Source organism: Azohydromonas caseinilytica (genome assembly GCF_012927045.1).
Lineage (GTDB): Bacteria > Pseudomonadota > Gammaproteobacteria > Burkholderiales > Burkholderiaceae_C > Azohydromonas > Azohydromonas caseinilytica.
In genome coordinates, this window is the sequence record NZ_JABBFW010000007.1 from 1 (window position 1) to 56326 (window position 56326).

The 56326-nt window shown below is 72.4% G+C and carries 48 protein-coding genes and 1 pseudogene (1 of these 49 cut by a window edge); 24 read left to right on the forward strand and 25 right to left on the reverse strand.

Features of this window, described 5'->3' with window-relative positions:
- The 6 genes from HHL10_RS11710 to HHL10_RS11735 form a co-directional block, all read left to right on the forward strand.
- Window positions 1–649: sensor histidine kinase (locus tag HHL10_RS11710; protein ID WP_235971370.1), on the forward strand; the 649-nt coding region annotated here is incomplete at its 5' end.
- Between the two features lie 432 nt (window positions 650–1081).
- A complete protein-coding gene (locus HHL10_RS11715; RefSeq protein ID WP_169160548.1) occupies window positions 1082–1267 on the forward strand; it encodes a hypothetical protein in 186 nt (61 codons plus the stop codon).
- An 84-nt stretch (window positions 1268–1351) separates the two neighbouring features.
- Window positions 1352–2293 (forward strand): ParB N-terminal domain-containing protein, encoded by a 942-nt coding sequence (locus tag HHL10_RS11720; protein ID WP_169160549.1) that lies wholly within the window; start codon window positions 1352–1354, stop codon window positions 2291–2293.
- Between the two features lie 12 nt (window positions 2294–2305).
- The gene (locus HHL10_RS11725; RefSeq protein ID WP_169160550.1) at window positions 2306–3655 is read left to right on the forward strand and encodes an HlyD family secretion protein; all 1350 of its coding nucleotides are present in this window, start codon (window positions 2306–2308) and stop codon (window positions 3653–3655) included.
- Window positions 3652–5859, forward strand: a complete 2208-nt coding sequence (locus HHL10_RS11730; RefSeq protein WP_169160551.1) for a peptidase domain-containing ABC transporter — start codon at window positions 3652–3654, stop codon at window positions 5857–5859. The genes HHL10_RS11725 and HHL10_RS11730 overlap by 4 nt, the downstream gene beginning before the upstream one ends.
- Before the next feature lie 24 nt (window positions 5860–5883).
- Complete coding sequence (locus HHL10_RS11735; RefSeq protein WP_169160552.1) at window positions 5884–6978, forward strand: lipid II:glycine glycyltransferase FemX; 1095 nt, start codon at window positions 5884–5886, stop codon at window positions 6976–6978.
- A gap of 17 nt (window positions 6979–6995) precedes the next feature.
- Here HHL10_RS11735 and HHL10_RS31165 read toward each other — a convergent pair whose 3' ends face one another.
- Entirely contained in the window at window positions 6996–7718 is a 723-nt protein-coding gene (locus tag HHL10_RS31165) for a Crp/Fnr family transcriptional regulator (protein ID WP_169160553.1), read from the reverse strand.
- 256 nt (window positions 7719–7974) lie between these two features.
- On the opposite strand from HHL10_RS31165, the gene HHL10_RS11745 reads away from it, so the two are divergent.
- From HHL10_RS11745 to HHL10_RS11780, 8 genes are all read left to right on the forward strand, one after another.
- The gene (locus HHL10_RS11745; protein ID WP_169160554.1) at window positions 7975–9456 is read left to right on the forward strand and encodes an ATP-binding response regulator; all 1482 of its coding nucleotides are present in this window, start codon (window positions 7975–7977) and stop codon (window positions 9454–9456) included.
- A 166-nt stretch (window positions 9457–9622) separates the two neighbouring features.
- Window positions 9623–11974 carry a histidine kinase dimerization/phosphoacceptor domain -containing protein gene (locus HHL10_RS11750; protein ID WP_169160555.1) on the forward strand — a complete coding sequence of 784 codons (2352 nt, stop codon included), beginning with the start codon at window positions 9623–9625 and terminating at the stop codon, window positions 11972–11974.
- A 362-nt stretch (window positions 11975–12336) separates the two neighbouring features.
- Entirely contained in the window at window positions 12337–14949 is a 2613-nt protein-coding gene (locus HHL10_RS11755) for an ATP-binding protein (RefSeq protein ID WP_169160556.1), read from the forward strand.
- The gene (locus tag HHL10_RS11760; RefSeq protein WP_169160557.1) at window positions 14946–17669 is read left to right on the forward strand and encodes a PAS domain S-box protein; all 2724 of its coding nucleotides are present in this window, start codon (window positions 14946–14948) and stop codon (window positions 17667–17669) included. The genes HHL10_RS11755 and HHL10_RS11760 overlap by 4 nt, the downstream gene beginning before the upstream one ends.
- Window positions 17670–17869: 200 nt before the next feature.
- The gene (locus HHL10_RS11765; protein WP_169160558.1) at window positions 17870–18478 is read left to right on the forward strand and encodes a biliverdin-producing heme oxygenase; all 609 of its coding nucleotides are present in this window, start codon (window positions 17870–17872) and stop codon (window positions 18476–18478) included.
- Window positions 18459–20675: an ATP-binding protein gene (locus HHL10_RS11770; RefSeq protein ID WP_169160559.1), complete on the forward strand. Its 2217-nt coding sequence runs from the start codon at window positions 18459–18461 to the stop codon at window positions 20673–20675. The genes HHL10_RS11765 and HHL10_RS11770 overlap by 20 nt, the downstream gene beginning before the upstream one ends.
- Window positions 20675–21133, forward strand: coding sequence for a response regulator (locus tag HHL10_RS11775; RefSeq protein WP_169160560.1), 459 nt, complete (start codon window positions 20675–20677; stop codon window positions 21131–21133). The genes HHL10_RS11770 and HHL10_RS11775 overlap by 1 nt, the downstream gene beginning before the upstream one ends.
- Window positions 21134–21149: 16 nt before the next feature.
- Window positions 21150–23081 (forward strand): hybrid sensor histidine kinase/response regulator, encoded by a 1932-nt coding sequence (locus HHL10_RS11780; protein ID WP_169160561.1) that lies wholly within the window; start codon window positions 21150–21152, stop codon window positions 23079–23081.
- 27 nt (window positions 23082–23108) lie between these two features.
- Here HHL10_RS11780 and HHL10_RS11785 read toward each other — a convergent pair whose 3' ends face one another.
- The 7 genes from HHL10_RS11785 to HHL10_RS11815 all read right to left on the reverse strand — a co-directional run bounded on the left by HHL10_RS11785 (window position 23109) and on the right by HHL10_RS11815 (window position 27937).
- Entirely contained in the window at window positions 23109–23540 is a 432-nt protein-coding gene (locus tag HHL10_RS11785; protein ID WP_169160562.1) for a hypothetical protein, read from the reverse strand.
- A 161-nt stretch (window positions 23541–23701) separates the two neighbouring features.
- Window positions 23702–23899, reverse strand: a complete 198-nt coding sequence (locus HHL10_RS11790; RefSeq protein WP_169160563.1) for a YqaE/Pmp3 family membrane protein — start codon at window positions 23897–23899, stop codon at window positions 23702–23704.
- An 83-nt stretch (window positions 23900–23982) separates the two neighbouring features.
- Entirely contained in the window at window positions 23983–24849 is an 867-nt protein-coding gene (locus HHL10_RS11795) for a hypothetical protein (RefSeq protein WP_169160564.1), read from the reverse strand.
- Window positions 24850–25704: 855 nt separating this feature from the next.
- Window positions 25705–26451: a hypothetical protein gene (locus HHL10_RS11800; RefSeq protein WP_169160565.1), complete on the reverse strand. Its 747-nt coding sequence runs from the start codon at window positions 26449–26451 to the stop codon at window positions 25705–25707.
- Window positions 26452–26750: 299 nt separating this feature from the next.
- Window positions 26751–27179 carry a carboxymuconolactone decarboxylase family protein gene (locus tag HHL10_RS11805; protein ID WP_169160811.1) on the reverse strand — a complete coding sequence of 143 codons (429 nt, stop codon included), beginning with the start codon at window positions 27177–27179 and terminating at the stop codon, window positions 26751–26753.
- A 61-nt stretch (window positions 27180–27240) separates the two neighbouring features.
- Window positions 27241–27642: a hypothetical protein gene (locus HHL10_RS11810; RefSeq protein WP_169160566.1), complete on the reverse strand. Its 402-nt coding sequence runs from the start codon at window positions 27640–27642 to the stop codon at window positions 27241–27243.
- 28 nt (window positions 27643–27670) lie between these two features.
- The gene (locus HHL10_RS11815) at window positions 27671–27937 is read right to left on the reverse strand and encodes a hypothetical protein (protein WP_169160567.1); all 267 of its coding nucleotides are present in this window, start codon (window positions 27935–27937) and stop codon (window positions 27671–27673) included.
- Window positions 27938–28261: 324 nt separating this feature from the next.
- On the opposite strand from HHL10_RS11815, the gene HHL10_RS11820 reads away from it, so the two are divergent.
- Together HHL10_RS11820 and HHL10_RS31170 are read left to right on the forward strand one after the other, a co-directional pair.
- On the forward strand, window positions 28262–28447 hold the full coding sequence (locus tag HHL10_RS11820) for a CsbD family protein (protein ID WP_169160568.1): 186 nt from the start codon (window positions 28262–28264) through the stop codon (window positions 28445–28447).
- A 5-nt stretch (window positions 28448–28452) separates the two neighbouring features.
- A complete protein-coding gene (locus tag HHL10_RS31170) occupies window positions 28453–28659 on the forward strand; it encodes a hypothetical protein (protein ID WP_169160569.1) in 207 nt (68 codons plus the stop codon).
- Window positions 28660–28718: 59 nt separating this feature from the next.
- Here the strand turns inward: HHL10_RS31170 and HHL10_RS11830 are convergent, their stop codons facing one another.
- From HHL10_RS11830 to HHL10_RS11855, 6 genes are all read right to left on the reverse strand, one after another.
- Complete coding sequence (locus HHL10_RS11830) at window positions 28719–29996, reverse strand: NRAMP family divalent metal transporter (protein ID WP_169160570.1); 1278 nt, start codon at window positions 29994–29996, stop codon at window positions 28719–28721.
- Window positions 29996–30796, reverse strand: coding sequence for a metal ABC transporter permease (locus HHL10_RS11835; protein WP_169160571.1), 801 nt, complete (start codon window positions 30794–30796; stop codon window positions 29996–29998). Before HHL10_RS11835 ends, HHL10_RS11830 begins: the two co-directional genes overlap by 1 nt.
- The gene (locus HHL10_RS11840; RefSeq protein WP_235971373.1) at window positions 30793–31728 is read right to left on the reverse strand and encodes a metal ABC transporter substrate-binding protein; all 936 of its coding nucleotides are present in this window, start codon (window positions 31726–31728) and stop codon (window positions 30793–30795) included. The genes HHL10_RS11835 and HHL10_RS11840 overlap by 4 nt, the downstream gene beginning before the upstream one ends.
- Before the next feature lie 16 nt (window positions 31729–31744).
- Complete coding sequence (locus tag HHL10_RS11845) at window positions 31745–33139, reverse strand: putative porin (RefSeq protein ID WP_169160572.1); 1395 nt, start codon at window positions 33137–33139, stop codon at window positions 31745–31747.
- A gap of 80 nt (window positions 33140–33219) precedes the next feature.
- A complete protein-coding gene (locus HHL10_RS11850; protein ID WP_169160573.1) occupies window positions 33220–33558 on the reverse strand; it encodes a hypothetical protein in 339 nt (112 codons plus the stop codon).
- Between the two features lie 87 nt (window positions 33559–33645).
- Window positions 33646–34197: a peroxiredoxin gene (locus tag HHL10_RS11855; RefSeq protein ID WP_169160574.1), complete on the reverse strand. Its 552-nt coding sequence runs from the start codon at window positions 34195–34197 to the stop codon at window positions 33646–33648.
- A gap of 95 nt (window positions 34198–34292) precedes the next feature.
- Here HHL10_RS11855 and HHL10_RS11860 point away from each other — a divergent pair, with 95 nt between their 5' ends.
- Window positions 34293–34928 carry a UPF0149 family protein gene (locus HHL10_RS11860; protein WP_169160575.1) on the forward strand — a complete coding sequence of 212 codons (636 nt, stop codon included), beginning with the start codon at window positions 34293–34295 and terminating at the stop codon, window positions 34926–34928.
- A 63-nt stretch (window positions 34929–34991) separates the two neighbouring features.
- Here HHL10_RS11860 and HHL10_RS11865 read toward each other — a convergent pair whose 3' ends face one another.
- The gene (locus HHL10_RS11865) at window positions 34992–35630 is read right to left on the reverse strand and encodes a DUF938 domain-containing protein (RefSeq protein WP_169160576.1); all 639 of its coding nucleotides are present in this window, start codon (window positions 35628–35630) and stop codon (window positions 34992–34994) included.
- A gap of 100 nt (window positions 35631–35730) precedes the next feature.
- On the opposite strand from HHL10_RS11865, the gene HHL10_RS11870 reads away from it, so the two are divergent.
- Complete coding sequence (locus tag HHL10_RS11870) at window positions 35731–36009, forward strand: hypothetical protein (protein WP_169160577.1); 279 nt, start codon at window positions 35731–35733, stop codon at window positions 36007–36009.
- Window positions 36010–36143: 134 nt separating this feature from the next.
- A complete protein-coding gene (locus HHL10_RS11875) occupies window positions 36144–36365 on the forward strand; it encodes a YMGG-like glycine zipper-containing protein (RefSeq protein ID WP_169160578.1) in 222 nt (73 codons plus the stop codon).
- Window positions 36366–36500: 135 nt separating this feature from the next.
- Here the strand turns inward: HHL10_RS11875 and HHL10_RS11880 are convergent, their stop codons facing one another.
- The 5 genes from HHL10_RS11880 to HHL10_RS11900 form a co-directional block, all read right to left on the reverse strand.
- On the reverse strand, window positions 36501–37520 hold the full coding sequence (locus HHL10_RS11880; RefSeq protein WP_169160579.1) for a DnaJ domain-containing protein: 1020 nt from the start codon (window positions 37518–37520) through the stop codon (window positions 36501–36503).
- 113 nt (window positions 37521–37633) lie between these two features.
- Complete coding sequence (locus tag HHL10_RS11885; RefSeq protein WP_169160580.1) at window positions 37634–39940, reverse strand: PAS domain S-box protein; 2307 nt, start codon at window positions 39938–39940, stop codon at window positions 37634–37636.
- 208 nt (window positions 39941–40148) lie between these two features.
- Complete coding sequence (locus HHL10_RS11890; protein WP_169160581.1) at window positions 40149–40781, reverse strand: FMN-dependent NADH-azoreductase; 633 nt, start codon at window positions 40779–40781, stop codon at window positions 40149–40151.
- A gap of 124 nt (window positions 40782–40905) precedes the next feature.
- The gene (locus HHL10_RS11895; protein WP_169160582.1) at window positions 40906–41988 is read right to left on the reverse strand and encodes a diguanylate cyclase; all 1083 of its coding nucleotides are present in this window, start codon (window positions 41986–41988) and stop codon (window positions 40906–40908) included.
- 2 nt (window positions 41989–41990) lie between these two features.
- Window positions 41991–44003, reverse strand: coding sequence for a putative bifunctional diguanylate cyclase/phosphodiesterase (locus HHL10_RS11900; protein WP_169160583.1), 2013 nt, complete (start codon window positions 44001–44003; stop codon window positions 41991–41993).
- Between HHL10_RS11900 and HHL10_RS11905 the strand changes: the two genes are divergently transcribed.
- Window positions 43995–44141 (forward strand): hypothetical protein, encoded by a 147-nt coding sequence (locus HHL10_RS11905; protein WP_169160584.1) that lies wholly within the window; start codon window positions 43995–43997, stop codon window positions 44139–44141. The genes HHL10_RS11900 and HHL10_RS11905 overlap by 9 nt on opposite strands.
- Before the next feature lie 189 nt (window positions 44142–44330).
- Here the strand turns inward: HHL10_RS11905 and HHL10_RS11910 are convergent, their stop codons facing one another.
- Both HHL10_RS11910 and dinG read right to left on the reverse strand, forming a co-directional pair.
- On the reverse strand, window positions 44331–45059 hold the full coding sequence (locus tag HHL10_RS11910; RefSeq protein ID WP_169160585.1) for a YceI family protein: 729 nt from the start codon (window positions 45057–45059) through the stop codon (window positions 44331–44333).
- Window positions 45060–45099: 40 nt separating this feature from the next.
- Window positions 45100–47238: an ATP-dependent DNA helicase DinG gene (gene dinG / locus HHL10_RS11915; protein WP_169160586.1), complete on the reverse strand. Its 2139-nt coding sequence runs from the start codon at window positions 47236–47238 to the stop codon at window positions 45100–45102.
- Window positions 47239–47432: 194 nt separating this feature from the next.
- Here dinG and HHL10_RS11920 point away from each other — a divergent pair, with 194 nt between their 5' ends.
- The gene (locus tag HHL10_RS11920) at window positions 47433–48386 is read left to right on the forward strand and encodes a YihY/virulence factor BrkB family protein (protein ID WP_169160587.1); all 954 of its coding nucleotides are present in this window, start codon (window positions 47433–47435) and stop codon (window positions 48384–48386) included.
- A 16-nt stretch (window positions 48387–48402) separates the two neighbouring features.
- Here HHL10_RS11920 and HHL10_RS11925 read toward each other — a convergent pair whose 3' ends face one another.
- The gene (locus HHL10_RS11925; protein WP_205833009.1) at window positions 48403–48999 is read right to left on the reverse strand and encodes a diguanylate cyclase; all 597 of its coding nucleotides are present in this window, start codon (window positions 48997–48999) and stop codon (window positions 48403–48405) included.
- A 140-nt stretch (window positions 49000–49139) separates the two neighbouring features.
- On the opposite strand from HHL10_RS11925, the pseudogene HHL10_RS11930 reads away from it, so the two are divergent.
- A pseudogene (locus tag HHL10_RS11930) lies at window positions 49140–49691 on the forward strand (class I SAM-dependent methyltransferase); the annotation flags it as partial.
- Between the two features lie 13 nt (window positions 49692–49704).
- Here HHL10_RS11930 and HHL10_RS11935 read toward each other — a convergent pair.
- Window positions 49705–51165 carry a replication initiation protein gene (locus HHL10_RS11935; protein ID WP_169160589.1) on the reverse strand — a complete coding sequence of 487 codons (1461 nt, stop codon included), beginning with the start codon at window positions 51163–51165 and terminating at the stop codon, window positions 49705–49707.
- 807 nt (window positions 51166–51972) lie between these two features.
- On the opposite strand from HHL10_RS11935, the gene HHL10_RS11940 reads away from it, so the two are divergent.
- On the forward strand, window positions 51973–53229 hold the full coding sequence (locus tag HHL10_RS11940) for an AAA family ATPase (protein ID WP_310734583.1): 1257 nt from the start codon (window positions 51973–51975) through the stop codon (window positions 53227–53229).
- The gene (locus tag HHL10_RS11945; RefSeq protein ID WP_169160590.1) at window positions 53226–54236 is read left to right on the forward strand and encodes a ParB/RepB/Spo0J family partition protein; all 1011 of its coding nucleotides are present in this window, start codon (window positions 53226–53228) and stop codon (window positions 54234–54236) included. The genes HHL10_RS11940 and HHL10_RS11945 overlap by 4 nt, the downstream gene beginning before the upstream one ends.
- Before the next feature lie 1843 nt (window positions 54237–56079).
- Here the strand turns inward: HHL10_RS11945 and HHL10_RS11950 are convergent.
- Window positions 56080–56326, reverse strand: partial view of a site-specific integrase gene (locus tag HHL10_RS11950; protein ID WP_169160591.1) — the 3' end only. 1901 nt of this gene lie beyond the right edge of the window; the window shows 247 of its 2148 coding nt (coding positions 1902–2148); its start codon lies off the right edge, out of view; it ends in the stop codon at window positions 56080–56082.

The following is a 56326-nucleotide window of genomic DNA, read 5'->3' on the forward strand; positions in this document are numbered from 1 at the left end:
GCCGCTGGAGGGGCGCCAGCGCGAATTCGTCGGCCACATCGGCGCGGCCGGGGAACAGCTGCTGGCGCTGGTCAACGACGTGCTGGACCTCTCCAAGATCGAGGCCGGCGAGATGACGCTGGAGCAGCTGCCCTTCGCGCCGCAGGCGCTGCTGGAGGAGGTGGTGGCGCAGGCGCGCGTGCACGCCGCCCACAAGGGCCTGGCGCTGAACCTGGCGGCCGCGCCGGACCTGCCGCCGCGGCTGTGCGGCGACCCGGTGCGGCTCAAGCAGGTGCTCAGCAACCTGCTGGGCAACGCCGTGAAGTTCACCCAGACCGGCCACGTGACGCTGCGCGTGCAACGGCTGGACGACCCGCCGCAAGACCCCGCCCCCGTCCCGGATGCCGCCAGCGAGCGCGCGACGCTGTGCTTCGAGGTCGAGGACAGCGGCATCGGCATCGCGCCGGAGGTGCAGGCGCGCGTGTTCGAGGCCTTCACGCAGGCCGACAGCTCCACCACGCGGCGCTTCGGCGGCACCGGGCTGGGCCTGTCCATCGTGCGGCGCCTGGTGGCGCTCATGGGCGGCACGCTCGCGCTCGACAGCGCGCCGGGCCGCGGCAGCACCTTCACCGTGACGCTGACGCTGGCCGTGCCGGCGGCGTACGGTTGAGCCCGCTTCCAAATTCCCGCTTTCCCCCAGTCATGGGGGTAGGTGTTACATGCAGTCGCTTATGCGCCAATTGCAGACATGGCTGTGTCCGATAGCGGACATACAGCCGCCTGCCAGCTGCTGAGAATTTCCCTGTCACATCCGCGAACGAGAGAGGGAGTCAGCCTTACAAGCAGAGCCGCGGCGCCAGCCTATGCACCGGCTTCGCCAGTGCACGGACGCCCAGCCCGGCGGCCCGCGGCCATGGCGCTGCCCGATGCGCGTGGATGCGTCACGTCAACCCACTTTTTCGCCAAGAACACCACAACGCGGAAAAAGCCCCGGTCAGCAACTGCTTTCCCGCTTTTTACTGAATCGGTGCCTGTGCGGCAGGGCTCGGTGCGCGTCCCACTGTCGGGAGCGATGGAATGCCGCGGTCCAACGGAGCTGAAGATGAGAACCCTCAACAGTGAAGAACTGAAGCTCGTCTACGGAGGAGGCACCTCCGGCGGTGGCGACTGCAAGGGCGGCAGCAAGAGCAAGAGCAAGAGCAAGTCCAAGAGCAAGTGCAGCAAGAGCAAGAGCAAGACCAAGAGCCGCCACGGTGGCAAGCACGGCGGCAAGCACCCGGTCTGCTGAGACTGGACGCGCCCACGGTCCCGCGCGGTAGGCCGGGACCGGATGCCCGCCCGCATGCACTGCACGAACCTGGGAAACATTGCCATGTCAACCATGCAGCTCCAGCCGCTACCCGAGGCCGTGGCCCAGCTCGAAGAGCTGTGGCTCCTCGGCCAACCCACTCTCGGGCATCTGCTGGAGTTCGTGGATGACAGCGTGGCGGGCAGTGACATCCTGGACCGCCGCGCCCTCGTCGCCGAGTGGCGCGCGGCCAACGAATACTGCCAGCAGCTCGAACGCAGCGAGGCCGGCATCGCGCTGGACGGGCGCCACCGCGCGCTGGACCCGGGCTTGGCCGACCTCGCGGCCGAGGTCCAGGCCCATCCACGCTTCACCGAGGCCTACGACACGCTGCCCACCGAGTTCGGCATGGTCGAGCTGGACCGGCTCATCGTCGACCAGGTGCATGTCACACGCAACCATGTGGAGGCCGTGGCGGCGCGCATCGGTCCCGACCCTGAGCCGCGCACGCTGTTCCGCCACTGCTTTCCGCTCGGCGAGCCCGAGGCCCGGGTGGAGATCCGGGAAGTGGGCGCGCACCGCTACGTGTTCCGCTGCCCTTCCACGGATTTCCGCTTCCACGAGGCGGTGCTGCTCAAGCCCGGGCAGCTCCAGGGCTACCAGAGCTTCGGCGCCATCGCCGGTGTGGTGGGCCTGGTGGTGGGCTTCGGCTGCAATTTCCTCAGCGCCGTGCGCGTGGGCCGGCGCCACCTGCTGGTCAACGGCTACCACCGCGCCGTGGCGCTGCGCTCGCTGGGGCTCACGCACGCGCCCTGCATCGTGCAGACGGCCACCTGCGTCGACGAGCTGGCGCTGTGCACCAAGAGCCGGGTCTCCGAGCGGGCCGAGTTCTATTTCGAGTCGGCGCGCCCGCCGCTGCTCAAGGATTTCTTCGACCCGAAGCTGCGCAAGCTCTTTCCGCTGCGGCCGCGCATGCGGCACATCGAGGTCAGTTTCGAGGTCAAGGACTACCTGCTGTCGGAGTGAGGCGCACCGGCGATGAGGTCGCGCAGCCCGTCCGACGCCCCTTCCCAGGCCCGCGAGGACGGCGCGCGCGGCGGCACGGCCACGCTGTTCCGCCACGAGGTGCTGGCCGCGCGCCAGGCCCAGTGGCTGGGCACGGTGCTGCTGACGCCGCGGCTGTCGCACCGCGTCTTCACGCTGGCGGGCGCGCTGGCCGCCGCCGCCATCGTGGCGCTGCTGTTCCTGGGCCATTTCACGCGCACGGCGCGCGTCAACGGCTGGCTGGTGCCGCAGCTCGGGGTGGTGCGCGTGTTCGCGCCGCGCCCCGGCGTGGTCACGGCGCTGCAGGCCCAGGAGGGGCAGGCCGTGCGCCAGGGCCAGCCGCTGCTGACGCTGTCGGACGAGCTGCAAAGCGCCACGCTGGGCGGGGTGCAGGCCGAGGTGGCGCGCCAGCAGGCCCAGCGCCGCGAGAGCCTGCTGGCCGAGCATGAGCAGCAGGAACGGCTGCTGGCGCAGCAGCAGCGCGCGCTGGCCGAGCGCGTGGCGGCGCTGCGCGGCGAACTGCAGCAAAGCGAGCGCGAGATCGCCGTGCTGCAGGCGCGCCGCGCCATCGCGCTGCGCAACGAGAAGCTGCACCGCGAGCAGTTCAAGGAAGGCTTCATCTCCGAGATGCGGCTGCAGCTGGTGGAGGCCGAGCGGCTGGAGCAGGACGCGCGGCTGGGCGCGCTGGAGCGCGGTCGCCTGGCGCTGGAGCGCGAGCGCATGACCGCGGAGGCCGAGCTGGCGGACCTGCCGCTCAAGACGCAGAAGGAGCTGGCGCTGATCGAGCGCAACCTGGCGCAGCTGGGGCAGGAGCGCGTCGAGGCCGAGGCGCGGCGCGAGATCGTGATGCCCGCGCCGCAGGACGGCACGGTCACCTCGATCCAGGCCGTGCGCGGCGCCGCCGCCACCACCGCCGTGCCGCTGCTGGCCATCGTGCCGGCGGGCAGCCGGCTGGAGGCGCACCTGTACGGACCCAGCCGCGCGGTGGGCTTCGTGCGTCCGGGCCAGACGGTGCGGCTGCGCTACCAGGCCTATCCGTACCAGCGCTTCGGCCATCACGAGGGCGTGATCGAGAGCGTGTCGCGCTCGGCGGTGAGCCCGGCGGAGTTGCCGCCGCAACTCGCCGGCGTCGCCGACCAGGGCGACACCGCCACGGCGCCGGGCGCGCGCGAGCCGATCTACCGCATCACCGTGCGGCTGGCGCGCCAGGACGTGCAGGCCTACGGCCAGAGCTTCGCGCTGCAGCCGGGCATGACGCTGCAGGCCGACGTGCTGCTGGAGCGCCGCCCGCTGTACCAGTGGGTGCTGGACCCTCTGTACGCGGTGACGGGGAAGCTGCCATGAGGCCCGGCGTCGCTCCCGACGCGCTCGGCCGCCTGGCCCTGGGCTGGGGCGCGCGGCTGCCCATGGTGCTGCAGACCGAGGCCGCCGAATGCTCGCTGGCCTGCCTGGCGATGGTGGCCGGCCACCACGGCGCGCCCTGCGAGATCAGCGAGCTGCGCCGGCGCCTGTGCGTGTCGCTCAAGGGCGCCAACCTCAAGGACCTGATCGCCATGGCCGAGCGCACCGGCTTCTCGGCGCGGCCGCTGCGGCTGGAGCTCGACGAGATGCGCGCGCTGCAGCTGCCGTGCATCCTGCACTGGGACCTCAACCACTTCGTGGTGCTCAAGGCCGTGGCGCGCGACGGCATCGTCATCCACGACCCGGCCGTGGGCGTGCGCCGCCTGGGCTTCGACGTGGTGTCGCGCCACTTCACCGGCGTGGCGCTGGAGCTCACGCCGCTGAACGGCTTCCAGACCACGCAATCCCAGCCGCGGGTGCGCATGCGCTCGATGCTGGGCCGCATGGTGGGCCTGCGCGGCGCGCTGGCGCAGCTCTTCGCGCTGGCGCTGGCCATCGAGGTGTTCGCCGTCACCAGCCCGCTGTTCATGCAGTGGGTGGTGGACCACGCGCTGGTGAGCGCCGACCGCGAGCTGCTGCTGGTGCTGGCGCTGGGCTTCGGGCTGCTGATGCTGCTGCGCACGGCGGTGTCGGCCATGCGCGGCTGGATCGTCATCGCGCTGGGCGCGCAGCTCAAGGTGCAGGGCCGCGCCAACCTGTTCACGCACCTGCTGAACCTGCCCACGGCCTACTTCGAGGCGCGGCACCTGGGCGACGTGATGTCGCGCTTCGGCTCGCAGGAAAGCATGCTGCAGGCCATCACGACGGACCTGGTCGAGACGCTGCTCGACGGGCTGATGGCGGGCCTGACGCTGGTGATCATGTTCGTGTTCGCGCCGGCGCTGGCCGCGGTGGTGCTGGCCGGCGCGGCGCTGTACGCGCTGCTGCGCTGGGCCGCGTACGCGCCGCTGCGCCTGGCCTCGGCCGAGGCCATCGTCTGGTCCGCGCGGCGCGACAGCCACTTCCTGGAGACGCTGCGCGGCATCAAGGCCATCAAGCTCTTCAACGCCCAGGAAGGCCGCCGCGCGCAGTGGCTCAACCTGCTGGTGGAAACCGTCAACCGCCAGCTGCACACGCAGAAGCTGCGGCTGCTGCTGCGCACGGCCAACTCGCTGCTCATCGGCACGCTGGTGATCCTGGTGGTGTGGCTGGGCGCGCAGCGCGTGCTCGACAACAGCATGACCATCGGGATGCTGCTGGCCTTCATCGCCTACAAGGACCAGTTCCTGGGCCGCGTGAGCAACCTCATCGACCGCGCGGCCGACCTCGCCATGCTGCGCCTGCATGCCGAGCGGCTGGCCGACATCGCGCTGGTGCCGCCGGAAGCGCAGGCGCCGGCCCGCCTGGCCGACGAGGCGCAGGCCGAGGCCGGCGAGCGGGCCCGCCCGGCCCGCGTCGAGGTGCAGGGGCTGCGCTTTCGCTACGGCGAGCACGAGCCCTGGGTGCTCGACGGCGTGAGCTTCACGGTGGAGGCCGGCGAGACGGTGGCCATCGTCGGCGCCTCGGGCTGCGGCAAGACCACGCTGCTCAAGATCCTGGCCAGCCTGCTCAGCCCGGTCGAAGGCGAGGTGCTGGTGGACGGCCAGCCGCTGGCGCGCATGGCGCTGTCCGACTGGCGCGCGCGCATCGGCGTGGTGATGCAGGACGACCAGCTCTTCGCCGGCTCCATCGCCGACAACATCTGCTTCTTCGCCGACCGCCCCGACCTGCGCCGCATCGAGGCCTGCGCCCGCCAGGCCTGCCTGCACGACGAGATCGCGGCCATGCCCATGGGCTACCACACGCTCATCGGCGACATGGGCACGGTGCTCTCCGGCGGGCAGAAGCAGCGCACGCTGATCGCGCGCGCGCTCTACCGCAACCCGGGCGTGCTGCTGCTGGACGAGGCCACCAGCCACCTCGACGTGGCCAACGAGCAGGCGGTGAGCGCGGCCATCCGCGCCACGCAGGTCACGCGCATCATCGTCGCGCACCGCCCGGAGACCATCCGCTCGGCCGACCGCGTCATCGACCTCGACCAGCTCCAGGGCCGCGCGCCCGTGGGCGTGCCGCAGCGGCCGGTGGGACTGGTCGATGCGGCGCGGCCGCAGCGCGCGGCTTCGGCCTGAACATTCTGGAAAGCTCAAGCACCCATGGACACCCGAGTGAGAACGCCGCAGCTGCTGGACCCCGAGCGCTGGCAGGCCTGGGACCGGTTCCTGCAGCAGACGCCGGACGCCGGCTTCATGCAGTCCTCGTGGTGGGCGCGCTTTCGGGCGCCGCTGGGCTTCGGCCACTTCGGGCTGACGCTGCGCGACGGCGACGCCATCGTCGGCGGCGCCCTGGTGGCGCGCTGCCAGACCGCGCCCGGCGAGTGCTTCTACTACGTGCAGGACGGCCCGGTGCTGCCGCCCGATGCGGCGGACGCGGCGCAGGTGTTCGAGGCCTTCCTGCAGCGCGTGGAGCGGGAGCGCGCGGCCGATTCCGACATCGTGAGCCACCTGCGCATCGAGCCGCGCTGGAGCGCCCTGCCCGGCTTCGTGCGCGGCTTCCAGCCGGCCGACACGGACGATGACCTGTTCAACGAGCCGCGCCGCACGCTGTGCATCGACCTCGATGGCGACGACGCGGCGCTGCTGGCGCAGATGAAGCCCAAGGGCCGCTACAACATCCGCGTGGCGCAGCGCCACGGCGTGGCGGTGGTCGAGGACAGCTCCGGGCAGGGGCTGGCCGACTTCGTGCGCATCCAGCGCCGCACCGCGCTGCGCCAGGGCATCGACACCAAGCCGCCGGGCTACTTCAAGGCGCTGCTGGCCGCGGCGCCGCCGGGGCAGGCCTCGCTGCACTTCGCCGAGTACCGGGGGCGCCGCATCGCCGCCGCGCTGGTGATCCGCTTCGGCCTGCGCGCCACCTACTTCTTCGGCGGCTCGCTGGCGCTGCACCGCCCCGTGATGGCGCCGTACCTGCTGCACTTCGAGATCATGCGCAGCGTCCGGGCCGCGGGCTGCCGCAGCTACGACCTGTGGGGCATCGCGCCCGAGGACGAGCCCGAGCACCCGTGGCAGGCGATCAGCGCCTTCAAGCGCAAGCTCGGCGGGCACGAGCTGGCGCTGGTGCCCACGCTGGACCTCGTGCTCGATGCCGCCGCCTACCGGCGCTATCAGGCCAGCCAGGCGGCGCAGGAGGAAGCGGACACCGCCGCGCCGGAGCGCTCACCCCAGCCGATGCCGGCCGGCGCACCGGCCTGAGCGGGGCCGCCGCGCCCTCACAGCAGCGGCACCACCAGGCGGGCGTAGAGGCGGTTCATGGTCTCGTAGCACTCGCAGGCGCAGTTCTCCAGCTGCCTGCGGTCCAGCACCGAGATGTGGCTGCGTCCCTGCTCGATGGCGCCGCCGCGGTGCATCTCGGCCAGCACCTCGTTCACCGACTGGCGCCGCACGCCCAGCATTTCGCCAAGCATGGTCTGCGTCAGCGCCAGCTCGTCGGAGTTGTCCCGGTCCGCGCAGGTGAGCAGCCAGCGGCACAGGCGCTGCTTCACCGAGTGGTGGGTGTTGCACACGCAGGTCTGGCTGATGAAGCGGTGGCTGTAGCCGGCATAGCGGCCGAGCAGGCGCCGCGCGCCCTCGCAGCCCCGCAGGGCCTCGATGAACGGGGGCGCCGGTATCCGGACCAGCTCGCCGGGCGACTGCTGCATGATCGTGTGCAGGCTGGTGCCAATGCCCATCGACACCGCCACGCCGGCCATGCCCTCGGTGCCCACGGTCTGCACGTCAACCATGGAGCCGTCGCGCAGGCGCACCACGATCGACACCACCCCGCGCGTCGGGAAGTAGACGTCCGTCATGGGGCCGCCTTCGCGGTAGAGCTCGGTGCCGGCCTTCACTTCCTCACAAGCCAGCGACGATGCCAGTTCGGGGCACTTGCGCAGCAGCCCCTGCAGCAACTGATTGCGTTGCTCCGGGCGGGGGTCGGCGTGGTGGTGGTTCACGAAGTCTCCGCGACGGCGACAGGGGCCTCTTCTTGGCAACCCGCATGCCTTTTGCCGGCGACGCCAAGGGCTCTTCCAGGCCCCAGGTCCGGTGGCACCCTCAACAAAGCCGCGTGGCGGCCGATGCAAGGGAGCCCGCCGCGCGAAGGCTTACAGGGCCTGTCAATTTCCTTGGGTAAGCTGGCCTGCCGGGGCGTCCTGTCGCGCCCAGCCCGGCGGTGACCCAGACGCACACGAGGCCGACCCTTCACCATCTATGAAGCAGCCGCATTCGATCCTGATCGTCGAAGACGAGGCCGTGATTGCCCTGGACCTGAAGCTGGAGCTGCAGGACATGGGCTACCGCGTGCTGGGCCCGGCCCGCACGGGCGAGCAGGCCCTGGCGCTGGCGGCGCAGGAGCCGCCGGACCTGGTGCTGATGGACATCCGCATCCAGGGCCCGCTCGACGGCGTGGAGACCGCGGCGCGGCTGGGCCGCAGCGGCGAGCCGCCGGTGATCTTCCTGACCTCGCACAGCGACGACGAGACGGTGGCGCGCGCGGCGCAGACGGCGCCCTACGGCTTCCTGACCAAGCCGTTCCAGTCGCGCGAGCTGCGCGCGGCCATCGAGGTGGCGCTCTCGCGCGCGGCGCTGGAGCGCGCGCAGCGCGAGTCCGACCGCTGGTTCGCCTGCACGCTGCACGCGGTGCGCGACGGCGTGCTGGTGCTCAACCCGGACGCGACGCTGCGCTTCCTGAACCCGGCCGCCGAGGTGCTCACCGGCTGGAGCGCGGACGAGGCGCTGGGCCGCCCGCTGCAGGAGGTGGTGGGCTTCGCCGACGAGGCCGGCGCGCCGGCGGCGCTGGAGTCGCTGCGCGAAGGCCGCGCGGTGCAGGTGCGCCACGCGCGGCCCCTGCGCCGCCGCGATGCGGCCGAGGTGGCGGTGGACGAGTCGGCGGCGCCGGTGGTGAGCGACGACGGGCGGCGCATGGGCGCGGTGCTGGTGTTGCGCGACGCCACCGAGCGGCTGCAGCGCCAGGCGCAGCTCGATGCCGAGCGCCAGCAGCTGCAGGCGGTCCAGGCCCAGCGCGATGCGCAGGCGCAGCTGCTCTCGCGCGCCAGCCACGAGATGCGCACGCCGCTCAACGCGGTGATGGGCTTCGCGCAGCTGCTGCGCACGCTGCCGGGCAACGAGGGCGAGTCCGCGCAGCGCTACATCGGCTTCATCGAGGAGGCCGGCCAGCAGCTGCTGGCGCTGGTGGAGGACCTGCTGGATCTGCAGCAAGGCAACGCCCTGAGCCTGGTGCTGTGCCCGCTGGCGCTGACAGATTGCGTGCAGGCCGCGCTGGCGCCGCTGACGGCGCAGGCGCTGGCGCGCCGCATGACGCTGCACGTGGGCGTGGACCCGGCGCTGCGCGTGCACGCCGATGCCGCGCGGCTGCAGAAGGTGCTGTGCAACCTGGTGGACAACGCCATCAAGTACGGCCACGAGGGCGGCCACCTGTGGCTGCAGGCGCAGCAGCTGCAGGCGCAGGTGCGCATCACCGTGGCCGACGATGGCGAGGGCATCGCACCGGAGCACCAGGCGCGGCTGTTCCAGCCCTTCTCGCGCGCCGGCCGCGAGCACTCGGCCATTCCCGGCGCTGGCCTGGGCCTGCCCACGGCCCGCAGCCTGGTGCAGGCCATGGGCGGCACGCTGGAGCTCCTCAGCGTGCCGGGCCAGGGCACGGTGGTGAAGGTGGAGCTGGCGTCGGCCTGAGGCGATCGCACGGGGTTTTCCCGAAGCGGCCCGGCCATCACAGGGCGCGCTTCCTGCTCCGTGGCCGGACTGGACGGCGGGACACCCCGCGCCAAGGCTCACAGGCAGGTGGAACCATGGAATCCGATCGGCAGGCACACGCCGGCATGCGGCGGGCGTTGAGGCGATGAGGCTGCATCCTCCGCCGGCCCGGTGCGCGATTGCCCTCGCGCTGGGCCTGCTGCTGCTGGTGGCGGCCCTGGCGCTGTGGGCACAGCACGAAGCCACGCAGGCGGCCGACCAGCGCCAGCACATGGTGCAGCTGCGCCTGGATCTGGCACAGCTCAAGGCCGACGCCACGGAGGTTCCGCGCACGCTGGGCGCCTACACCCTGACCGGGCGCGACGAGTGGCTGCAGCTCTACCGCCAGGCCAGCACGCACGTGCCCGAGCGCATGCGGCGCCTGCAGGCCCTCACGGCCGGCGACCCGGCGCAGCGGCAGGGTCTGCAGCGGCTGGTGCCGGCCGTGGAGGCGCTGCTGCGCTTCTACGCCGACATGTTCGACACGGCGTCGCGCGAGGGCGTCGAGGCCGCGCGCCGAAGCCTGGCCGAAGCGGCGGGACGCGGCTTCACCCGCCGCGTCCATGCCGTGGTGGACGAGCTCGATGCCGAGGCGGCACGGCTGCAGGCCCTGCGCGACACCCAGGCGCGCCGCGACGCCGCGCTCTCCACCGCCGTCATGCTGCTGGGCAGCGCGCTATCGCTGCTGCTCTTCGCCTCGGCGGCGCTGGCGTTCCGGCGCGGCGCGGGGCGGCTGCAGGGCAGCATCGCCGAGCTGACGCAGGCCCAGGCCTCGCTGCGCCAGGCCAACGACGCGCTGCACGCGCAGTCGGCCCACCTGGCCGAGCTCAACGAGGCGCTGTGGAAGTCGGTGAGCGAGCGCCACGCCTGGGGCTCGCCCCGGCCCGGCACGGCCTCGGCACCGGCGCCGCTGGACGACCCGGCCCGGCTGGTGGCCCTGAAGGACACCGGGCTGCTCGACTCGGCCGCGGAGGAGAGCTTCGACCGCTTCACGCGGCTGGCGGCGCAGACGCTGAACGTGCCGGTGTCACTGATCAGCCTGGTGGACGACCACCGCCAGTTCTTCAAGAGCGCCGCCGGGCTGGCCGAGCCCTGGGCCAGCCGGCGCCAGACGCCGCTGTCGCACTCCTTCTGCCAGCACGTGGTGACCACCGGCGCGCCGCTGGTGGTGGCGGACGCGCGGCAGGACCCGCGCCTGCGCGACAACGGCGCGGTGCGCGACCTGGGCGTGACGGCCTACCTGGGCGTGCCGCTGGCCACGCCGGAAGGGCATGTGCTGGGCAGCTTCTGCGCCATCGACAGCCGCCCGCGCCCGTGGAGCGAGCAGGACCGCGTGACGATGGAGCGCATCGCGCAGTCGGTGCTGGCCAGCATCGCGGTGCGCATGCAGCTGCAGGCGCTGGAGCGGCGCGTGCACGAGCGCTCGGCCGAGGCGCGCATGCTGGCCGACGCCATCGAGCATTCGCTCAACGGCTTCTACATGGTCGATGCCGAGCTGCGCTTCACCTACGCCAACGCGGCCTACTGCCGCATGGTGGGCTGCGGTGATCCGGCACGGCTGCTGGGCCGCTCGGCCGAGGCCTACTGCGCCGACCCGCACCAGCACCGGCGCATCCTGGGCGAGCTGGGCGAGCGCGGTGCCTCGCAGCAGCAGTACACCGCGCGGCGCGAGGACGGCTCCACCTTCGCGGCCCTGACGCACGCCCACCGGGTCAGCGGCGAGGACGGCGCGCCGGTCTACGCCGTCAGCGTCATCGACATCACCGAACGGCAGCGGGCGCAGGACGCGATGCGGGCTTCGCTGGCGGAGAAGGAGGTGCTGCTGCAGGAGATCCACCACCGCGTGAAGAACAATTTGCAGGTGGTCTCCAGCCTGCTGCAACTGCAGCGCCGCCAGCAGCGCGACCCGGCGCTGCGCGACGTGTTCCTGGACGCCGAGAACCGCGTGCGCGCCATGGCGCTGGTGCACGAGCGGCTGTACCGGCAGCAGCAGCTCTCGGCCCTGGACTTCGGCGACTACCTGCGCGGGCTGGTGGAGCAGCTGCTGCGCTCGCACGGCGCGGGCAAGCGGGTGGCGCTGGCCCTGGAGCTGCAGCCGCTGCTGCTGCCGGTGGGCGCGGCCATCCCGCTGGCGCTGATCACCAGCGAGCTGGTCACCAACGCGCTGAAGTACGCCTACCAGGACCGCGACACGGGCGAGCTGCGCATCACGCTGCGGTCCGAGGGCGCCGAGAGCCTGCGCCTGGAAGTGGCCGACGACGGGCCGGGGCTGGCGGCGGGCTTCGACCCGCAGACGGCCTCCAGCCTGGGCGTGCGCCTGGTGCTGATGCTGGCGCAGCAGCTCGGCGCCGAGGTCGAGTTCCGCCGCGGCCCCGGCGCATGCTGCCGCCTCACGGCCCCGGTGCGATGGCGCCCGGTGCAGGAGGAGGATGCGAAAGAGGATGCGACGCGGGTGTGAGTTTCCGGCGCCAGCAAATATTCGGCTCCGCCATTTTCCTCAAGATATCAATATTCACTGGGCATTTTGTTATTGCCGGAATATTTCAATTTCACGTTGAACCCAGGAATTCCATCGTCTTCATTACGCTCAAGCCGATCGCCATCCCGGTTTGCCCAAATCCCGGCACTCCATTTGCTGCCGCGTCGGCAACGGTGCAGTTGCCCCGGGTGATATCCCGGGAATGCCCCGCCCGCCGCGGCCCAGCGCAGGCCGTGCTCCTCCACTGTCCGGCTCCGACTGCCTCGGTTTTCCTACCGCGCGTGCCCACTCCCGCACCCCGCCCGCCGCGCCGTCCGCGCCTGCGCACGCTGATCACGCTCATGGCGTTGGTCCTGAGCGCACTGCTGGCCGGCGTGCTGGCGGGGCTGCGCACGCTGCAGCTCGAGGCGCAGGCCCAGGCCACGGCCGGCGCGCTGAACCTGCAGCAGGCGCGTGGGGTGGCGGCGGCCATGGACGCCGACCTGGGCCGCTTCGGGCGCGACCTGCAGGCGCAGGCCCGGCTCATCGAGCGCCTGCGGCTGCTGGAGCAGCCCGCGCAGCTGCAGCTGCTGGTGGACAGCGTGTTCGCCATGCCCAGCTACGCCTGGGCCGGCGTGCTCAACCGCCAGGGCCGCGTGCAGGCGGCGCGCGAGGGGCGCCTGATCGGGCTGGACGCCTCGGGCACCGAGCTGTGGCGCTCGGCGCGGCGCGGGCCGCATTTCGGCGACATGCACGAGGCCCGGCTGCTGGCCGGGCTGCTGCCCTCGCTGCCTTCGGGCGAGCCCTGGCGCTTCGTGGACGTGGCCGTGCCGCTGCGCGACACCGGCGGCCAGGCCATCGGCGTGCTGGCGGCGCACCTGTCCTGGCCCTGGCTGCGCGAGCGCATCGGCCTGTACGCCGCGGCGGCGCCGGCCCATGGCGCGGAGCTGTTCCTGGCCGGCGCCGACGCGCGCCAGCGCCTGCCCGAGGAGCGCATGGGCGAGGAGCTGCCGCTGCGGCCGTTGCTGGCCGAGGCCAGCCAGGGCTGGCGCGTGCTGGCCTGGCCGGACGGGCGGCGCTACGTCATCGCCTGGGCCGCCAGCGAGGGCCGCGGTCCCTATGCCCGGCTGGGCTGGGTGACGGTGGTGCGCACGCCGCTGGAGGCGGTGCAGGCCGCCAACGCGCCCGGGCTGCGCTGGGTCTGGGGCTCCGCGGCGGTGACCGTGGCCGGCACCACGGCCATGGCCTGGCTGCTGGCCACGCTGCTGCTGCAGCCCCTGGCGCGCTTCGTGGCGCGCGTGCGCGACAGCGACGGCAGCGCCCCCGAGCCGCCGCCGCGGCTGCTGCCGGCGGAGCTGGCCCACATGCACGAGGTGGTGCTGACGCTGGTGGAGCAGCTGCACCGCAAGGAAGCGGCGCTGCGCGAGGCGCTGGAGCATGTGCGTGGCGGCTTCGACAACGTCGGCCGTGCCATGCCGGGCCTGCTGTTCACGCGCGTGCAGCGCGGCGCCGAGACGCGCTACACCCACCTCAGCGGCCCGGTGCAGCACTACCTGGGCGTGTCGCGCGAGGAGCTGCTGGACGACCGCAGCGGCCGGGCCTGGCTGCGGCATGTCGATCCGGCCGACGCCCGCCACATCGCCACGCTGCTGCCGCGGGCCCACGCGGGCGAGCCGCTGGCGCTGAGCTTTCGCGTGCGCGGCGGCGACGGCCAGTGGCGCCACCTGCAGACCACGGTGGTGCCGCGCGACGGCGGCTCGGCCGAGGAGCGCGTGATCGACGGCATCGCGCTGGACATCACCGCACTGGTGGAGGCGCGCACGCAGGCGCAGCGCGCCAGCGAGGCCAAGGACCGCTTCCTTGCCAGCATGAGCCACGAGCTGCGCACGCCGCTCAACGGCATCCTGGGCTTCGCGCAGCTGCTGGAGTCGCGCCTGGAGCGCCCGGAAAACCGCCGCCAGGCCGCGCAGATCCGCCAGGCCGGCGAGCAGCTGCTGCGCATCCTCAACGACGTGCTGGACCTGGCCAAGATCGAGGCCGAGCGCCTGGAGCTGGAGCGCCAGCCCTTCCGCCTGGAGGAGCTGCTGCGCGGCTGCCACGCGCTGCTGGCGCCAGGCGCCGCCGCCCAGGGGCTGCGCTTCGCCCTGGAGCTGCCGGCGCAGCCCCTGCCCGAGGTGCTGGGCGACGCGGCACGGCTGCGGCAGGTGCTGGTGAACCTGCTGTCCAACGCGCTGAAGTTCACGCACGAGGGCAGCGTGACGCTGGCGCTGGCGCGCGAGCCCGACGGCCCGGACGGCACGCTGCGGGTGCGGCTGGAGGTGCGCGACACCGGCATCGGGATGTCGGAAGAACAGGTGCAGCGGCTGTTCGAGCCCTTCCAGCAGGCGGAAGCCTCGACGGCGCGCCGCTACGGCGGCACGGGGCTGGGCCTGTGGCTCAGCCGCCGCCTGGTGCAGGCCATGGGCGGCACGGTGGAGATCGCCTCCACGCCCGGGCGCGGCACGACGCTGCGGCTGCGCCTGCGCTTCGAGCCCACGCTGGCGGCCGCCGCGGCCGCCGCGCCGCCGGACACGGCCGCTGCCTCGTTTGGCGGCGTGCGCCGGCTCAACGTGCTGGTGGTGGATGACATCGCCATCAACCGCGAGGTGCTGGTCGCGCTGGTGCGGCACCAGGGCCACATGGTGCAGGAGTGCGGCGACGGCGAGAGCGCCGTCGAGCGCGTGGCCGACGGCGACATCGACCTGGTGCTGATGGACGTCGAGATGCCCGGGCTGGACGGGCTGGAGGCGGCACGCCGCATCCGCGCCCTGCCCGGCGCGGCGGGCCGCGTGCCGCTGTGGGCGGTGACGGGCCGGGCCTTCGAGCACGATATCGCGCAGGTCCGCGCCGCCGGCATGGACGGCCACCTGAGCAAGCCGGTGAGCTTCACCGCGCTGGCCGAGGTGCTGCAGGCCGTGGAACGGGGGCTGGCATGAGCGTGCACGGGAACGCCACCACGCCGGCACCCGCCGCCGCGGCGTGCGGCGCCGGTGCCCGGTGCCCGCCCGAGGCGCGGCACCGCGAGGCCTTCTACGCCCTGGTGCGCGGCAACCCCTTCGGCATCGCCGTGGTGGGCGCGGACTTCCGGGTGCGCGAGCTCAGCGCGGGCGCGCGCCGCACCCTGGCCGGCATCGAGCCGCTGATCGGGCGCGACCTGGCCGAGCTGCAGCGCCTGTTGTGGGCCGAGCCGCTGGCCAGCCAGGTGATCGCCCACATGCGCCACACCCTCGACACCGGCGAGCCCTACGTCGCGCCGCGCACGGTGCAGCCGCGCCGGGACAGCGGCGAGGCGCAGTCCTTCGACTGGCGCGTGGAGCGCGTGACGCTGCCCGAAGGCGACCAGGGCATCGTCGTCTTCTTCTACGACCTGAGCGAGCGCATGGCCTGGGAGGCGGCGCTGCGCGAGAGCGAGCAGCGGCTGCGCCGCCTCGCCGACAGCGTGCCGGCCCTGGTCTGGATCAGCGACGCCTCGGGCACCGTGACCTTCCTCAACCGGCGCTGGTACGACTACACCGGCCAGGCGCCGGGCCAGGACTGGATGGAGGCCTTGCACCCGGATGACCTGGCGGCCGTGAGCGCCGAGATGGCCCAGGGACTGGCCGCGGGCCGCATGCAGCAGGCGGAGCTGCGCTACCGGCGCCATGACGGCCAGTGGCGCTGGCACCTGGCGCGCAGCGAGCCGCAGCACGATGCGCAGGGCCGCGTCAGCGCCTGGTTCGGCAGCGCGGTGGACGTGCATGAGCAGCACCTGGCGCGCGAGCACGCGGCCAGCCTGCTGGCGCTGGAGGAAGGGTTGCGCGCCGCGGCCGACCCGCGCGCGGCGGCGAGCGCGGCCTGCGCCGTGCTGGGCCGCGCGCTGCGGGCCCACGGCGTGAGCCTGGGCGAGCTGCAGGACGGCGGCGCGCTGCTGTGCGTGGACAGCGAATGGCGCGCCGGGCCCGGCCCCTCGCTGCGGGGCCGCCACCGAGTCGATGCCGCCGAGGAGCACTTCGCGCGCTTGCGCGCGGGCCAGGTGGTGCGCGCGGCCGACCTCAGCCGCGATCCGCGCTCGGCCACCGACCCGGTGGCGCAGGCGGTGCTGGGCGTGCTGGGCCCGCGCGCCGCGCTGGAGCTGCCGCTGCTGCGCCAGGGGCGGCTGCGCGCCGTGCTGCTCGTCGTCACGGCGGCGCCGCACGACTGGAACGAGGCCGAGGTGAGGCTGGCACGCGAGGCGCTGGAGCGCAGCTGGCAGGCCATGGAGCAGCTGCGCTCGGAACAGGTGCAGCGCGAGCACGAGGCCTACCTCGCCGCCATCTACGCGCAAAGCGGCGCCGGGCTGGCGCAGGTGGACCTGAGCGGGCGCATCGTGGACGCCAATGAGCGCTACTGCGCCATCGTCGGGCGCTCGCGCGCGGAGCTGCTGAGGCTGCGCATGCAGGACATCACCCACCCTGACGACCTGCCGATGCACCAGCGGCTGTTCCAGCGGCTGGTGGACAGCGGCGAGCCCTTCTCGATCGAGAAGCGCTACCTGCGCCCGGACGGCAGCACGGTGTGGATCGCCAACAGCGTGGACCTGATCCGCGTGCCCGGCGCGCCGCCACGGGTGCTGGCGGTGACCATCGACATCACCGCGCGCAAGCAGGCCGAGCAGCGGTTGCGCGAGGCCCAGGCGCTGCACGATCTCGCCGCGGAAGCCGGATGCACGGGCACCTGGTGCATCGACCTGGCCTCGGGCGCGTGCACGGTCTCGCCCTCGATGGCGCGCCTCATGGGGCTGCCGCCACAGCAGCTCACGGTGCCCGCGGGCTGGTGGCAGGACTGGGTGCTGCCCGAGGACCAGGATCGGGTGCAGGCCGCCATGGACGCGGCCGTCGCACGGGGCAAGCCTTACGAGCTGGAGCTGCGGCTGCGCACCGGCCCGGGCAGCGATGCGCGCTGGTTCCATTCGCGCGGCGAGGTGGTGCGCGACGCGGGCGGGCAGCCGGTGCAGCTTCTGGGCGCCTCGGTGGACGTGAGCCGCTACAAGGCGGCCCAGGCCGCGCTGGGCGAGGCGCTGCAGGCCAAGGACGCGCTGCTGTACGAGGTCAACCACCGCGTCAAGAACAACCTGCAGGTCATCAGCTCGCTGCTGTCGCTGCAGGCGCGCACGGTGCGCGACCCCGATGCCCGCGCGGCCATCGCCGAGGCCCAGGCGCGCGTGGCGGTGGTGTCGCGGCTGCACCAGCAGCTCTACCAGTCGGGCACGCATGCCGGGCTGGACTACGGCCCGTACCTGCAGCGCCTGGCCGCCGACACGCTGGCCTCGCTCGGCGGCGGGCGGCGGCTGCGCCTGGTGTTCGAGGCCCGCGGCGACAACCGCCTCGCGCCGGACCTGGCGGTGCCGCTGTCGCTGGCGGTGTCGGAGCTGATTACCAACGCCGTGAAGTACGCCTTTCCCGACGACCGCGCCGGCACGCTGCGGCTGCGCCTGGCGCGCGAGGCCGGGCAGCTGGAGGTGCTGGTGGCCGACGACGGCGTCGGGCTGCCGCCGGGCTTCGATCCGGCCACCTCCACCGGGCTGGGCATGCGCATCGTGCAGGCGCTGCTGGGCCAGTTGCAGGGCCGGCTGGAGCGGCCGGTGACGCCACACGGGACGGCGTTCCGCATTCTGGTTCCGCTGGGCGGATGGGCATGAGCTCCCCGGTCCGCCACGCCTGCTTTCCCCGGAGCGCCGGTACAGAATGCCGGCCCTGCGGCATCCCGCTTGCTCCTCACGGCATTTGCCTTGGCTGGGGCTGTGCCCTGTCCGTCGATCCCGGCGCCCCTGTCGAGCCCCGGGCAGGCGATGGCGCAGGCCGTGACGCAACCATGTCCAGATATCGGAGGAACGGACGGATGAACGAAGAGGCCCAGACCGTGCTCGGCGCGCTGCGCGCGGCCACCGCGGCGCAGCATGGGGCGATCGAGCGCCTGCTGCGCCTGGAGCCGGCCACGCTGGAGCGCGGCCACTACGTGCGCGTGCTCGCGGGCTTCGGCGCCTTCGTGCCGTGCTGGGAAGCGCGCGTGCGCGAGCGGCTGCCGGCACGGCTGCTGGGCTGGTTCGATGAGCGCTCGCGCTGGCCGCACCTGCGCCGCGACCTGGGCACGCTGGGCCTGGCCGCGAGCGCCGACGCGCCGGACGCCGCCTGCGCGCCGGCGCTGCCGGATCTGCCTGCGGTCTTCGGCTCGATGTACGTGCTGGAAGGCTCGGCGCTGGGCGGGCAGCTGATCGCGCGCGCGCTGCGCGAGCGCTGGGCGCTGGGCCCGGACAACGGCGCGGCCTACTTCAACGGCTGGGGCGCGCGCACCGGCGCGCTGTGGGCCGACTTCCGCCGCCGCCTGGCCCAGGAGGTGGAGGCCGGCGGAGCGGCGCAGCGCAGCGCCTGTGCCGCGGCGGTGGCGACCTTCGAGGCGCTGAACCGGACTTTCGAGCGGGTGCTGGCCGATGGACGCGTTGCCGCCTGACCTGGCCGACTGCGCCAACGAGCCCATCCGCGTGCCCGGCGGCATCCAGCCGCACGGGCGCATGCTGGTGCTCGCCGCCGACGACGGCCACCTCGTGGCGCTGAGCGAGAACTGGCCCGAGCCCCCGCCGCTGGCCGCCTGGAGCACGTGGTTGCCCGAGCGCCTGGCCGCGCTGCAGCCCGGCGAGGCGCCCGCGCCGCTGGGCACCGTGACGCTGGAGGACGGCCGGCGCCACGACCTCACCGGCCACCGGCTGGCCGAGCTGGTGGTGCTGGAGTTCGAGCCCGCCATCGGCGCGCTGGGCCTGCAGGCGCCGGTGTACGCGCTGGCGCGGCGCTTCCTGCCGCGCATGCAGGAGGCCGCCACCGTCACCGAGCTGCTGGCGCAGGCCACCGCGGAGCTCAAGCGCCTCACCGGCTTCGGGCGCTGCCTGGCCTACCGCTTCGACGACGAGGGCCACGGCGAGGTGCTGGCCGAGGCCCTGGACCCGGGCTACGACAGCTACCTCGCCCACCGCTTCCCCGCGGCCGACATCCCGGCGCAGGCGCGCGCGCTGTACCTGCTCAACCAGATCCGCCTCATCCCCGACGCGACCTACACGCCCGTGCCGCTGCGCTGCGTGGACCCGGCCTGGCATCCCCGCCGCATCGACCTGTCGTGGGCCGCGCTGCGCAGCGTCTCGCCGCTGCACCTGGAGTACATGCGCAACATGGGCACGCTGGCCTCGATGTCGGTGTCCATCGTCGTGCGCGGGCGGCTGTGGGGCCTGATCTCGCTGCACGACCACGCCCCGCGCCAGGCGCCCTTCGAGACCCGCGTGGCCTGCGAGCACCTGGGACGGCTGGTGTCGCTGCAGATCGAGGCGCGCGAGGACAACGCCGAGGTTGCCACGCGGCTGGAACTGCGCCAGCTCACGCTGGAGATCGTGTCGCACCTGGCCGAGAGCGACGCCTCGCTGCGCCAGCTCGCGCAGGACCCGGTGCTGCTGCGCCTGGCGCACGCCAGCGGCGCCGCGGTGGTGCTGGACAACGAGTGCTGGACCCTGGGCGAGTGCCCGGCGCCGGAGTGCATCCACGAGCTGACCAAGCGCATGGCGAACCACGGCCGCGAGCTGTTCCACAGCGACCGGCTGGCCGAGGTGCTGCCCGACCTCGCCGCCACCCCCGGCTGCGGCGACGCGGCGGCGGGCATGCCGCCGCTGCCCGCGGCCGGGGTGCTGGCCATCTCCATCTCGCAGGTGCACCGGCACTGGATTTTGTGGTTCCGGCCCGAGGTGGTGCAGACGGTGCAGTGGGCGGGCAACCCGCGCAAGGCGATGCCGGCGTCCGACGGGCGGCTGCATCCGCGGCGCAGCTTCGAGAGCTGGCGCGAGCAGCTGCGCGGGCGCTCGCTGCCATGGTCGCCCAGCGAGCGGGCAGCGGTGCTGGAGCTGCGCCAGGCGCTCATCGGCATCGTGCTGCGCCGCGCCGAGGAGCTGGCCGAGTTCGCCACCGAGCTCGGCCGCGTCAACAAGGAACTGGAGGCCTTCTCCTACACCGTCTCGCACGACCTGCGCGCGCCCATGCGCCACATCGCCGGCTACGTGGACCTGGTGCTCGACGGCGAAGGCCGGCAGCTGGGCGAGCGCTCGCAGCGCTACCTCGGCCACGTCAAGGAGGCCGCCGTCTACGCCGGCAGGCTGGTGGACGCGCTGCTGGACTTCTCGCGCATGGGCCGCGCCGCGCTCAAGCGCAGCGAGATCGATACGGGCCTGATGGTGGCCGAGCTGGTGCGCGAGCTCTCGCACCAGCTCGGCGAGCGCCGCGTGGAGTGGCGCATGGCGCCGGCGCTGCCCCCGCTGTGGGGCGACCCGCTGCTGATGCAGGTGGTGGTGCGCAACCTGCTGAGCAACGCGCTCAAGTACAGCCGCGGGCGCGACCCGGCCGTGATCGAGGTGCGGCCCATCGAGGCCCGCCCCGACGGCGCCGGGCTGGAGGTCCGGGACAATGGCGTCGGGTTCCAGATGAAGTACGTCGAAAAGCTGTTCGGCGTCTTCCAGCGCCTGCACCCGGCCGAGGAGTTCGAGGGCACCGGCATCGGACTGGCCAACGTGCGCCGCATCGTGGAACGCCACGGCGGCAACGTCTGGGCGCAGGGCGAGCCGGGCCGCGGCGCGACCTTCGGCTTTTTCCTACCTTCCCGAGCCCAGGAGGCTTGATGCTCAAACCCATTCTCCTCGTCGAAGACGACGCGCGAGATCTCGAACTCACGCTGGTGGCGCTGGAGCGCAGCCAGCTGGCCAACGAAGTGGTCATCGTGCGCGACGGCGCCGCGGCGCTGGACTACCTGAGCCGCGAAGGCGACTACGCCGAGCGCCCGGCCGGCAACCCGGCGGTGATCCTGCTGGACCTGAAGCTGCCCAAGGTCAACGGGCTGGAGGTGCTGCAGGCGGTGCGCGCCTCGGAGGTGCTGCGCAGCATCCCGGTGGTGATGCTGACCTCCTCGCAGGAGGAGTCCGACGTGGTGCGCAGCTACGCGCTGGGCGTCAACGCCTACGTGGTCAAGCCCGTGGAGTTCAAGCAGTTCATCACCGCCATCGCCGACCTGGGCATGTTCTGGGCGGTGCTCAACGAGCCGCCGCCGGGCTCCGTGAAGGCCTCGCGCCGGGCGGAATGAGCAGGAGACCCGTCCGATGACCGAGTTCCGCGACCGGCCGCTGCAGGTGCTGCTGCTGGAAGACTCCCGCTTCGACGCCGAGCTGATCCGCGAGGCGCTGTGCACGCACTACCCGCAGGCGCGGCTGGCCGTGGTGAGCAACGAGGCGGGCTTCGTCCAGGGCCTGCGCGCCATGCCGGCGCTGGTGCTCTCGGACTACGAGCTGCCGGGCTTCAGCGGCGCGCAGGCGCTGGAGCTGGCGCGCGCGCTGGCGCCGGGCGTGCCCTTCATCTTCGTCTCCGGCGTCATCGGCGAGGACAACGCGGTGGAGATGCTCAAGCGCGGCGCCACCGACTACGTCAGCAAGCAGCGCCTGCAGCGCCTGCCGGTGGTGGTGGAGCGCGCGCTGCGCGAGGTGGCCGAGCGCGACGGGCGCGACCGCGCCGAGCGCCAGCTGCGCGAGGCCGACGCGCTGTTCGCGCGCGTGGTGGACGCGCTGCACGACTACGCCGTGGTCGTGCTCGACACCGAGGGCCGCATCCGCAGCTGGAACCGCGGCGCGCAGGACGTGTTCGGCTTCGGGCGCGACCAGGTGCTGGGGCTGCGCGCCGACCTGCTGCACGTGCCCGAGGACCGCGACGCGCAGGTGTTCGAGGCCGGGCTGCGCCGGGCGCTGGCCGAAGGCAAGGCGGTGGACGCGCACTGGATGATGCGCATCGACGGCACCCGGCTGCGCGTGGAAGGCCTGACCATGCCGCTGCACGACGACGCGGGAGCGCACAGCGGCTTCTGCAAGCTGGTGCACGACGTGACCGAGGCCCATGTCCACGAGGCGCGGCTGCGCGTGGCCAAGGAGGAGGCCGAGCAGGCCAACCAGGCCAAGGACCGCTTCCTGGCCATGCTTTCGCACGAGCTGCGCACGCCGCTCACGCCCATCGCCTCCGCGGTCTACATGCTGGAGCAGGTGGCGCAGGTGCCGGCGCCCTACCGCAAGCTGCTGCCCATGATCCGGCGCAACGTGGCGCTGGAGGCGCGGCTGATCGAGGACCTGCTGGACCTGACCTCCATCACCGCGGGCAAGCTGGTGCTGCACCTGCAGCCGGTGGACATGCACCGGCTGGTGCAGGCCGTGGCGGAGATGCTGGCCGACGACATCCAGGCCAAGCAGCTGCGCGTGACGCTGGCGCTGGAGGCCTTGCGCAGCACCGTGCTGGCCGACGAGGCGCGCATGCAGCAGGTGCTGTGGAATGTGGTGCGCAACGCCATCAAGTTCACGCCCGAGGGCGGGCACATCGAGCTGCGCACGGCTGCCGTGGACGGCAGCTTCACCTTCACCTGCACCGACGACGGCATCGGTATCGACGCCGAGGCGCTGCCGCAGCTGTTCACGGCCTTCCGCCAGGCCGAGGGCCATGTGCCCAAGCGCTTCGGCGGGCTGGGCCTGGGCCTGGCCATCGCGCGCGGACTGGTCGGCGAGCATGGCGGCAGCATCAGCGCGGCCAGCGACGGGCTGGGCCTGGGCACCACGGTGACGATCCGCGTGCCGGTGTCGCAGCAGCCCGCGCACAGTGCCGACGGCGTGGCCCTGCCGGCGCAGGCCGGGGACGACGGCACGCGGCTGCTGCTGGTCGAGGACAACGAGGACGCGGCCGAGGCGATGCGGCTCTCGCTCGAAGGCCTGGGCTACCGCGTCACGCACGTGGGCACGCGCGCCGATGCGCTGCAGGCGGCGCAGGGCAGCCGCTTCGACGTGGTGCTGACCGACCTGGGCCTGCCCGACGGCAGCGGCATCGACGTGGGCCGCGCGCTGTGCGGTGCCTGCCCGGTGATCGCGCTCAGCGGCTACGGTGCGCCGGCCGACGTGGAGCGCTCGCAGCGCGCCGGCTTCTCAGGCCACGTGGTCAAGCCGGCCGACCCGGCCGTGGTGCACTCGCTGCTGCAGCGGGTGCTGGCACAGCGGGCGCATTGAGCCGCCCGGGTCGCGCCGGGCGGTGAGTCACTGCGGATCGGGCGCAGCGTCCAGCATCCGCTCCAGCCACTCGGGGCCCAGGGCCTTGAGCTTTTCCCAGCGTGCGTCGTTGAGCTGGATGGTGCGCAGCTTGGTGCGCTGATCGACGGCCAGGACGGGCGCCTGTCCCGGCCGGCCGCGGCGCAGTTCCAGCCCGCCCGGGTTGAGGCCGAGGATGCGCGCGGCCTCGCGCAGCGCATTGCCCATCACCAGGTGGCCCTCGTCCTCGCGCCAGGGCTGGGAGGTCATGCGCCCCAGTTGCCGGCGCGCCTCCTCGCGCAGCGCCGCCGCCTGGTCGGGCGTGATGCGGGCGCCGTAGTTCAGCAGCTGCAGCGGCATGGCCGCGATGGCGGCCTGGTGCGCCTCCTGGAGCGCCTCGTCGTGCGCCGCGGTGTCTTTTCGTGCGTAGCTGGTGGCCATAGGCCTGTGTCTCCCTGCCAGGAATTGAAGGATCGAAGGCGGCACGCTGCCGGCCTTGTGGGGCTCACGATACCGCGCCGGCCCAGGCGGGCGCCGTCGTTGCGCCTCGCGCGCCGGCGTCGGCGAAGGGTTCCAGGGTGATGTCGAGGCAGCGCGGGGATTCAGACGCCGGGCCGGCGCATCGCCTGCGCGATTTTCTTGTCGGTCTTGTACTGGCTCAGCGCATACACGGCCCAGATCGCCGCCGGCAGCCAGCCGATGAGAGTGACCTGCAGGATCAGGCAAATCACGCCGGAAATCGGCCGGCCGATGGTGAAGAACACCACGAAGGGCAGAAAAATGGCGAGCAGCAGGCGCATGGACGGGCTCCGGAGCGTGAAGGCAGCCGCCAGCAGTCAGCAAGCGCCATACCGCCGCCGCGGGTGCTCCAGGGCCCGTGATCTCACAGAGGCTTCTGGTCCGGCGGCGCGGTGATGATCTCGATGACCTTCACCGCCAGCCCGCCGCCGGGCACGAAGGCGCCGGCGATCTCGGCGCCGGCCTCGAACAGCATCTCGCGGGTCATGATGGCGTCGATCTTTTCCTTGAACCACTGGCCGTTCTCGGCCACCTCGCCGCTGATGCCGTCCACCTCGATCACGCCCAGCTTGTCCTCGGTGGTCCAGGCAAATTCGAAGGCGAATACCGGGCGGTAGTAAAGGTGGAATTTTTCCAGCGTGCGCTCGTCGCGCTGCACCTCATGGGCATTGATGACTTCGCTGGAAAGAATCTGGTCCACCTTTTGCCGCACCGTGGGAGCGCGCAATTGCGGCAGTACCGCGCCGGGCAGATTCAGCACCGCCTGCTCCCGGGCTTCGGGGCGGCCGACGTAGTTTTCGAGTATGCCCTTCTTCAATTCCCGGCCCAGGCCGTCCACGCAGGCCACGTAATCGATCTTGCGGCGGCAGAATTCGATGGCCGGCAAATCGATGACGCGGCGCTTGCCCTGCGCATTCACCGGATATTCGCGGCCATCGAGCAGCACCTTGTGCGCGTGGGGGTTGCCCACGTCCACGGCGTAAGTGATTTCCTTGGAGAAATCGACATCGCGCCCGGCGACCACGTACCAGAAAGGCTCGTAGCGCAACTCGTGCTTGGTCGGCAGGACGGTTTCGTCCTTGGGCCGGTTGAAGGGGTTGAGCCGGGCCAGCCGGCCAAAGGCATTGAGCTTGTTGCGCTTGGCCTGCTCCATGGCCGCGCCCAGGGGGAACACCGGATCGAAGACGAAGATCTTGGCGGCGTCGTCGCTCAGCCGGATCAGGTCTGGCATGGGGCCCGTTCCTTTCGGCCCACCGCTGCTCCGGACTGGGGCACACCGTGGGAGGAACAGCGGACCGCCGGCGCAGGTCAGGCGCGCCAGCCGGCTGTGCTTCGGGTGGGTCCTGTGGCGGCAGGCTGCCCCGATTGTCCGGCGCACGGGTCGCGGCGTCGATCGCGCCAGGAAATTGGTCACTTCAGGCCGTGACCATGAGAGGCAAGAAAAGGCGCACCGCCCGCTATGCAGCGCACGTTCACGCGGAGGCCACCTCCGGTGAGCGTGAGGATTTCTCCTGGCGGCGCGCGAGCCCCCCCTGAGCAATCAATACCAGTAAATCAGATGATGTTTGGTGGCCCAAGCCAATGCGAAATCCGCCGCGCCCGGTTTCAGGGTGTCCATGGCCATCCAAAGCCAAAGCAGTGCAACGCTCATGCAGCAACTCCCTTGATATTGAACTCCACGCCGCGGAAGGCGTGAGAAGAATATTAGCGCGCAGCCACGCCCATATTGAAGTTTTCAGCCTGGGTTTATTCTCCTGGGGCCAATGTCCTGGGGCATGACCCGCGGGACCATGACAAAGCTCCCGGGCCCGGGCGTCGGAACCCGGGAGGCGCCGGGGAGCCGGTTTTCGCAGAGCCGCTGGCCACCCGCGCGGACGCCGCGTGGCCAGCCCCGGGGAATGGGACATGCGTCACTCCAGGCCCGGCAGCACGGAGCCGGGCACAGCCGCCTATGCAGGCACCGTACCGCGCATGCCGCCACGGGCTTGCCGGGCTCCGCCGCCGACGCGCGGTGCGCCGCATGCCGGATGCCCGGGCAACCGGCGGGAGCTGGCTGGAATGCCGGCCGCGCTCCTGGCCGGCGGCGTCAGCCCATCCGGGCAGCCACCTCGAACAGGCGCGGATCGCGGCCGTCGAACCAGGCCTGCCAGGCCTGGGCCACGACCCGAACCTCATCGGCGCGAAGCCGCCCGAGCATGGCTTTCAGTTCCGACAAGGACTGCGCCAGCGAAGCGGCCCGCTCCCTGCTGATTTCCACCGCCTTGGTCTGCACCAGGTAGTAATGCCCGCTCCATGCGGTGTGCTGCCAGTCGAAATGCAGGTCGAAATCGATCACCACCCATTCATGCGCCGTGGCCGCGGGTGCCTTGATGCTGAACGGGATTTTCGAGAAGGCGGCGTCCATCTGGTCCACGAATTGCCGCAGAAAATAATCGCGCAGCGCCTCGCCGCCCTGCAGCCGTGTCAGCACATGCGAGGACGCCAGGCGCTCGGACATGCCCCGCAAGGCCACCGCATTGACCAGGAAGCGGGGAATGACGAAAGGGCGCCAGTCGGCCACGAATTTGTCGGGCTCCACGATTTGGGCCAATTCGCCGGGCAGGCGCGGATAGCGTGCCGCTTCGTCCTGAAGGGCCGCGCCCAACGTGCCGCTGGTGGCGGCCGCGTCCAGTTCGCTCCACAGGATGCTGCGCGCCTTGCGATGGCGCCCCAGCATGCAAAAGCGCTGCCGCTCGGCCAGGCTTTTGACGACTGCCTGCCCTTGTCCGGACGCCCACGTGCTGAAACCCGGAGCCTGGCCCAATTTTCCCGTGTAAATCAGCGTGCCGCCCACGTTCTTTATCCAACCCATTCCTTGCCTCCCGTGCCACCGGAAAACAAACAAATTCATGGCAGGGCTGCCCGGGCCATGCGTGGCAATCCACCGCCGCAACCCTTTTAAATGAGCCCCGCGCATGCCGGCACACGGGTTACCCCCCACGCTGGCACGGAGAATGAAACAACCCATGAGTGACAGTTACATGGGTAGACCAATTCATCCGCGAACGGCCTCAAGCACTATCGAAATTTACCTTTCGACAACACATTACCGTTCAATAAGGCTTGTTTTCGTCCCAGGCGAATTCAAGGGTCTCAGGCTTCAGGCCGCGATGGAGGGGCCACACTTTCCTGCTCAGGCAAGCGCGTGGCGTCGATTTCCTGAAACACTTCCTTGGCCACCAGCAGCGCGTTGACTGCCGCCGGGAAACCGGCATAGACGGCCATCTGCATGATCACTTCGATGATGTCCTGCCTGGAGCAGCCGACATTGAGCCCGCCCTGGATATGGGCGCGCAATTCCTTGGGCGAATGCCCCAGCGTGACCAGCGAGGCGATGGTGGCAATCTGGCGCTCGCGCGGCGAGAGAATGCCGCGCGCGTAGATGTCGCCGTACGGAAATTCAATGATGAAGCGGGCAAATTCCGGGGCAATATCCCCCAGGGCCCGCATCACGCCCTCGCCGATATGGCCGTGGATGCTGGACAGCGTGGCCTGCCCGCGCTCGAATCGGTCTGAATCCATGAAAATGCCGGACAAAAACCGGCATTCTAAATCCCGGGGGCTGGAGGCCCGGCGGCGGGATTCAGGCCGGATTCCAGCGCAGGCTCATGACGGTGGAGCGCTCCAGGCAATGCCAGCGGTGATAGAGCCCCGCACCCCAGGCCGCGAAATCCCCCGGCCGCCGCAGCAGCACCACCTCGGTGGTGTCCTCGGGAAAATCCGCCCGCCCGGAAAACTCGATGCGAAATGCCGAGCCTTCGCTCACCAGGATCGACACCGTACGCCCTTCGCTCACGGGCTTGGCGTCGCCGCTGTCGTGGCCGGCCGGGTGGTCAAACCACTTGGCGCACAGGCCCGACAGCGCCTGCTGCCGCGGCACGTGCAGCAACTCGCCCGGGCCGTGGCGGGTCCAGTCGCTGAAGCCGAGGAACCACCCGGTGCCGCGGGTGTCGGTGTCGTAGGCATTGCCGGTGATCAGGTCCATGCGCCGGATCATGAGGGCGGGCCGGCGCTCAGCACCGTGAGGAGCCGGCCCGCGGCGCCTCTTGCGGCGACATGTCCTGCAAGCCCAGCAGCAGCTCGGGCCGGTCCGCCGCGCCCCACTGCGGCACACGCGGCGGGGGCGGCGCCAGCTCCCAGGGAAAGCGCTCCCCGGCGCCGGGCGCGGCCGGCGCCGGGACTGGAACCAGGACGGGCGATTCCTCGGACAGCTCGACGCCAAGCCAGTCCAGCACACGCTTGTGCCACGGCGTCATGGGCGGGGCAGCAGGGGCATTCATGCGCGCTGCCTTGCAAGCGGCGTTCCGAAATTTGTGCAGCGCACAACCACGCCCCCCGTCCCGGGGCCCTGTTGCAGGCCCGGCGTCTGGACCGGGCTGCAGTGCGTCACCGCACCCGCGTGCCGCCGCAGCGGCTGGCGCCAACGGATGCCCGTGGCAGCGGTGCCGGCGCGTCCCGGCGCACGGCGAAAGCCGGCACACCCGGCAAATGCTGCGGTCGGCGCCTACAGGGCGATGCGGCGCAGGCCTACAGGGCGGGCGCCCCGGTTGCCCCACAGTGGCTGCGCCGGCATGTGCCGGGGCCGATGCCACAAGGAGCACGCCATGAACAAGGATCAAGTGAAGGGACGCATCGACGACGCCAAGGGCCGCGTCAAGGAAGCCGCGGGCGACCTCACCGGCAACCGCCAGATGCAGCAGGAAGGCCGTGCCGACCAAGTTGGCGGCACCGTGCGCAAGGGCATGGGCGACGCCAAGGAAAGCGTCAAGAAGACCATCGACAAGCTCTGAGCCGCATGACGCCTCTCGCCACGCCCCAGGCGCCGCGGCGGCCGGCCCGGCCGCCGCTGTGGGCGCACATCGAGCCGCCGGAGCCGGTGATGCCGCCTTCGCCGGCCCCGGCGCCGCTGCCGCCGGGCCCCTCGCCCATCGGCGACCCGGTCAGCCCGCCGCCGTCCACCGACCCGCCCACGCCGGCGCCCCCGCCGCCGATGCCGATGTAAACCCGCGGCGACACCCGACGCCGGCCCTCGGAGCTGGCCGCGCTTGAGGGTGGCCGACGCTACGCGTCCAGGCCCGACCAGGCCATGAAGCCCACCGCCGCCGCCATCACGGCGGTGGCCGACCAGCCCAGCGCGCGCAGGCGCGGGCTCATGGTGTGCGCGCCCATGAGGCGGCGCGACTGGCCGATGGCCATCATCGCCACCATGATCGGCACGGCGATCACGCCGTTGGCGATAGCGCTCCACACCAGCGCCGAGATCGGGTCCACCGCCAGCAGGCTGCCCGCCGTGCCCAGCACCGTGGCCGCGACGATGATCAGGTAGAAGCCGCGCGCCTCCTGGAAGCCGCGCGACAGGCCGGCCTTCCAGCCGAACACCTCGCTCACCGCGTAGGCCGCCGACCCGGCCAGCACCGGCACCGCCAGCAGCCCGGTGCCGACGATGCCCAGCGCGAACAGCCAGAAGGCGAAGTCCCCGGCCACGGGCCGCAGCGCCTGCGCCGCCTGCGCGGCGCTGTCCACCTGGGCGCCCTGCCCGTGCAGCGTCACGCCCGCGGCCACCACGATGCACAGCGCCACGGCGTTGGAAAAGCACATGCCCGCGATCGTGTCCATGCGGATGCGGCGCAGGAAGACGCGGTCGCGCGCCGGGTGCGCGTTGTGCTGGTCGCCCAGCGGCGGCCGGCGCTTGCCCTCCACCTCCTGCGCCGCCTGCCAGAAGAACAGGTAGGGGCTGATGGTGGTGCCCAGCATCGCCACCACCATGGCGGCGTAGCCGCGCGCGGACAGGTCCGGGCCCCAGGCCGTCCAGGGCAGCAGGCCCTGCGCCGCCACCTCGGCCCAGGGCACGCGCACCGCCAGCAGCACGGCGACGTAGGCGAACAGCACCAGCGTCAGCCACTTGAGCACGCGCACCGTGCGCTCGTAGGGGAACCACAGCTGCGTGGCCACGCACAGCGCGCCGAAGCCCAGCGCGTAGGGCGCGGGGTGGCCGCCGGCGAGCAGCCGCACCGCCTCGCCCATGGCGGCGATGTCGGCGGCGATGTTGAGCGTGTTGGCCCCCACCAGCAGCGCCACCAGCGTGGCGGTGAGCCAGCGCGGGCACACGCGCGCGATGTTGGCGGCCAGGCCTTCCCCCGTGACCCAGCCGATGCGCGCCGACAGCAGCTGGATGCCGATCATCAGCGGCGTGGTCAGCAGCAGCGTCCAGGCCAGCGCGAAGCGGAACTGCGCGCCGGCCTGGGAGTACGTGGCGATGCCGCTGGGATCGTCGTCGGCCGCGCCGGTGATCAGGCCCGGCCCCAGCCGCCGCACGAAGCCGCGCAGGCGCTCCAGCATCAGCGCAGCCCGGCCGGGCCCGCGCCCGCGGCGGCGCCCACCCGCGCGCGCCGCAGCAGCGCGGAAGCCGCCAGCGCGCACAGCGCCAGCGTCCACACCGTCACCGCGCCGGTGGGCCAGTCCAGCAGCGCCGACAGCGCCAGCCCCAGCCCGTAGCCGGCGGCGCCCACCGCGTAGCCGGCCAGCCAGCGCGCGCGCCCGCGCAGCGCGGTGGTGGCCAGCGCCGGGACGATCAGGCTGGAAAACACCAGGTACACGCCCACGAGCTGCACCGAGGCCGTCACCGCCAGCGCGAAGGCGGCGTAGAAGCCCAGCCGCCCCAGCCGGCGCGGCAGCCCCGCCGCCATGGCCAGCAGCAGCAGCGCCGTCACGCCGGCCAGCGCCAGCAGCTGCGGCGGCTGCACCCACAGGATCTGCCCGACCAGCAGCTCCTTGAGGTGCTCGCCGCCATGCGGATTGCCGGCCAGCAGCAGCAGCCCGGCGCAGGCCGCCAGCACGAACAGCACGCCGATGAGCGCCTCCTGCTGGCGCGGCGCGCGCCGCTCGGTCCAGGTCAGCAGCAGCGCGCCCAGCAGCGCCGCGCTGACGGCGGCAGCCTGCACCGCCCAACCGCCCTCGGGCAGCCCCAGCGCGTCGGCCGCGATCACGCCCAGGCCGGCGATCTGGGCAATGGCCAAGTCGATGAAGACGATGCCGCGCTCCAGCACCTGCACCCCCAGCGGCACGTGGGTGAGCAGCACCAGCAGCCCGGCCAGCAGCGCCGGCCCGAGGATGCCGGCGTCCAGCGCCTCCCAGTTCACCGCTTGGCACCCGCGGCGGCCAGCAGCCGCGCCAGGGTGTCGTCGAAGAGGCTGAACAGGTCGTAGGCCGCGTCGCTGCCGCCGACGGTGAAGGGCAGCTTCACCGAGGGGATGCCGGCCTGGCCGCTGAGCCAGTCGGAGGGGCGCGGGTCCTGGTAGGCGGCGTGGAGGATCATCTTCGCCGGCGTGGCCTTGAGCGCGCCCTGCACCGCCTGCAGCTGCGCCACCGAGGGCTCGACGCCGGGCTTGGGTTCCAGCACCGCCACCTCCTTCAGGCCCAGCCAGTCGTAGAGGTACGGAAAGCCCTTGTGCTGCGACACCACCGGCAGGCCCTTGAGCGGGGCGGCCTGCGCGTTCCAGCGCGCCAGCGCCTGCTGCCAGCGCTGGCTGAAGGCGCGCTCGCGCTGCGCGTAGTCGGTGGCATGGGCGGCGTCGATCTGCTGCAGCCGCGCCGACAGCGCGGTGGCCACCAGCGCGATGTTGCGCGGGTCGGTCTGGATGTGCGGGTTGCCCGCGGCATGCACGTCACCCTGGGCGCGGTCCAGCTGCGTGGGCACTTCCAGCTTGCGCACCACGGCAGCGGCCTCGAAGTAGCCCGGCTTGCCGGGCTGGATGGCGGCGTTGCCCGACTGCTGCAGCAGCAGCGGCAGCCAGCCCGCCTCCAGCTCGGCGCCGGTGCAGGCCAGCAGGTGGGCGTTGCGGGCGCGGGCGATGAGGCTGGGCTTGGCCTGGATCTGGTGCGGGTCCTGGCGCGCGCTGGTCGCGACCGCAACGTCCACCAGCGGGCCGCCGAGCTCCAGGGCCAGCGCGCCCCACTCGGGCTCGCAGGCCAGCACCTTCACGTGCGCCTGGGCTTGCGCCTGGCCCGCCAGCAGGGCCAGCGGCAGCGCTGCCAGCGAGAACAGGACATGGCGTTTCTTCATGGTCTTCATGGAAGGCTCCCTGGGCTCAATAGGCGTGGGCGCCATGCGCGCCCAGGCTCATCTGGTACTGGATGAAGAACTGCCGGTCGGCGGCGCCTTCGCGGGCGCGGTCCTGCGCCAGCTGCAGCCGCACGCGCGAGAACTCGCTGGGATTGAACTCCAGCATCAGCGCGTGCTTGCGCGGCTTGAAGCCGCTGCCGGCCACCAGGCCGGCCGGGTCGTGCGGCGTGCCGGCGTCCAGGCGCTCGGTGCGCAGGCCCACGCGCCAGCGCGGCATGAACTGGTAGACGCCCTGCACGTACCAGCCCGACTGCGTGGCGCGGTAGTCGCCGCCGCTGCCGTCCTCCAGCGCCAGCGTGCCGCTGCGCCGCGCCTGCAGGACCTCGCCCTGGAGCTTGAAATGGGTGCGCGTGGCGTTGCCCTCGGGCGCCCACTTCCACACCGCGTCGGCGATCCACACCCGCGTGCGGCCGGTGAAGAAGGTGCTGGTGTCGTCCGCGGCCAAGCCGATGAGCTCCTGCCCGCTGGCACGGGCCTGGAGCACGGACACCCCCGCGCGCCAGCTGTGGCTGTCGCCGATGTCGCCGCCGGTGTGCACGCTGAAGGTGCGCAGGCCCGCGCCGTTGCCGGCGCTGTCGCCGCCGGGGAAGCCGGCGCCGCGGCCGACCTCGGCGCTGAGCTCCAGCAGCTGGTCGGTGGGCGCGATCCAGCGCAGCTGCAGCCCGTCGTCGCCGAGTTGCGTGCCCAGCAGCGCCTGGTAGGGGAGCGGGTTGTCCACGAAGTCCCAGGTGTGGGCGTGCTGCGGGTTGAGGTAGCCGACGTTGGAGAAGAAGCGCCCGGCGCGCAAGGTGAAGCCGCGGCCCAGCGCGGTGGTTTCGACGAAGGCCTCCTCGACCGAGAACTCGTTGTCGGGATGCAGCGCCAGCGCGGCCGCGCCGCGCAGCCAGGGATCGATGCTGGCCGAGAAGCGCAGCTCGCTCTCGCCCAGGTTCAGGCCGCGCGGGCCGGGGCCGGCCTCGGCGTCGGGCGGCAGTCCGAAACCGGCGATGCGGTAGCCCTCGGGGTCGCGCGAGGTGCGGGTGTACTGGCCGGCCAGGATCAGCGAGATGGCGGGATTGAAGGCGTTGGCCGCCGCGGCCGGGGCGGCACTGGAGGCGGTCTGGACGGTGTCAGGCGCGGTGGCCGGGGCGGCAGAAGGCGTCGCGGCCACGGCAGCCGGCGCGCGCGCGGCGCTCTCGGCCGCCTGCAGCCGCTGCTCCAGCGCCTGCAGCCGTGCCTCGTAGGCGTTGCGCAGGGTCTGGATCTCGTCACGCAGCGCCTGGAGATCAGCGGCGTTGACAGCCGGGGTGGCCGGGGCGGTCTGGGCGGCCGCGGGCGCGGCCAGGGCGGCCACCAGGGCCGCCGGCAGGAGGGAGTTCAAGTCGCAGGTCCTTCACGCGGGAACGTCGAAACGCGCCCGGCGGCGCGAAGAAGGCGCCACCGGGCACGGCAAAACGGCAGTCAGTGCGTGAAGGCGGGCGGGGCGCGGCTGCGGTAGGCCGGCGTGGGCGCGGCCCGGTGGACGCCGGCCGCGACGGGCAAAGGAGTCTCGTGGCCCAGGTCCAGCAGCGGCAGGTCCGCCGGCACGGCCGGCGGCGCGCCGGCGCTGACGGTGGCGGCCGTGCTGCACAGCGCGCAGTGCGCGGCGTGCAGCGCCTGCTTGTCCTGCAGGTCCTCGCCCCCGGCCAGGTGCGACACCGCATGCGCCGCCGCCACGGCCTGCGCCAGCGGCAGCAGCAGCACCAGCAGCAGCCACGCCAGGGCACGCTGCGGCAGGTGAAGGAGGCGTCGGGTTCGCATGGGAGGCGCGATCTTAGGCGCTCGGCGCGGCGGGGCGGTTCGACCCGGGCTCACGACGATGGATGCTCGTGCATCCACCACGTCGATTCAGGGCTTGGGTTGGGCCTTCTTCCAGTCCTCCACCGCCTTGAGCATCGCGCCGACATGGCCGTCGGGATTGAGGCTGGAGTACACGGCCAGCACCTTGCCCTGCGGGCTGATGGCGTAGGAGACGCGGTCGGCCATGTCGCGCTTGACCCACAGCGCGGCGTCGTAGGCCTTCATGACGCGCGCGCCCGCGTCGGCCGCCACGGCGAAGCGGTCGCGGCAGGCCTCGACCGAGAATTTCCTGAGCGTGTCGATGTCGTCGTTGGACATGCCGATCACGGTGGCGCCCAGCGCCTGGAACCGCGGCGTGGCCTCGGCGAAGGCATGCGCCTCCACGGTGCAGCCGCTGGTGAAGGCGCGCGGGTAGAAGTACAGCACCACCGGGCCCTTGCGCAGCGCCTCGGCCATCTGGAAGGTGAAGGCCTTGCCGCCCAGCGCCGCCTCGGCCGTGAAGTCCGGCGCGTCGGCCCCCACGGGCAGGGCCGCCTGGGCGGCCTGGACGGCGCAAAGGCCCAGCGCGGCCAGGCCCGCGCGCCAGCGAACAGCAGTCATGTCATCACTCCACGGCCGGGAAGCGGGCACTGTAGCGCCGGCGCGGCGCCACAATCCGGCGCCTCTCCCTTTCACACTTTCAGAGAAAGCCCGCCGTGGACTATCCGCAGTACGACCCCGCCCTGCCCGACCGCCCCTTGAGCGACGAGGAGCTGTCCAAGCTCGATGCCACCCTGCTGTCCCTGCCCGGGGAAGCAGCCATGAACGTGGAGGCGCTGGACGGCTACCTCACCGCGCTGCTGCTGGCGCCCACGCCGCTGGCCTCGCTGCCGACGACGCAGTGGCTGCCCGGGGTGTGGGGCGGCGACGGCGAGGACGGAAAGCCGTTCCCGAGCAACCGCAAGCGCAAGGACACGGCCGTGCTGGTGCTGCGCCACCTGCACAACATCGCCACGCGGCTGCGCGAGGCGCCCGACGACTGGGAGCCGGTGGTCAGCGTGGCCGAGACCAAGGACCAGGAGCTGATCGATGCCGAGGACTGGTGCATCGGCTTCCTGCAGGGCACGGAGCTGGACCGCGAGGGCTGGGACGCGCTGTTCGATGACCCCGAGCTGGGCGACGTGCTCGCGCCCATCGTGCTGCTGGGCGGCGACGACTCCGGGCTGGGCGAGGCCGAGCGCGCGCAGCTGCAGGACCCGCAGGCCCGCGACGAGCTCAGCCGCGCCGCGGTGGAAGCGGTGCTGGTGCTGTGGGAGCGCAAGCAGGCGCAAGCCCAGCAGGCCAGCCAGTGAAGCAACTGCTGTTTCCTGTGAGTTGACAACTTGCCCACCCAGTGACGCCGGGTGAGTTCTTCATCAACCAGGGGTTGACGATCCCGGCGCGCTGCGGGCGCGCTCGAACACCACCAGCAGGTTGTTGGCCGGCATCGCCACGGTCTCGCACCAGCCAAGGCCGGCGGCGCGGGCCGTGTCGGCCACGTCTTCCAGGCGGCGCAGGCCCCAGGCCGGGTCGCGCGCGCGCAGGTCGGCGTCGAAGGCGAGGTTGCTGGGTGCCGTGGGCACGCCCTCCCGGATGAAGGGCCCGTACAGCAGCAGCGGTGCGCCGGGGCGCAGGTGCCGTGCGGCGCCTTGCATCAGCCCGGCGCAGCAGGCCCAGGGCGCGATGTGCAGCAGGTTGGCGCAGAACAGCGCGTCCGCCTCGGCCGGCACGCCGTCCCAGCGCGGCGCCGTCACGTCCAGCCGCAGCGGCGGCAGCACGTTGGGCAGGCCCTCGCACCAGGCGGCGATGGAAGGCAGCGAGCGCGCCTCGGCGTCGCTGGGCTGCCAGCGCCAGCGCGGCAGCGCTTCACCGAGGTAGGCCGCGTGCTGGCCGGTGCCGCTGGCGATCTCCAGCAGCAGGCCGCCGCTGTCGGGCAGCACGCGCCGCAGCACCTGCAGGATGGGTTCACGGTTGCGCTCGGCGGCGGGGCTGTGCAGGCGAAGGTCCTCGTTCATGGCGCCATGCTAGGCGCGCCGCGCCGGCGCCCCGGCAACGGCATGGGCATCGGCGTTGCCGCGCCGCGCTTGCCTCATCAGCACCACAGGAGAAACCGCCATGCGCCCCATGTATCCGTCCAGCCGCCCCTCCGCCTCGGCTCTCAGCCTGCAGCGCGTCGCCGGGTTGATCCGGCAACTGAAGGCGTTCGACGACCGGCGCCCCAGCGTGCCGGGCGAGCACTTCGTTGCCTTCGGAACGGGCACGGCGCTGCTGTTGCGCGGGCGCCGCTCCGCCAGCCCGGTGCTGCGCACGCTCGCCTGCGCCGGCGGCCTGCTGCTCATGGCGCGCGGCCTCAGCGGCCGCGACGGGCTGCTGGCGCGGCTGCGGCGGCGCTGAGCGGGCGCGTCACCTGCGCGGGCGGTGTGGGCGTCGTCCGACATGGGCCGGCGGCGCCGTCCGATGGCCACGCTCGGGGGCCGCGGGCACGCTGCATGCACGGCCGATGCAGGCCCCTACAAACGGAGATGACGATGCGCAAGACTCCTCAACGCCGCGGCGCTCTCACCGCGGCCACCCTGCTCGCGGCGCTGCTGGCCAGCGGCTGCGCCAGCATGGACCGCTGCGACCGCAACACCGCTGTCGGCGCCGCCGTGGGCGGCGTGGCCGGCTCGGTGCTGACCGACCAGAGCACCCTAGGCACCGTCGGCGGCGCCGTCGCCGGCGGCGTGCTGGGGCGCGGGCGCGGCTGCTGAGCAGTTCGACCGTCCACCCGCTTCGGCCACTCGGCTTTCCCGCCAGGCTGACGCCGTCTCGCTCCCCTCGCCCGCGAAGCGGGAGAGGGGACGCTTCCATCTCAGCGGGTCATCCGGCGTCACCTGTTCTCACACCTACCTCCCCCGCCAGGCCCCCACCCGCCTCTGCCACTCGTGCAGCGGCGAGCCCGGCGGGTGCTGCTGCGAGGCGGCCAGGCGTTCGATCAGCTGCTCCTGCTCGCGTGTGAACTGCGCTGGGAAGACCGGTTTCACGTCCACGATGTAGTGCGCGCGCTCGCCGCCGCGCTCCTTCGGGTAGCCCAGGCCGCGCAGCCGGTAGCGCAGGTGGCGGCGGTCCAGGCGCAGCTGCTGCGTGCCGTCGAGGGTGGGCACGTCGATCCAGCGGTTGGCCATCCACAGGAAGCCGTCCACCGGCATCTCGCAGTGCAGCGTGCCGTCGGGCTCCAGCCTGAACAGCGGGTGCTCGCGCAGCGCGACGTGCAGCTTGAGGCGGTCGCCATGCGCGCCGCCGGCCAAGAGGTCCAGCACCTCGCCGTCGCGCAGGCCCGTGGGCAGGTCCACGGCGATCTCGTAGCGGCAGCGCCCCAGGTGGCCCTGGCCCTTGCAGGCCTCGCATTCCAGCCGCGCCAGGCCGTCGCCGTGGCAGGTGCCGCAGCTGTCGAAGCCGGCCACCCAGCCGAACCAGCCGCGCCGCGCCACGCGCCCGGCGCCATGGCAGGTTTCGCAGGGACGCGGGCTGTGCCGGTAGCCCAGGCCCTCGCAGGCGACGCAGCGCTCGGTGTGCAGGCCGCGCAGCACCGTGCGCCCGCCGGCGGCGCCCTGCTCCAGCGTCAGCTTGAGCTTGCGCTGGATGCGCCAGGGCGGGCGCGCCGGCGCGGGCGGCGGTTCCGGCGCGGCGTTCTTGCGCGGCCGGCTCGGCGGGGCCGGCGGCGGGCTGTGGCGGGCCTCGGCCTCCACGCCCTGGCGCAGCACTTCGAAGGCCAGGTTGATGCGCTGCATGCGCAACACCGCCTGCGGGCTGGCATTGCGGTCCGGGTGCCACTGCGACACCAGGCGGCGCCAGGCGGCCTTGATCTCGTGGTCGGTCGCGCCCGCGGCCAACCCCAGCTCGGCATAAGCGTCGTCGGTCCCCATGTCCCCCTCGTGGGCCGCGCGGTACGGCTCCGCGGCGGCGGCAGGCATGGTAGCCCAGGGGCCTGGAGCTCAAGGCCGCCCCACGACCGGGGCCGTGCCCGACAGGCGGCGGCTCAGGCGCCCTTCTTCAACGTGAACAGCTCATCGAGCTGCTCCGGCGCCACCGGCTTGGTGAGGTGGCGGTCGAAGCCGGCGTCCAGTGCCGCCTGCCGGTCCTGCGCCTGGCCCCAGCCGGTGAGCGCCACCAGCAGCAGCGCCGAGCCGCCGTCCTGGGCGCGGATGCGCCGCGCCACCTCGTAGCCGCTGAAGCCCGGCAGGCCGATGTCCACGATCGCCAGCTCCGGCCGGTACTCGCACGCCAGCGCCACCGCGCCGGGGCCGTCGTGCGCGGTGCGCACCTCGTGCCCCTGCAGCTCCAGCAGCAGCGCCAGGCTCTCGGCGGCGTCGGCGTTGTCGTCCACCACCATCACGCGCCGCGCCGGCGCCACGCTCGCGGGCGGGGACACGGGCTCCGCCTTGGCTTCGGGCGGCTGCGCCGGCAGCGGCAGCCGCAGCTCGAACTCGCTGCCGTGGCCCGGCCCGTCGCTGCGGGCGCGCACGCTGCCGCCATGCAGCCCGGCCAGGGCGCGCACCAGCGCCAGCCCCACGCCCAGGCCGCCATGCGTGCGCTGCAGCGCCGGCTGCACCTGGGAGAACATGTCGAAGACCTGGGACAGGTGCTCGGGGGCCAGGCCGATGCCGTTGTCGCGCACGCTGATCACGGCCTCGTCTCCCTCGCGGCGCACCCGCAGCTCGATGCGCCCGCCCTCGGGCGTGTACTGCGCGGCGTTGTTGAGCAGGTTGAGCAGCGCCTGCGTCAGCCGCGCCGGGTCGCCCACCAGGCGCAGCGGCTCGCCGGGCAGGAATTGGGCGAAGGCATGGCGCCGCGCCTGCAGCAGCGGCCGCGCGGCTTCCACCGCCGCCTGCACCACCTCGGCCAGCGCCAGCGGCTCACGCCGCAGCTCCAGCCGGCCCTGGGTGATGCGCGAGATCTCCAGCAGGTCGTCCACCAGCCGCGTGAGCTGGCGCAGCTGCCGCTGCAGCAGCTCGTGCGTCCACTGCAGCTGCGCGTCGCCGGCGGGCAGGCGCAGGCGCTGGATCTCCAGCGCGTGGCGCATGGGCGCCAGCGGGTTGCGCAGCTCGTGCGCCAGCGTGGCCAGGAACTCGTCCTTGCGCCGCGCCTCGTGCTGCAGCTCGGCATTGAGGCGCTGCAGCTCCTGCTCCGCGCGCTTGCGCTCGGTGATGTCGATGCCCAGGCCGTAGAGCATGGCCGCGCGCCCGTTGCCGTCGTCCACGGCGCGCCCGCGCCCCTCCATCCAGCCCCAGCGCCCCGAGGCGTGGCGGAAGCGGAACTCCACCACGTAGTCGCTCACCGACTCGATGCCCTGGCGCACGGCCTGCCGCACGGTCTGGCGGTCGTCGGGATGCACCAGGTCCAGGAACGCCTGCTCGTTGCCGTTGAAGCTGCCGACGTCCAGCCCGAACAGCTCCTCCAGCTCCTGGCTCCACCACACCTCGCCGCTGTCCAGGTGCCGGGACCACGCCCCCATGCGCCCGGCGCGCATGGCCAGGCCCAGCACCTCGCGGCTCTCGCGCAGCGCCTGCTCGGCCTGGCGGCGCGCCGACACGTCCTGCGCCATCACCGCCATGCCCTCGACACGGCCGTCGGGCCCGCGGTGCGGCACGTAGCTGACCTCCACGCAGCGCCGCCCCGCGCCCTTGAGATCGAGCTCGCCTTCGAAATGCACGCTCTCGCCGGCCAGCACGCGCGCGATCCGGGGCCCCAGCGAGCGCCAGGCCGCCTCGCCCAGCACCTCGGCCACGGAGCACCCGATGAGCTGCTCGCGCTCGCGCCCGAACCAGCGCTCGTAGCCCCGGTTGACGAAGCGGTAGCGCAAGTCGCGGTCCACGTAGGAGATGAGCGCGGGCACGTTGTCGGTGATGAGCCGCAGCCGCTCCTCGGCCTGGCGGCGCTGCGCCTGCGCGGCCTTCTCGGCGCTGATGTCGCGCGCCACCTTGGAGGCACCCACGATGCGGCCCCGGGCGTCGCGCACCGGCGACACCCCGAGCAGCACGTCGAGGCGCCGCCCGTCGCGCGTGAGCCGCACCGTCTCGTGATGCGCCACGCGCTCGCCGCGGGCCACGCGCTGCAGCAGCTGCAGCGCCTCCTCGGCGCGGTCGTCCGGCACGATCAGCGCCAGCGGCCGCCCCAGCGCCTGCGCCGCGGTGTGGCCGTACATGCGTTCGGCGCCGCCGTTCCAGGAAGTGATGACGCCATCGAGCGTGGTGCTGAGGATGGCATCGTCGGACGAGGCGACGATGGCGGCCAGCAGCGACTGCATGTCGCCGTGCGGGCTGTCCACGGAACTGTCGTCGATCATGGCGGTCCCCCGGGACGGCGCGCCGGCGAGGTCCGGCGCCACGCCGGACCGACGCCAAAAGGCGGCCCGCTCCGTCCTGCGAAGGGAATGAGCGGCAAGCGGCATGCCCCGGCGCGGGAATCCGGGGACGCCATGCGTGAAAAAGCCCCGCTGAGCGGGGCCTTCCAAGGCTTCAGCCAACCCGGCGGGCTGGCCACGCGCGCGTCGCTCAGGCCGCCTCTGCCTCGACCGCCGCTACGGCCTGCACGTCCTGCTTCGCCTGCGCCAGCGCCGCCGCGCGTGCCTCGGCACCCAGGCCGACACCCTCGGTGCGGATCACCTCGACGTCGGTGATGCCCAGGAAGCCGAACACGGTGCGCAGGTAGGCCTCCTGGTGATCGAGCGCCGCCTCGGCGGGGGTGCCGGCATAGCGGCCGCCGCGCGAGGACACGATCACGACCTTGCGCCCGCCGGCCAGGCCCTGCGGGCCCTGCGCGGTGTAGCGGAAGGTGCGCCCGGCCTGGGCGATGCGGTCGATCCAGGCCTTGAGTTGCGTGGGCACCGAGAAGTTGTACATGGGTGCGCCCACCACCACCACGTCGGCGCCCAGGAACTCGGCCAGCAGCTCCTCCGTCAACGCCAGCTCGCGCGCCACGGCCTCGCCCTCAGGGGCGGGCGCGCCCGGGGCCGGGCGCAGCGCCTGCAGCAGTTCGCCGCCCAGGTGCGCCAGAGGCTGCGCGGCCAAGTCGCGGTAGCTCACCGTCGCGCCCGCGGCGCGGTAGGCGGCGGCCAGCGTGGCCGTGACCTCGCGCGTCACCGACGCGGTACCGAGCGGGCTGGAATCCAGATGCAGAACCTTCATGGCGTACTCCGTTTAAATTCGTTGAAGCAGCATCGCGCTGCACGGTGTAAAGAATAGGTTCCGACCGCCCGCTCCTCTGTGGGAGCGGCGCAACGCATCGTTCAGACTAATTGAATTTAAACGCTCAGCGCGGCCGCCGCGGCGCCAGGCAGACCTGGTCGCGGCCTTCGCGCTTGGCGGTGTAGAGCGCGGCGTCGGCCTCGGCCAGCCACTGCGCGGCGTCGCGCTGCCAGCGTCCGGGCTCGGCGATGCCCACGCTCACCGTCACGTGCAGCCCGCCGGCCACGGGCACGGGCTGGGCCGCCAGCGCCGCGCGCACGCGCCGCGCCAGGAACTGCGCCTGCTCCGCGCTGCAGTCGTGCACCAGCACGGCGAACTCCTCGCCGCCGACGCGCCCGGCCACGTCGGCCTCGCGCACGTGGTGGCGCAGCAGCCGCGAGAAGTGGCGCAGCACCTCGTCGCCAGCCGGGTGGCCATGCTCGTCGTTGATGCGCTTGAAGTGGTCCAGGTCCAGCAGCATCAGCGCCACCGGCCGGGCGCTGCGGCGCCAGCGCGCGAATTCCGACTCCATCTGCGCGTGCCAATGCATCTTGTTGAGCAGCCCGGTGAGCGGATCGAACTGCACCAGCTCCCGCAGCTGCGCCTTCTGCTCGGCCAGCCGCAGCGACAGCCGGTAGGTGACGATGCCGATCACCAGCGGGTAGCTCACCAGGAAGGGAAGGCAGGCCGCCACCGTGGCCTGCGTGGCCAGCGGCTGCAGCTCCCAGCCCAGCAGCGCCCCGCCCGTGACCGTGCCCAGCGCCAGGGCCATGAGCCCGCGGCGGAACAGCCGCAGCCCGCCCACCGCCAGGTGGTTCATGCCCAGCATGGTGGCCACGAGCACGCTGGGCAGCAGGTTGAAGGCCATGGCCGCGAGCCAGAAGCCGCCGCCGAAGGCGTCGGCCAGCAGGTTGACGTGCTCGGCCCGGCGCGGCTGCGGCGCGCGGCGCGCGCGCCAGTGCGCCAGGTGCGGCCACAGCAGCGCATGACCCACCAGCAGCGGCCACAGCAGGTACAGCGCGTCGCGCTGCTGCAGCGTCGCGCCCACGGCCAGCCCGCCCAGCCCCAGCCCCAGCATGCGCGGCACGTACACCCGGTGCACGAGGCCCATGCCGGGGCGGTGCGCCGCGGACGCGGCGATGGCAGCGATGGCCTGGCCGGCGGCCATGCTCAGGCCTCGACCGGCCCGGACATCCAGCGCTCCAGCGCCGCCGCGGGCATCGGGCGCGCGATCCAGTAGCCCTGCAGCAGGTCGCAGCCGATCTCGGCCAGCGCCTGCGCATGCGGCCGCGTCTCCACGCCCTCGGCCACGGTGCGCACGCCGAAGGCGCCGGCCAGGCCCACCACGGCGCGCACGATGTGCATGTCGCCCTCGTCGGTGAGCATGCGCCGCACGAAGCCCTGGTCGATCTTGAGCGACTTCACCGGCAGCTGGCGCAGGTAGTGCAGCGAGGAATAGCCGGTGCCGAAGTCGTCCAGCGCGAAGCACACGCCCGCGTGCGCGCAGGCTTCCATGGCGGCCACCACGGCCGCCAGGTCCGACAGCGCCGCGGTTTCCAGCACCTCCAGCTCCAGCCGGCCGGGCGGCACCTGGTGCTGCCGCACGAGCTGCGTCACGCGCGCGGCCAGTTGCGGGTGCAGCAGCGTGGCCGCCGAGAGGTTGATGCTCAGGCCCAGCTCCCGGCCCTCGCGTGCCCAGCGGCCGAGCTGGGCCGTGCCCTGCTCCAGCACGTGCCAGTCGATCTCGCACTCCAGCGCCGTGCCCTGCAGCTGGGGCAGGAAGTCACCGGGCGTGAGCAGCCCGCGCTCGGGGTGCTGCCAGCGCAGCAGCGCCTCGGCGCCGACGGGGCAGCGCGTGCGCGCGTCGATCTTGGGCTGGTAGTACAGCGCCAGCTCGCCGGCATGCAGCGCCTGGCGCATGCGCTGGGCCTGCTGCTCGCGCCCAAAGAGGTCCACCTCGTGCTCGGCCACGAAGCAAGCGTGGTTCTTGCCCTGGCGCTTGGCGCGCAGCATGGCCTGCGCGGCGTTGCGCAGCAGGTGGCCGGGCGTGCGCCCATGCTCGGGGTAAAGCGCGATGCCGACGCTGCTGGTCACGCGCGCACTGCCGTGCTCCAGCTCGAAGGGCGCGCCCAGCACCGCCAGCACGCGCTCGGCCACGGCGCGCACCTCGTCCTCGGTGTGGGCCTGGCCCAGCAGCAGCACGAACTCGTCGCCGCCCAGCCGCGCCACGGTGTCGCCGCTGCGCAGCGTCTGGCGCAGGCGCTCGGCGGCCAGCACCAGCAGCGCGTCGCCCGTGGCATGGCCCCAGGCGTCGTTGACCTCCTTGAAGCCGTCGAGGTCGAGGTAGCACACGGCCACGTGCTCGCGCCGCCGCCCGGCCTGCGCGATGAGCGTCTCCAGCCGGTCGGACAGCAGCACGCGGTTGGGCAGCCCGGTCAGCGCGTCGTAGTGCGCCAGCCGCTGCAGCGTCTCCTGCTGGCGCTTGAGGCTGGTGATGTCGCTGAAGATGGCCACGTAGTGGGTAAGGCGCCCCTGCGGGTCGCGCACGGCCGAGATGCGCAGCAGCTCCGCCAGCAGCGTGCCGTCGGCGCGGCGGTTCCAGATCTCGCCGCTCCAGCCGTCCTTGTCCAGCAGCTCGGCCCACATCGCCTGGTAGAAGGCCTTGTCGTGGCGCCCGCTGGAGAGCACCGAGGGCTTGCGGCCGACGACCGCGTCGCGGTGGTAGCCGGTGATCTCCTCGAAGGCGGCGTTGACGTCGAGGATGCGGCCCTGCGGGTCGGTGATGGCGATGCCCTCGCGCGAGCCGTCGTAGACGCTGGCGGCCAGGCGCAGCCGCTCCTCGGTGCGCAGCCGCTCGCTGACGTCGGTGAGCGTGCCGGCCAGGCCCTGCGGCCGGCCCCGCGCGTCGCGCACCAGCCGCGCATGCAGCTCCACCCACCTGGGGCTGCCCTGCTGCGTGAGCAGCCGCGCCAGGTGCAGGCAGTCCTCCTGGCCGCTCCCGATCAGCGCCGCCAGCCGCGCCGCGGCGGCGTCGCGGTCCAGCGGGTGCAGCGACTGCAGCCACTCCAGCCCCAGCGTGCCCGCCACCGGGCGGCCGGTGAGCTCGGCCCAGGCCCGGTTGAGGAAGACCCAGCGTCCCTGCGCATCGATGCGAAACACCACGTCCCGGAGGTGATGGACCACGCAATCCGGCTCGGCGGCAAGGAGATCGAAACGACAGGGCGCGGACTGATTCATGCCAAAGGCGTGGCTGCCGCGAGGCCTGCAGCCACCGAACGTTTATCGGCCAGCGGATACCACGGCGCAACGAAGCCGGCGTGACGTGAATCACGCCGGCGCGCGTACCGTGGACGGCGGGCTGGGGAGTGGATTCGCCCGCAACCGGGCGCGCGCCGGGCACGGCGCAAGGGCGGAAGTGTCGCACGCGGGATTCGGAGGTCATCTTGACATCGCTCAGCCCGGCGCGAGGCGCGGGGCGCGAGGCGCGAGGCGCGGGGCGCGGGGCGCGGCTCAGGGCGCAGCCGGCACCGCCTGCGCGCGCAGCTCGAACCCGATGTCGAGCCGGTCCTCCACGCGCAGCGCGCCGCCGAGCACGCTCAGCGGCTCGATGCCGAAGTCGCTCTGCAGCAGCGCCAGGCGGCCGCGCGCGCGCAGCTCGCCCTCCGCCACGCTCCAGTCCACCGGCACGCGCTGGCGCCGGGTGACGCCGTGCAGCGTGATCTCGGCCTGCACCTCGGCGCCGGGGTGGGCCGCAGCCCACAGCCGCACCCGCGCCAGCGGGAAGGCATCGGCCTGCAGCACGCGCTGCAGCATGTTCTGACGCGTGCCCTCGATGGCGGCGGCCGAGGGCTGCGTGTCCAGGGCGTAGCGCGCGCGCAGCGCGGGCTCGTCCACCACCAGGCCATGCAGGGCCACGGTGATCTCGCCCTGCGCCTCGCCCGGGCCGGCGGGCAGGCGCAGCCAGCCCTGCAGCGCCGGGTGGCTGACCACATGGTCATGCCCCAGCCGCGCCAGCGCGCCGCCGCGGCGCACGAGCACGGCCAGCTCGGAGCGCCCGGCGTCCAGGACGTAGTCGCCGGCGGGAAGCGCGGCGCCCGGTGAGGACGCGGCGGGAACGGAAGCGGCCGGGGACGGCGCTGCGGCGTCCGGCGCCGCAGCGGAGCGGGGGCCACAGGCGGCCAGCGCCGACAGCGCCAGCACGGTGGCCAGGGCGCGCGGCAAGGACGGATCGGGCTTCATCGGCGCTTTCCGGGTGGGAAGAGAAGCCGTCACCCTAGCCTCAGCCCCCGCCCTCCTCCAACGCGGTCTCCTTGCCGCCGCGGCGCAGCAGCTTGCTGAAGGGCGGCAGCCCGGCCAGGAGCTGACGGCCGAAGGGGGTGCTGGCCAGGCGCGGGTCGTAGCACACCAGCGTGGCGCGATCGGCCTCGCTGCGGATGCCGCGCCCGGCCCACTGGTTGAGCCGCACGCCCGTGGCCGGCACGGTCAGCTCCACGAAGCTGTTGCGGCCCTTGGCCTCCAGCCACTCGCTGCGCGCCTCCGACACCGGGTCGCTCGGGTTGGCGAAGGGCACCTTGGGCATCAGCACCCACTCGCACAGCGTGCCGGGCAGGTCCAGCCCCTCGCCGAAGCTCTGCAGCCCGACCAGCACCGAGCGCTGGCCGCGCGCCACCGCCTCGCGGTGCCGGCGCAGCAGCTGCTCGCGCGAGGCGCTGCCCTGCACCAGCAGGTCGTTGCGGACCTCCGGCGGCATCGCGTCCACCAGGGCGCGCAGCTGCACCCACGACGAGCACAGCAGCAGCGCGCCGTGCTGCACCTCGCGCAGGTCGCTGGCGATGAGCCGGCCGCACTCGCGGTTGTGCGCGGCCGGGTCCTTGGGGCTGGCCTGCGTGGCCACGACGATGAAGCGGCCCTGCCGCCCATAGTCGAAGGGACTCTGCACCTCCAGCGTGCGCGTGCCCTCCACGTACTCCAGCCCGGCGTCGCGCAGGAAGAAGTCGAACTTGCCCAGCGCGCGCAGCGTGGCCGAGGTGACCACCGCGCCGCGCAGCCGGCTCCACAGGTTGCGCTGCAGCAGGGCGCCGGCGAACAGCGGGCAGGCCTTGGCCTCCAGCTGCACCACGCCGCCTTCGGCGCGGAAATCGAACCACTTGGCCGGCGGCATGGCGCCCTCGTCGAGCATCAGCTCGGCCGTCTCCACCAGCTCCGTCAGGCGCCGCGCCTGCGGGCCGATGGCCAGCAGGTGCGGATTGACCTCGGCGGCGCTGTCGGGCTCGTCGCTGCGCTTGCGCCGCATCCAGGTCGAGAAGTCCGCCAGCTTCGACTCGCAGCCGGCGGCGATCTGGTGCAACTCCTCCCAGAAATCGCGCAGCTCCTCGGAGAGTTTTCCCTGCGGCAGCCGCACGCGCATCGGCTCGGAGCTGCCGCCGGCGGCGTGGACCTGCAGCTTCTCCGAGTGGGCGTCCAGCAGCGCGCGCGCGAGCTGGCCCAGCTTCTCGCGCAGCGGGCCCAGGCCGTCGGGCATCCCTTCGGCCGGGTAGTCCAGCTCGGCGGCGGCGGCGGCCAGGGCGCGCTCCAGCCGCGTGGCCCAGGCGGTGCTGGTCAGCACCGTCTCGCTGGCGCCGTGCGACAGCGCGGTGGCGGGCAGGTGGTGACCCTCGTCGAAGACGTAGATGGCGCGCTCGCCCGAAGGGAGCGCCGACTTGTCGCTGCGCAGCGAGGCCAGCACCAGGTCGTGGTTGGCGACCAGCACGTCGGCGGCGGCGGCCACGCGCTTGGCACCGTAGTAAAGGCAGTCCTGGTACTGCTCGCAGGCCGGGCCGGTGCAGGCATGGCGGTCGGCGGCGATGCGGCCCCAGCCCTGCAGCGCCTCGCCGTCCAGGCTGTCGCGCTCGCCGTCCCAGGCGCCGGACTGGAGTTTCCTTTGCAGCTTCTGGAACACGGCGGCGTCGGCCTCGGCCGCGCCCTGCTGCGCCGCGTCGCCCAGGTCGAACTCCTCCTGCGCCTGGCCCGAGGCATGAGCCTCCAGCTTGAGCAGGCAGACGTAGCGGCCGCGGCCCTTGAGCATGGCGTAGCTGAAGGGCTCGGTGGACGCCTTGGCCAGCTCCGGCAGGTCCTTGTGCATCAGCTGCTCCTGCAGCGCGATGGTGGCCGTGGAGATCAGCAGTTTCACCTTGCGGGCGCGGGCCAGCTGCAGCCCGGCCAACAGGTACGCGCGGGTCTTGCCCACGCCGGTGCCGGCCTCGATGACGGCCACCTTGGGCTGCGGCGGGTTGGCGGGGTCGAAGTCGGCATCGGCCAGCGTCTCGGCGATGGCGTGCAGCATCTGCAGCTGGCCCTCGCGCGGCTGGAAGCCGTCGAGCCGGTCGGCCAGGCCGAAATACTGCGCATCCAGCGCGTCGTGCAGCGCCTGCTTGTCCATGGATCTGATGAGAGTGGCCCCGGAAGGGAGGTGCGCGGGCGCGCGGGGGCGTGGATAAAAAGACAGTTTAGCGGGCGGACCCCGTCGGCCGGGCGGCGTCAGGCCTTGCCCTGCCGGGCGGCGCGCCGTGAACGCCTGGGAACGTCCATTGCACTGCAGCAACGGCAACCCACGGATTCGAAAGCGAGGGCCCCATGCTCGGCGGCGTGTCGGTAAAACAGTTCCTGAAGGAGCTGTACCAGGAGATCAGCGAGGACGACATCTTCAACGGCGCGGCGGCGCTGGGCTTCTACCTGACGCTGGCCATCTTCCCGGCCATGATCTTCGTGATGGCGGTGGTGCCCTTCCTGCCCATCCCCCACGTGGACCAGGCCATCATGGACCTGCTGCGCCAGGCCATGCCGGCCAACGCCGCGCAGATGTTCCAGGACGTGGTGCAGCAGATCACCGGCGAGCAGCGCGGCGGGCTGCTGTCGCTGGGCTTCCTGGGCACGCTGTGGGCCACCTCCACCGGCATGTACGCGGTGATGCAGCAGCTCAACATCACCTACGACGTCAAGGAAGGGCGCGGCTTCCTCAAGGCCCGCCTCACCGCCATCGCGCTGAGCGTGATGTTCGTGGTGCTGATCGTCACCGGCTTCTCGCTGATCGTGCTCGGCGGCGTGATCCAGGACTGGCTGGCGCAGTACGTGGGCCTGAGCGACTGGCTGCTGTGGCTCTTCGCCGCGCTGCGCTGGGCGATCATCGTGCTGGGGCTGATGCTGGCCTTCGCGCTGATCTACTACCTGGCGCCGGACGTGAAGCAGAAGTTCGTCTTCATCACCCCGGGCAGCGTGCTGGGCGTGCTGGCGCTGATCGTGGCCTCGCTGGGCTTTGCCCTCTACGCCACCAACTTCGGCAACTACGACGCCACCTACGGCTCCATCGGCGCGGTCATCGTGCTGATGCTGTGGCTCTACATCGTGGGGCTGGTGATCCTGCTGGGCTCGGAGATCAACGCGCTGGTCGAGCACCACGCCGACCAGGGCAAGAAGAAGGGCGAGAAAGTCGAAGGCCAGGCCGCGCGCGACCCGGCCACGCGGCGCCGCGTGCAGGCCGTGGCACCCGAGCATGGCGGGCTGGAGACCAAGCGCGGCGGGGCGCAGTGACGCAGCGCCTGGGCCTTCAGCGCGCGGCGCGCACCACCTCGCGCAGGTGCGCGCGCCGCCGGGCGGCGCCGATGGCGGCGCGGCGGCAGCGCAGGTGCTCCTCGACGAAGGGCAGGCCCACCAGCAGCACGCCGGCCGCCAGCACGCCCCACAGGTAGGCCGGCGGCAGCGGCGGCTCCTTCCAATAGAAGCCCCAGTCCGGCGTGCCGCGGCCCAGCAGCGCGGCGGCCTGGTCGTGGTGGATCAGCGCCAGGCTCACCAGCGCGGCCCAGGGCAGCGACAGCTGCAGCGCGTGCATCCACTGCTCCACCGGCGGGATGCGGCGCCGCGCCGCGGCGTAGCTCAGGTCCCACCAGGTGGTGAGCTCATGCGCCAGCACCAGCACGAACATCAGCGCCAGCACGCCGGCGCTGATGTCCAGCAGCAGCGCGGCGGCCAGCGCCGGCCCCATCTCCAGCAGCATCAGCCAGTGCAGCATCGACTCGTACGGGCCGGCGTTGTGCTCGATGCGCTGCACGCGGTGGCACAGCCAGTCGCCGAAACCGGCCAGCAGCCACAGCGGCAGCAGGCCCCAGAGCAGCAGTTGCTGCAGCAGCATCGCGGTCATGTCCATGCCCGCGCGGCGGCAAGGCCCGTGCCCCGCGCGCCGCGCCCGCGCCGGCCGGCACCGGAGCGGGCCCACGATCTGGGAGCGGCGCTGGGAACGGCGCTTGCAGCCCGGCGGTCCCGCCACTCCCGGGCCCTGGCCCCAAGCGCATGACCACGGCTGCATTGAAGCGACTGCAACTGGGCTGCGGCCCGAATCCGGCGCCGGGCTGGATCAACACCGACTGGACGCCGCATCCCGGCGTGGACCTGGTGGGCGACATCCGCCAGGGGCTGGCGCTGGAGAGCGGCTGCATCGACCACGCCGTGGCCATTCACTTCCTGCAGGACCTGTTCTGGCCCGACATCCCCGGCGTGCTGCGCGAAGTCCGCCGCGTGCTGCGCCCGGGCGGCGTGCTGCGCCTGGGCCTGCCCGACATGGAGCGCGCCATCGCCGCCTGGCAGCGCGGCGACACGGCCTATTTCCACGTGCCCGACGAACACGCGCGCTCCGTGGGCGCCAAGCTGGTGACGCAGCTGATCTGGTACGGCTCGGTGCACACGCCCTTCAATTTCGAGTTCGCGCAGGAGCTGCTGCACGACGCGGGCTTTCACGCCATCGTGCGCTGCGCCTTCCGCGAAAGCGCCAGCGGCATCGAGGGCATCACGGCGCTGGACAACCGGGAGCGGGAGAGTTTTTTCGTGGAGGCCAGGGCCTGAGCGCCCTGCCCCGCTATCCGTCCCCCAGCTCCGCCGCGATCTCCAGCAGCTGCTGCGGCGTGGGCTGGTCCCAGCCCGGGCCGTAGGCGCCCACGGCGTACCAGCGCACCATCTCCGGCAGCACCAGCGGGTGTTGCCAGCCGCTGGTCTGCAGCCGCTTGCGGATGGACGGGTGCACCTGGCGCGCCTCCATGTCGGCCAGCAGCTGTTCGCACAGCGTGGCCTGCGCCTCGGCCGAGAGCGCGGCGATGTCGTCCACCACGTGCTCGCGCCGGCGCCGCAGCCAGGCCTCCACCCAGCGCGCCTGGCGCCGCGCCGATGGTTTCAGCACGCCGTCCCCGGCATCGGCCTCGGCCGCGACCAGCGTCAGCAGGCTCGCGACGCCGGCCGGCCCGGGCTTGACCACCGGGCCCGGCGCCGGCCGGGACGCAGGCGCGGGCGGCGCGGGAGGCGGCTCCACGGCGGGCGCGGGCGCCGTCTCGCCGGCCAGGATCGCCTTGAGGTAGCGCGCCGGGTCGCGCAGCGGCTCGGGGAAGTTGGAGGCCGAGCGCCGAGCCAGCAGCTCCAGCGCCGACTGCACCGCCGCGGCGCCGTAGGCCTGGACCAGCTGCTCCGTCTTCTCCTCGGCGATGCCCAGCGCCTGGGCGCTGCCCACGAGCTGCAGGTCCACCGGCGGCACGCTCGCCGCTGCCGGCAGCGCCGCCTGCGGCTTGGGCCGGATCAGGAACTGGATGTCGCCGATGAAGCGGCCTTCCTTGTACTCGGCCAGCTCCACCTGCAGGTCGGTCAGCGCGCACACCTCGGCGATGGCGGGCTTCAGGGTGTCGCGCTTGAAGATGCGGTACTCCAGCTTCGCGGTGCGCTCGCTCTCGGGCTGCCCGCTGAGCACCGGGCGCCACCAGCGCCAGTGCTGGCGCGAGGTGCGGCCCACGTCCTTGTAGCGGGTGCAGATCTCGTACAGCGCGATGCCGGCATGCGAGCGCAGCTGGCTGATGATCTCCAGCTTCAGCCGGGCAAAGACGCTGGGCTCCAGCAGCTCCTGCTTCAGGTTCACGGCGTAGGACCATTCCACCCACACCTGCCCGCGCTCCTTGGTCAGCCGCGCATGCGCCAGCAAGCCGCTGACGTTCCAGGCCATGCCCTCGCCGGTGGTGGGCGACTGCCACTCCACGGTGGTGGACACCATGGCGCGCAGGTGCTTCTTGATCAGCGCGTGGTCGTTGGAGTCGAAGTCCACGCCGCGCACGATGCGCTCCAGCGGCGCGCGGAACACGTCCTTGTCCAGGCCCTGCGCCTGCGCCTCGTGCAGCAGCACGTTGTAGCTCTTGCGCCCCAGCGAGGTGATGCGGGCGGACTTGGGCACGATCGCCAGCGTGTTCACCGGCTTGCGCACGGTGACGGCCCGCGCGGCGTCGCCCGCGGCCTTGCGGGACTTGCGGCGCTTGGGGCCGGGAGAGGAAGCGTCGCTGGACATGGCGGGCACTGTAGCTCATAGGTGAGTGGGCCCACTCACGTGAAAGCGCTCCAGGCCCGAAGCGCCTTTCCCGAAAAAGCTCACCTGGCGCGGCGGACGGTCAGGGTGGCCCGAACGGCCCTGCTCCCGAAACATCTCACGTGCCGCGGGGCGGCACCGGCGCGCGAGCCCGGCCTGGAACTCCTGAAAACTCTCACTCGCAGCTGCCAGGCGTTTCCTGAACAGTCTCATCTCGGTTCCGCCGCCGCCGCTCCGGCCGGCTCCGGGCTCTCCTGAAAAATCTCACCCCACACACCAGGGCAGGCCAGGGTGAACGAGGCTGGAGCCGCCGCCCTGGTTCGCCCTGCGCCACTTATCGGTTCCACTGCTGCACCGCAACATGCCGGCCCGCTGACCTGAAAACCCTCACCTGTCCGGTCCACGGCATGCGCGGCTTGTGCACAGCCGGCCACCGGCACAAGCCCTGAATCCGCTCACGTCTTGTCCTGAAAAGACTCCGATGGGTCCCGTATCCCTGCATCCGCAACCCTGAAAACTCTCCGCCCGCTCCCGTTTCCACTCACCTGGAATGAGATAAGTGGCTGTCATATAAAGAATTTTTCGGCGCTAAAGGTATTGAAGGGCTTGAAGGGTTTGAATTCTCCAAAGCGGCCTTTCAAGAAAGACCGAAGTCGGAAACCGATTCCTGTGGTGCGGATGGCACGGGCGGCGACAAACGCTTTGCAACAAAACGTCTGCTTGACACAATGCGCTGCATTCCAGTGTCCGGCGTCAAGCCGGTTTGAAGTCACAACAAGCGAGGGTTCCGTGTTGGACAAGATCGAACTGAAACCGCCGCGGCCGATCGGGCTGCAGGACATTGCCGACCAGGCTGAGCGCGCGGTGGCCATGATGGGCGAGATCCGCAGCGCGATGCTGGCGCCGACGGCGCGCAAGAACCCGCCGGTGTTCAACCTGAGCCAGCTCGCGGCGCTGTGCGGCATTGAGAAGGGCTCCTTGAGCCATCGCATGACGCGCGGCGACCTGCCGGGGGGCAAGCTCAACGAGTCGGGTTCGCGGCGCGAGTTCAGCCTGGCCGAGGCGCGGGCCTGGATTCGCGAGTACCGCAAGGACCACCTGCGCCCGGCCGGCGCCGAGGCGGTGACGCTGTCGATCGGCAACTTCAAGGGCGGCGTGAGCAAGACCACCACCGCCGTCACGCTGGCGCAGGGCCTGTCGCTGCTGGGGCACCGGGTGCTGGTGATCGACACCGACCCGCAGGGCTCGCTCACCACCCTGTTCGGCATCCTGCCCGATACCGAGGTGCAGGAGTCCAACACCATCCTGCCGCTGTGCATGGGCAGCGAGACCTCCATCCGCTACGCCATCCAGCCGACCTACTGGGACGGCATCGACCTGGTGGCGGCGGCGCCCGTGCTGTTCGGCGCCGAGTTCGCGCTGCCGGCGCGGCAGACGCAGGAGCCGGGCTTCGAGTTCTGGCGCGTGCTGGACCTGGGTATCGACGACGTGCGCGCTGACTACGACGTCATCGTCATCGACACGCCGCCGGCGCTGTCCTACACCACCATCAACGCCTTCATGGCCAGCAACGGCATCATCATGCCGCTGCCGCCCAACGCCCTGGACTTCGCCTCCGCGGCGCAGTTCTGGAGCCTGTTCTCCGACCTGACCACCGAGCTGCTGGGCCGGCGCGGCTTGAGCAAGGAGTTCGACTTCATCCACGTGCTGCTGGCCCGGGTCGATTCCACCGACGCCGCCAGCACCATCGTGCGCCAGTGGATCGGCCAGACCTACGCCGAGAAGGTGCTGCCGGTGGAGATTCCCAAGACCGCCGTCACCGGTGTTACCGCGGCCGAGTTCGGCACCGTCTACGACGTGGCGCGCTACGACGGCAGCGCGCGCACCTTCAAGCGCGCGCGCGACGCCTACGACTCCTTCGTCGGGCATGTGGAGGGCTCGATCCGCTCGGTCTGGGCCCAGCAGCAGCGTGCCGGCATGGCATCGGGCACGGCGCCCAAGCCTGTTGAACCGTTCAACACCCGCAAGGCGAGGGTGCGCGCATGAGCAAGAAGCTTGCGGCCAAGGCCGGGTTGATCCAGGTGCCGCCGGCGTCGTCCTCGGCGGCCGCTGCGGTGGATGAGGCCCGCGCCAAGACGGCGCCGGGCTCGATGCTGCAGTTCCTGTCCACGCAGTCGGCCGCCATCAAGGAGGCCGAGGACCTGCGCGAGCGGCTGCGCGAGTTCGAGGGCGCGGCGCCGGTGCGCGGCCTGGATGCGGCAATGATCCGGCCCTCGCGCTGGGCGAATCGGCATGAAGCCAGCTTCAACGATGCGGAGTTCCGCGAGCTGAAGGCCGAGATCGAGGCCGCCGGTGGCAACGTGCAGCCGGTGAAGGTGCGGCCGCTGTCGCCGGCCGAAGCGGTGGACGTGCCGGGCCTGCGCTACGAGCTGGTGTTCGGGCACCGCCGCCATCGTGCCTGCCTGGAGCTGGGCCTGCCGGTGCGAGCGCTCATCGAGGAAGTGAGCGACCAGCAGCTGTTCGAGGCCATGGAGCGGGAGAACCGCGGGCGCAAGAACCTCAGCCCCTGGGAGCAGGGCTGCATGTACCGGCGCGCGCTGGACGAAGGCCTGTATCCCTCGCTGCGCAAGCTGGCCGAGGCGGTGCAGGTGGATGTGTCACTGGTGTCCAAGAGCCTAGCGCTGGCGCGGCTGCCGGCGGCGGTGGTGGAGGCTTTCGCCTCGCCGCTGGAGATCCAGTTCCGCTGGGCCCAGCCGCTGTCCGAGCTGCTGCAGAAGGACCCGGACGCCGTGCTGGAGCGCGCGCGCGAGCTCAAGGCGCAGGGCAGGGCGCTGGCGGCCCAGGCGGTGTTCAACGCCCTCACCGGCCAGACGGCGCCCGCACCGGCGGCCGGCTCGGCGCACCTGCGCCGCGACGGGCGCAAGCTGGCCACGCTGTCGCGCGACGCCCGGGGCCGCGCCTCGCTGCGCTTCGAGGCCGGCGTGCTGCCGCCGGAGCGCGAGGCCGAGCTGCTGCAGCTGGTCGAGGACTTCATTCGCCGGCAGCCGGCGTAATGCCGCCGGCTGCCCTGCGGGCGGGCGACGGGAGGGGTGTTGAACCGTTCAACACCCCCCCGTGCCAACCGGGCACGGGCGCAGGAGCACCGCGAAGCTTGGTGCCACCCCTCGATTTCGACGCAGGGCGCTCGGCCCGGTAGGTGGGGCCAGCGCTTTGGGCTGCGTGGGCAGCGAAGCCCGGCGTGCCAGGTCCTGGCCGTGCCGAGGTGGCCCGACCGCGCACTGATTGGGCCGTAGCACCACCTGCTCCCTTGACCACTGGCGGCTGCTTGGCTGTGCCGGGAGGTGAGGCCGGGACTGCGTGCCGAGGCGCTGGTCCGGCCTGACCTGGGCAATTGCGAATGCGCGGCCCGAGACCGCTGTCGAAGGTGCACTTGCGATGGAACGGCGCTCGGCAGTCCGCGTCGCGTGCAGCGCTCTGTCGCGGGGCAATGGGTGGGCGACTGTCGAACCGGCCTGGTACCGGGGTGTTGAACGGTTCAACAGCCGCTCCACCTGCCTGCTGCGCCGGGCTCCACGGCCTGGGACCGGAGTACGGTTGAGCAGACTTCCGGGAAGAGGTCGGCGTCCCGCGCGTCGCCAGGGCGGCGCATGGTGCCGCCCTGGTGAGAAGGCGCTGCATTCCCTGTGGCCGCTCCGCGAGCCCCGCTCCTGTCCGGGGTGAGTGCAGCGATGTGCCGTGCCGACTTCAGCCGACAGGCCCTGCTGGTGCGCGTGGGCGACGGGCATCCCTGGTGTGACGCACCCATGTCGAAGCGATGATTGGGGCCCGGACGCTCCAGGGCCGTCGTTCCGCCCCGTTTCGTTGTTGTGTGCTTCATGGTGTTGAACCGTTCAACACGCTGCCGTGGGTGCCGGACCGGACGGCATGAGTCGGTTGCCGGCCCCGGCCGGGCCCGCCGTGGCCGCGAGAACCGCCGATTCGGCAGGCTGGTCACCATGTCCGGAGGGCTCTTTCAAAGCCACGGCCTGATGGCGAACGCGGCATCGCCGCGCGCCATGCCGTTCCTCGACCGCAATTCCTTCGCCGCAGAGCGGCGCGAGGCGCCCGGCCTTCGAGCCGAGAGCATGCCGGACGCCGGTCGGACGATCGGAAGCAGGGCGATGGAATGGACGCTTCACTCGGGATCGCTCAAGCACCGCATGCGACGGGCGCTGCACTTCAGCCTGTGGGGCGTGGCTTGCGGGAGTTGCACCCAGGAGCCGCCAATTCCCGTCACTGTTGAACGGTTCAACACCCGTCAAGACCAGCAGGGCGGTCCGGCAGGCCGGACTTGGGAGCTCCTGAACTGTCTCACTTCAAGCATGAGGGTTGCGGGCCCCCGACATACAGCTCGCTCCGCCGGCTCTGGCGTCCATGCCGCGCACCCGCTCCAAGCCAAAACGGGCACAACGCGCATGGCGGTCGCCGAGGTGCTCCACGGTTGCACCCGATCAACCAGTGAACTCGTCGCCGCCCGCCTTGCCCTATGCCGACGCGCCGTGACCGCACGCGAACAGCGCGGGTAGGGCGCTAGGCGGGAACCGGAGCTCCAGGGCGTTGAACGGTTCAACACGCGCTCTCCTCAGCACCGCCTGCTTGCGGCGGGCCTCCCGAAAACTCTCACACACCCGGGCACTGTCCACGCGGCGGTCCGGCCGCACCGACAGCACTGTCAGCGAAGATCGCGAAGAACGGCCGTCGGGCGCGAAACGGGAGCAGGGCGCTCGGCAGCGACGCAACCAGGAGCGCCTGGAAAAACTCCCGAAAGCTCTCACGTCCGCATCGGCCCCGGCGTCCGGTGCCATCCTTGCGCTGCGTGCTCCCGGAAACCCTCACGTTCCCGCGCCGTGCCGCGCCTCAGCCGCCGCGCCGGCGCACCTTGGCCAGCTCGCGCAGCATGAATTGCTGCTCCGGCCGGGTGTAGAGCGAGGTGGTCTTGAGGTCGGCGTGGCCCATGGCGCCCATCAGCGCCACCGGCAGCACGCCGTCGGCAGCGGCATTGTTGGCGAAGAAATGGCGCAGCCAGTGCGTGGATGCGCCGGCGAAGTCCGAGCCGTCCAGCGGCGGCTCGGCCAGGTGCGCGCGCTCGCCGGCATGGCGCAGC

Excerpts from the sequence above, each read along its gene's own strand:
- HHL10_RS11715 (WP_169160548.1), top strand. The coding sequence starts at position 1,082 with ATGAGAACCCTCAACAGTGAAGAACTGAAGCTCGTCTACGGAGGAGGC.
- HHL10_RS11720 (WP_169160549.1), top strand. The coding sequence starts at position 1,352 with ATGTCAACCATGCAGCTCCAGCCGCTACCCGAGGCCGTGGCCCAGCTC.
- HHL10_RS11725 (WP_169160550.1), top strand. The coding sequence starts at position 2,306 with ATGAGGTCGCGCAGCCCGTCCGACGCCCCTTCCCAGGCCCGCGAGGAC.
- HHL10_RS11730 (WP_169160551.1), top strand. The coding sequence starts at position 3,652 with ATGAGGCCCGGCGTCGCTCCCGACGCGCTCGGCCGCCTGGCCCTGGGC.
- HHL10_RS11735 (WP_169160552.1), top strand. The coding sequence starts at position 5,884 with ATGGACACCCGAGTGAGAACGCCGCAGCTGCTGGACCCCGAGCGCTGG.
- HHL10_RS11745 (WP_169160554.1), top strand. The coding sequence starts at position 7,975 with ATGAAGCAGCCGCATTCGATCCTGATCGTCGAAGACGAGGCCGTGATT.
- HHL10_RS11750 (WP_169160555.1), top strand. The coding sequence starts at position 9,623 with ATGAGGCTGCATCCTCCGCCGGCCCGGTGCGCGATTGCCCTCGCGCTG.
- HHL10_RS11755 (WP_169160556.1), top strand. The coding sequence starts at position 12,337 with ATGGCGTTGGTCCTGAGCGCACTGCTGGCCGGCGTGCTGGCGGGGCTG.
- HHL10_RS11760 (WP_169160557.1), top strand. The coding sequence starts at position 14,946 with ATGAGCGTGCACGGGAACGCCACCACGCCGGCACCCGCCGCCGCGGCG.
- HHL10_RS11765 (WP_169160558.1), top strand. The coding sequence starts at position 17,870 with ATGAACGAAGAGGCCCAGACCGTGCTCGGCGCGCTGCGCGCGGCCACC.
- HHL10_RS11770 (WP_169160559.1), top strand. The coding sequence starts at position 18,459 with ATGGACGCGTTGCCGCCTGACCTGGCCGACTGCGCCAACGAGCCCATC.
- HHL10_RS11775 (WP_169160560.1), top strand. The coding sequence starts at position 20,675 with ATGCTCAAACCCATTCTCCTCGTCGAAGACGACGCGCGAGATCTCGAA.
- HHL10_RS11780 (WP_169160561.1), top strand. The coding sequence starts at position 21,150 with ATGACCGAGTTCCGCGACCGGCCGCTGCAGGTGCTGCTGCTGGAAGAC.
- HHL10_RS11785 (WP_169160562.1), bottom strand. The coding sequence starts at position 23,540 with ATGGCCACCAGCTACGCACGAAAAGACACCGCGGCGCACGACGAGGCG.
- HHL10_RS11790 (WP_169160563.1), bottom strand. The coding sequence starts at position 23,899 with ATGCGCCTGCTGCTCGCCATTTTTCTGCCCTTCGTGGTGTTCTTCACC.
- HHL10_RS11795 (WP_169160564.1), bottom strand. The coding sequence starts at position 24,849 with ATGCCAGACCTGATCCGGCTGAGCGACGACGCCGCCAAGATCTTCGTC.
- HHL10_RS11805 (WP_169160811.1), bottom strand. The coding sequence starts at position 27,179 with ATGGATTCAGACCGATTCGAGCGCGGGCAGGCCACGCTGTCCAGCATC.
- HHL10_RS11810 (WP_169160566.1), bottom strand. The coding sequence starts at position 27,642 with ATGGACCTGATCACCGGCAATGCCTACGACACCGACACCCGCGGCACC.
- HHL10_RS11815 (WP_169160567.1), bottom strand. The coding sequence starts at position 27,937 with ATGAATGCCCCTGCTGCCCCGCCCATGACGCCGTGGCACAAGCGTGTG.
- HHL10_RS11820 (WP_169160568.1), top strand. The coding sequence starts at position 28,262 with ATGAACAAGGATCAAGTGAAGGGACGCATCGACGACGCCAAGGGCCGC.
- HHL10_RS31170 (WP_169160569.1), top strand. The coding sequence starts at position 28,453 with ATGACGCCTCTCGCCACGCCCCAGGCGCCGCGGCGGCCGGCCCGGCCG.
- HHL10_RS11830 (WP_169160570.1), bottom strand. The coding sequence starts at position 29,996 with ATGCTGGAGCGCCTGCGCGGCTTCGTGCGGCGGCTGGGGCCGGGCCTG.
- HHL10_RS11840 (WP_235971373.1), bottom strand. The coding sequence starts at position 31,728 with ATGAAGACCATGAAGAAACGCCATGTCCTGTTCTCGCTGGCAGCGCTG.
- HHL10_RS11850 (WP_169160573.1), bottom strand. The coding sequence starts at position 33,558 with ATGCGAACCCGACGCCTCCTTCACCTGCCGCAGCGTGCCCTGGCGTGG.
- HHL10_RS11855 (WP_169160574.1), bottom strand. The coding sequence starts at position 34,197 with ATGACTGCTGTTCGCTGGCGCGCGGGCCTGGCCGCGCTGGGCCTTTGC.
- HHL10_RS11865 (WP_169160576.1), bottom strand. The coding sequence starts at position 35,630 with ATGAACGAGGACCTTCGCCTGCACAGCCCCGCCGCCGAGCGCAACCGT.
- HHL10_RS11870 (WP_169160577.1), top strand. The coding sequence starts at position 35,731 with ATGCGCCCCATGTATCCGTCCAGCCGCCCCTCCGCCTCGGCTCTCAGC.
- HHL10_RS11875 (WP_169160578.1), top strand. The coding sequence starts at position 36,144 with ATGCGCAAGACTCCTCAACGCCGCGGCGCTCTCACCGCGGCCACCCTG.
- HHL10_RS11880 (WP_169160579.1), bottom strand. The coding sequence starts at position 37,520 with ATGGGGACCGACGACGCTTATGCCGAGCTGGGGTTGGCCGCGGGCGCG.
- HHL10_RS11885 (WP_169160580.1), bottom strand. The coding sequence starts at position 39,940 with ATGATCGACGACAGTTCCGTGGACAGCCCGCACGGCGACATGCAGTCG.
- HHL10_RS11890 (WP_169160581.1), bottom strand. The coding sequence starts at position 40,781 with ATGAAGGTTCTGCATCTGGATTCCAGCCCGCTCGGTACCGCGTCGGTG.
- HHL10_RS11895 (WP_169160582.1), bottom strand. The coding sequence starts at position 41,988 with ATGGCCGCCGGCCAGGCCATCGCTGCCATCGCCGCGTCCGCGGCGCAC.
- HHL10_RS11905 (WP_169160584.1), top strand. The coding sequence starts at position 43,995 with ATGGACCACGCAATCCGGCTCGGCGGCAAGGAGATCGAAACGACAGGG.
- HHL10_RS11910 (WP_169160585.1), bottom strand. The coding sequence starts at position 45,059 with ATGAAGCCCGATCCGTCCTTGCCGCGCGCCCTGGCCACCGTGCTGGCG.
- dinG (WP_169160586.1), bottom strand. The coding sequence starts at position 47,238 with ATGGACAAGCAGGCGCTGCACGACGCGCTGGATGCGCAGTATTTCGGC.
- HHL10_RS11920 (WP_169160587.1), top strand. The coding sequence starts at position 47,433 with ATGCTCGGCGGCGTGTCGGTAAAACAGTTCCTGAAGGAGCTGTACCAG.
- HHL10_RS11925 (WP_205833009.1), bottom strand. The coding sequence starts at position 48,999 with ATGGACATGACCGCGATGCTGCTGCAGCAACTGCTGCTCTGGGGCCTG.
- HHL10_RS11935 (WP_169160589.1), bottom strand. The coding sequence starts at position 51,165 with ATGTCCAGCGACGCTTCCTCTCCCGGCCCCAAGCGCCGCAAGTCCCGC.
- HHL10_RS11945 (WP_169160590.1), top strand. The coding sequence starts at position 53,226 with ATGAGCAAGAAGCTTGCGGCCAAGGCCGGGTTGATCCAGGTGCCGCCG.